Below are 57,671 nucleotides of genomic sequence, written 5' to 3'. Positions count from 1 at the left end.
GTTCACATGATTCACACTGTCTCAAATTGGAAGGTATTTCTAGATGAAGTTGTTCGCGTTTTGAAACCACAAGGTTTTTATCTGAATTCTCAATGGATTACCCCTCCTGCACGTATGAAATTTGAGGGTTATTTACGAGCTATTTTAGCTAAATATGAAGTGAAACAAGCACCGAAGCCTGTCAATAAAGTACTTGAAGAAATCAATATAGAAGAGTATTTGAATAGCAAAGGTTATCGGTCAAACTATGTGATTGTAAAAGAGTGGACAGTAAGCAACACAGTTAACGAACTTCTCAATTTTTACAAATCACGGGCATACGGTTTATGTTGGCTAGTATCCGAAGAGGTATTTCATCAAGTAATGGATGAGTTTGAAGAGTTTTGTGTTGCACATTATGGTTCTTTAGAAACAGAGTTATCATCCTCAGCCAAGTTTGAGATATGGGCGTATACCGCCAGCTAATATTGTTTCACTTGATTAACAAACAAGGCTGGTTAACTATGAATTTGACCATCTGGCATAATTGCGCCTGTTAAGTTAGCACCAATCAATTTTACCAACAGGCGATCGCCAGAACGCATCCTTGCCCCTGTTAAGTCAGCACCTCTTAAGTCAGCACCACTAAAATCTGCACCAATTAGGTTAGCATTACGTAAATTCGCTTCTCTGAGGTCGGCTAAAAGTAAGTTAGCCCTAAACAAATTTGCCTCAGATAAATTTGCCCCTCTCAAAATAACTTTGTGCATAAAAGTATCACTGAGGTCAGCACCACTCAAATTGGCATAACTTAAATTTCTCCCTGACAAATCTTTATTGCTCAAATTTGCTCGACTGAAGTCTTTACCACTCAAATCTTGACTTTGTTTTGGTGGCTGAGGATTTGGTTGAGGTGAAGATGGCCTTTTTGGTTGAGGTGACTGATAAGGCTGCGAATGAGGATGAGGCTGCGAATGAGGATGAGGCTGCGAATGGGGATGAGGCTGCGAATGGGGATGAGGCTGCGAATGGGGATGAGGCTGCGAATGGGGATGAAGCTTACCATTTAATGAGCGCAATTTCTCACGCGCTTCGTTAATTGCTTTGAGCTTTTCTTGCGCTTTTTGTTGTAAGCGGATATTATCTTTGGGAAGACGATCAGGATGCCACACAAAAACTAAATCTTTGTAAGCTTGGTTCACTTCTTCAAGTGTTGCACCAGGCTCTAATTCCAAAATTCGATAATACAGCTCCATCTCATTCATAGAATGTGTTTAAAAGTTAAAAGTCATAATTACAAAAGAACAGGTAAGAGGCAATAGGGAATAGGGAATAGGCAATAGGATATATAAAGACTCACTAAAAATTAAATTTAGGATAGTTGAAGCGTCTCCCTTGCCTCACTCATCCATCTTGTCACTCTTCTATACCTATCTTCCCATTTCTCCATTTCGCCATCGATTCATTGCTCTGAGATAAGCTGAAACAGGAATTTGATAAACCTCAACAATAATCCACAAAATAATAGATAAATGTGACAAAAAAGTTAGTATTGTCCAGATGTATGGTAGCCAAGTGAGGGGAGAATTGAGAGTTGGGGGAAAGTAAAAAGCTACTATACCAATTAAAGTGGTGGGAAACAAGACAAAAGCGATCGCAGCCAGCCCATAACCCCAGCCTAATTCCACACCTTCTAACTGGGCTTCTGTCCAACTAAAGCCATTCCACCGCCAAATTAAAGGCGGTTGACGCGAAGGCATTTTAATCTGCTGTTGTTCTAGATTGACGGTAAAAATTTCTTGGCAGAAGTCACAAGCCATAGTTTCCATCAATGGCATATGGTAAATCTTACCTACTCGACAAACTGGGCAAGGGTAAACTCCATGATAATCAAAAGATTTGTTGAAGATTTTGGAACTGGGCATAATAAAACTATATTGTGAGCAAAAGTTTATCGTATTCGTGCAAAGTTGGTTAACCAAGCTTGTAAAGGTTAGAGGGAGCGGCTTCTCCCCTTACTGATGCCCTTACGCTTATTTTTCAGTGACCAACCAGCAACAAATCTCTATTCCCACAGTTGTAACGAGTCTATCGCTTTTTTGAGTGTTATGGTGTTATGTAGGGCTTGACGCAAGCGATCGCTTTTGTTATTGTGAAGCTCAATAAGCCATACATTAGTTTTTTATCCCAACGCAGCATAAATGTTCAGCAACAATTACTACTTTTATTTTTGGTTTAAGGCGGTTCACCGGCGGTGAGTCAAGTTTCCTACTGGAAACCGCCCGGTGAACCGCAGAGTAAACAACTCTGCGGTTTTTTGTTTTTTAGGACTATCTGTACAGGCGGCATAAATTACAGAAAACTTTTTCCCTTTTAACTGTCACCTGTAATCTGTAACCTGTCACCTCTATTTCTTGCAAGTATTGAGCATGATTACTAATTTACACAACTGGTTTTACGGCTTTTACTTTTGGCCCAGATCAAGTTCCGGGTAAATAGCGTCATGCCAATTAGTCAGAACGCGCCCGGAACATCAAGTTTCCGGGCTTTTTTGTTAATGCTAAGGGTTAGAGGCTAGTAAAAAGTTATCTAGAATAAAGTCCCCAGTCCCTAATCCCTACAGTCCCAGTCCCTAATAAAGGAGAATCAAACCATGATTAACGCTAAACTTGCCGCCCAAACTCATCCTAACCACCAAACAATTGTTAAACTTTCTGAGACAGTCGCCTTCGGTGGCGAAGAACTAGTAATTATTGGTGGCCCCTGCACAGTCGAAAGCTGGGAACAAATGGAAACAGTTGCTCAAAAATTAGCACCTGCACCTGTGCAAGCTTTGCGTGGAGGTGTTTATAAACCCCGCACCTCGCCTTACGCCTTCCAAGGAATGGCAGAAGCCGGATTAGAAGTATTAGCAAGAGTGCGATCGCTCTACAATATTCCTGTAGTCACTGAAGTAATGTCCATCTCCCAAATTGAAACTGTTGCTGCCCATGCTGATATGCTGCAAGTTGGTAGCAGGAATATGCAAAACTTCGACTTGCTCAAAGCTTTAGGACAAGCTCATAAACCAATCTTGCTCAAACGTGGTTTAGCCGCCACCATTGAAGAATTCGTCATGGCTGCCGAATACATCCTTAGTCACGGTAATCCAAATGTGGTGCTGTGCGAAAGAGGTATCCGCAGCTTTGATGATTACACCCGCAACGTCTTAGACTTAGGCGCAGTTGCAGCCCTGAAGCAAATCACCCACTTACCCGTGATTGTAGATCCTTCCCATGCCGTCGGGAAACGAGAATTAGTAGCACCTGTTGCTAAAGCTGCTGTTGCTTGTGGTGCAGATGGATTAATTATTGAATGTCACCCAGAACCAGAAAAATCCGTTTCTGATGCGCGTCAAGCACTATCTTTAGAAGACATGGTGAATTTAGTAGATGCTTTAAAGCCTGTAGCAGCCGCAGTAGGACGCAAAATAGCAGAAACAAAAGGGGGGGTGGGTGTAAAACCTGCCCCAATTTTTTGCGCGGCTTAAATTTAAACGAACCACAGAGGAGCCAGTCGCGTGGGCGGGCTTCCCGACTTGAGCGAACTGGCGTAGAGCAGAGGACACGGAGAAATAAGATTTTTACTCATCCTCTTTGCGCCTCTGCGCCTCTGCGCGAGATAAATTATTTTGTTTTTTTACTATCATGCTTCTAAATATTTATCTACCAGTGCGATCGCCTAATCTTGTAGATTGCTTAATGATGGAGATTGTTTACTTAGTTGTTGTAATGCGATCGCATCGTCTTCAAGAGAATAAAACTATTTTGTCACAGAAAATTCTCTCTACGGCTGAACGCAAGTTCGTATACATTAATTGATGGGCAGCAACAATCGGAGAGCAAAATGGCAGAAGAGTCACAACAAAAACGTGTCGTCGTCGTTGGTGCAGGTTGGGCTGGTTTAGGCGCGACCTATCATTTAGCCAAACAAGGTTATGATGTGACACTTCTAGAAGCAGGCCCCTATCCTGGTGGACTAGTAGCAGGTTGGAAAACTCCTGGCGGCAAATCAGTAGAAGCTGGTATTCATGGCTTTTGGTATCCTTATAGAAATATTTTTTCTCTAATCAACGAGTTAAATATTAACCCCTTCACTACTTGGACTCGTTCTGCTCAATATTCACCCGCAGGCTTGGAAGTAGAGTCACCAATTTTTCAAGAAATGCCCCAATTGCCTGCACCTTTGGGTACATTTCTCTACACTTACTTTCAACGGTTGCCATTAATTGACCGTCTCAGTGCCTTACCTTTACTGTATGCCGTAATTGATTTTGATAATTCTGATGCGGCTTGGCGGCGTTATGATTCTGTAACTGCGCGGGAATTGTTCAAAGACTTTGGTGTATCTGCAAGGCTGTATCGTGATGCCTTTGAGCCGATGTTGTTAGTAGGCTTATTTGCCCCTGGTGAACAATGTTCTGCCGCCGCCACATTAGGGATGCTTTATTATTTTATTTTGGCGCATCAACCTAATTTTGATGTGGTTTGGTGTCGGGGAACTGTAGGTGAAAAAATCTTCCGTCCTTGGGTAGAAAAAATTGAAAAATTGGGCGGCAAAGTATTAGCCAAGCAGCGCGTAACTGATGTAATTGTTGATAATAACAACCGCGCTACAGGTGTAGTTTGTGGTGAACAAGTATTTGATGCTGATGCCGTAATTTTTGCAGTTGGTATCACTGGAATGAAGAAAATTGTTTCTTCTAGCCTCAGCTTACAAGGGCGGGAAGAATTTCGGAATTTGGGGAATTTAGGCGCAATTGATGTTTTAGCAACGCGGCTATGGTTTGACCGCAAAATTGATGTACCGCGTCCTTCTAATGCTTGCTTTGGCTTTGATACAACTACTGGATGGACATTTTTTGATTTGAACGCGCTGCATGATGAATATCTAAATGAACCCGGAACAGTAATTGAAGCTGATTTTTATCACGCCAATCAATTTTTGAATTTAAGCGATGAAGAAATTATTCCGATTGTTCAGAAATATTTAGCAACTTGTGTACCAGCCTTTAAACAAGCAAAAGTTATTGATAGTAGTGTAATTCGCTTGCCAAATGCAGTAACACACTTTGCGCCTGGTAGCTATCGTTATATGTTGCCAGCTAGAACAAGTTTTGCCAATGTATTTATGAGTGGTGATTGGATTATTACTCGTCACGGTTCATGGTCGCAAGAAAAAGCTTATGTTACAGGCTTAGAAGCAGCAAACTTGGTCACATCTTATTTAGGAGAAGGTTATCCTGCTGAGATTTTACCTGTAGAAGCGGATGAACTGCATATTCAAATCGGGCGATCGCTCAACGAAACAGTCCGTAACTTAAGTAAATCTATCTTGCCTAACTTTTGGCTACCATAGCAATTTTCCTACCCATCAATGGAAGCCATTATTTTTATCGGAATTCAAGGAGCAGGTAAATCCACTTTTTATCGCAACTATTTTTTTAATACCCACATCCGCATCAATTTAGATATGCTCAAAACCCGCCATCGTGAGCATATCTTTCTGCAAGCTTGTTTAGAAGCTCAACAGCGTTTTGTGGTGGACAATACTAATCCCACAGTCGAAAATAGAGAACGCTACATTATCCCAGCTAAAACCAACGGTTTTCGGGTTGTGGGTTATTACTTTCAATCTAAACTTGAAGACTGTAAACAACGCAATAACCAAAGACCACCCAAACAAATCGTACCCTTAGTAGGATTGTTAGCAACTTATAAAAAATTAGTTTTACCAAGTTGGCAAGAAGGATTTGATACCATTTATTCGGTTAAAACTGAATTAAATTACTCCTTCATTGTTGAGGAATGGCAACGTGAAATTTGACGAACTTGATAGCAGGATGCGGGTGTTTGAGACAGCCCACGACCATTGTGTATTACCTGGACTGTATATAGTTGCCAGATTAGATGGGCGTAGCTTTACCCGCCTAACAAAAGAAGTACATCAATTTGAAGCCCCATACGATCCTCGCTTTCGAGACATGATGTTGACGACAATCGAGCATCTGATGAATTGCGGTATTGATATCACTTATGGTTACACTCAAAGTGATGAAATCTCTCTTTTGTTTGCCTATCAAGAACAAACGTTTAGCCGCAAATTAAGAAAACTAAACTCAATCTTAGCAGGTGAAGCGAGTGCCAAATTCTCTTTATTATTAGGAAGTATTGGTTGTTTTGACTGTCGTATTTCTCAACTTCCCAATCAAGAAGAAGTCGTTAATTATTTTCGCTGGCGGCATGAAGATGCCCACAGAAATGCTTTAAACGCTCATTGTTACTGGTGTCTGCGTCGAGAAGGTAAAACTGCTACTCAAGCCACCAGCATGATGAACGGCTTATCTGTGGCAGATAAAAACGAAATGTTATTTCAGCATGGAATTAATTTTAATCAGCTTCCTAACTGGCAAAAACGAGGTGTAGGGCTTTATTGGGAAGAATATCAAAAACAGGGATATAACCCAATTACAGGTGAGACTGTCCCTGCACTGCGACGACGTATCCGGCGAGATTTAGATCTGCCAATGAAAGATGAGTATAGTAGATTTATTACAGAATTAATCAGTTCACCAATTTAATCAGGACTATACTACTCCCTTCCCACTATAAAATTACTTATTTTCTTCCTTTGTGTTTTTTGCGGTAACCTGCGGCAAGCCACCAGTGCGTCTACGTTTAAAAAATTAGGTAATCTAACGGTGAAATTTATTGTAGAGACGTAGCATTGCTACGTCTCTACAAATATATCAACCCTTATGATGATTTCGCATGGCTTTATGGATTTTCTTCCAGCGTTCTTTCTCCGCTAATTGCGCCCTATGGTCTTGCTTGCGAACAAGATAGTTGAGTTCTTTTTGCAATTTTTGATAGCTGAGAAATCTGGAATAATCAAGTTCTCCCTCAAGTAATGCTTGCTGCACTGCACAACCGGGTTCGTTATTATGCTGGCAATTACGAAAGCGGCATTCTGCAACTAAGGTTTCGATGTCTGCAAAGGTTCCTTGCAAACTTTCATCACCCGCCCAAATTTGAATTTCTCGCATTCCTGGGGTATCGATAATTAAACCGCCTGTTGGCAGTAATATCAATTCTCGATTTGTAGTCGTGTGTTTACCTCGGTCATCACCTTGACGTACTGGTTGCACAGCTTGCACTGTTGCACCTTTGAGTTGGTTAGTAATAGTCGATTTACCCACACCAGAAGAACCCAACAAAGCAACTGTTTGTCCTGGTTGGAGGTATGTTTTCAATGCATCTAACCCTTGATTATTAGCGGCACTCAAAACCAGAATTGGCACACCAATGGCAACGGCTTCCACTTCAGATATACACTCATCTAAAAAGTTGCACAGGTCGGCTTTATTTAAAACGATAACTGGATTTGCGCCACTTTCCCAAGCAAGAATTAGATAGCGTTCAATTCTTCTAGGGTTAAAGTCGCCATCAAGTCCACAAACCAAAAACACAGTGTCAATATTAGCCGCAGCAATTTGTTCTTCGGTTTTACTACCAACAGTTTTCCGTGAAAACTTGCTTTTTCTAGGCAATATTCCGTGAATGGTAGCGCGTCTTTCTGACTCTCGCGCCTGAATTATAACCCAGTCCCCAACGGCGGGAAAGTCTTGCGCTTGATTTGCTTGATGTCGCAGTTTACCTGTAACTTCTGCTGTGAGTTCGCCCTGTTCGCCATAGACGATGTAAGTATTTCTGTATTCAATTGCAACCCTAGCAACACTAAATCCTTGTTGGCGATAGGGTGCGAAACTGTGAGTAAAAAAGTTACTCCAGCCTAAAAAATCCAAATTCATTGATATTTCCTCGATGTGTGCTGCTTGCTATGCACAAGGCGCACAGAGGCTGACACTTTTTATAGCGGAAGGCAGAAGGCGCGAGGCAGAAGGCAGGAGGTAAAATTATTACTATTCCTAGCTTTCATATTTTTTAAATGTCCTAGCCTATGTGACGACAGCTATAGATTGATGTCTCTAGTGTCTATAAATTCGAGTATCATTCCTGTAAATGAAGGACTGAACGCAAATCTCTGCGCCTTGTGTTGGTGTTGTTGAAGAGAACCCGGACGGCTAGCAATACAGTCATCTTTCTTCCTCGCTAATGTAGTACAAAAATAATCTACATCACTACATTATCTCATTTCGGAAAAATTAACCTTAAAACCTTAGTATTTGGCGTTAGCTGATAATTACCCAAAATGTTGGGTTACGCTACGCTCCACCCAACCTACAAGAATCACCAGAACTCTGTAACCTGTTACCTGTTACCTATACCATCCTATAAATACAGTGATGGCTTGGTTAGTAAAGGGAATGCCCTCACTAACCAAGCCATCATTAAGTTATATCACCAAACTGTTAGCTGGCTTGCTGTCGGACATATTGCCCATTTAGGCCTGCTTGAATCCAACTTAAGCATTCAAATTCAGAATTGAATAATTTGGGTGCTGCAATATTATTCAATAATTCTGGTGGGTAATGGTCGTAGAAATATTTGCCCTTTTCTTGAAAGATAATAATCAAGTTGTTGCGGAAAATACAGCGAGATTTAAAGCAATCTTGTTGACTAACAAATTCTAAATGTTGATCAATGTGTTCTTTGGCAATATCAATAATATTATTGATATTGCCATAAATACCTGCTGGATTATCCGCTTTGTGAAATTTGCTTTTATTTCCAATTTCTGACAACAGTTTATAGGAATAAATTTCATAAGCATCTGCTGTGCCAAAAACAAATGGAATGATGAGATATCCTTTATATGAAACTGTGTTTTCATAAAGAAGACGACTCATCTGAACCTCCTTTAATTTAATTGCTTACACAAATATCGCCCCACAATCCACATGAAAAATCGATACATTTCTAGAAGCTATAGTAGGGGACAGGTAACAGGTGACAGATTTCAAGTTATTGCTATATTTCTTGATATTGAGGATTTCCTATTAGCCGACTTGCCAAAAGGTTAGCTAACTATTTTTCTGAACAGAGATAGCTGCAACTTGATTAGAAATGTATGGTAAAAACTATTATCCCTCTTTTTGAAAGAAGTATGAATTGAAAAATTCGCTAAATGCAAAAAAATATATATTTTCTATCCTAAGATAGGTTTTAAAGGTAAAAGGGCTGTAATTTTTATACCTTGTGATTTCTAAATGTGAATGCAATTTCAGGAAAATAATTGTACTGCTAATTATGGCCTATGTTCACCATAAACTTAGCTGATTTGGGGGTTGTTCTAAATTATTCCAAGGTAGAGGTGGAACTGCAACACCACTTTGTTCTAATAGCTTTTGAAAGTGACGAGCATTGTTAGGCGATCGCTCTTCTAGAGGACAATGAACAAAGAAATAAACTCGCGTACCCATCTGTAACCATTGTTGAATCTGCGTTACCCATTCTTCCATAAACGGCTGATTCTCTGACAATGTGGGATGCGAAATAAACCGAATCAAGCTAAAAGGTGCAGTGACGCTAAAATGTACAGGTAATTTGGGTTTGCGTCGTTCTGATTGTAACTGCGGGTCATCTTCTCCATTATAGATAGGGCGGGAATCTAAAAGTACTCGTCCCACGCCTAGCTTTTCTAGCAACGCTGTTAATTTACTAGCATCAGGTTCTTGAAACCAGTCTGGATGGCGCACTTCTACAGCTAATGGCGCAGTATCACGTGGCCAAGCTGTCAGAAAAGTAGTTAAATCATCAATTAATGCCGGGGAATAACTCGGCGGTAACTGAACAAACATCGGCCCCAGACGTTTTCCTAAAGGTTGCATTCCCTTCAAAAATTTTAAAGCGGCGGGGATATGAGGTTGAAGTAAGCCTTGATGGGTGATGTCTCGCGGTAATTTTAAGCAAAATTCAAAACCTGAAGGTGTTTCAGCCGCCCAACGGCTAACAGTTTCTTGGTTAGGTACAGCATAAAAGGTGGTGTTACCTTCCACCGTAGTCAAGCGGCGACTGTAAAGCCTGAGAAACTCTGTAGCGCGACTTCCTGGGGGATAAAGTTCACCCACCCAACCTTTATATGACCAAACTGCACAACCAATAAAAAAGTTCACAAGCTTTGAATGTATTCAACTCTTGAGTGTTCTTACTTAATTGTAAAGGTAGGTTGTCTAGTATGAGTAGTGAGACTTATATCGGCAATTGTCTAACTCGGAAATCGCGATCGCTTACAGATATAATTGCACCTGATATTAAATCTGAATCAAACTGATTCAACACTTCTGCCAAACGTTCATTAATGATTTCGTAGCTTTCATTCCCTAATCTAAATAAAACTACACTGGGTAATGTAGCTCTACTTACTGCCAACAAATAACCAAAATCTAAATCTACGGTTAATAAAATTCGGCCTTCAAACCGAGCTTTTAGGAGAATTTCATCATCAGGTAATCTTTCAAGACCTTCATCAACTAAATGTACTGCATCATAACCAGCAGATTTTAGCCAATTTACAGTACGTGGTGAGATACCCATATCTGCTAAAAATTTCATCCAGCTTGATTACCAACTATGGGATAAACCTGTTCGCGTGTTAACCAAGCCGCATACATTAATGACTGCTGAATATCTTCTGGTTCTAAATATGGATAATCTTCTCTGATTTCGTCTACAGTTTTGCCATTGGCGACTAAATTCAAAATTAATGACACCGGAACTCGCATTCCGCGAATACACGCTTGTCCACCCATAATGCGTGGGTCAAATGTAATGCGGTCAAAACCTAACATATATCTAATTCTCCCGTACTTATGGTTGTGATGAAGATTCTTCTTTATTTTTACCTGCGATACTGTTTTTTTAAAGGGGGTATCGTCAAGTTAGCGATCACAAAGCTGTTGTAGCACTTACCTAATAAAAAGCCACAACTGTTTTTACATACTAAGCTTCCAAAATTTTACTTTATTAAGTGTTACTTTGATAAGCATTAATAGTTTTTTATTCGCTTATTACATCTATTTTATACAAGTTTTGAAAAATGTCTGTTTTTCTGATTTTCCGAAATCAAGGCCATTCATCTAAATCTTTTTTAGTAATTTTTTCTGTTTTTAATAGCATAGGTAGTAAATTAAAGAATAGCTTCTCATCATCCAATAAAGCAGCCTTAGCAAGCGAGAATCTCTCATCTTTAGCAGAAAAGTCTATTTTCTCTACTTCTTTGCGTACTTCCTCAAATCTTTCCTGCCATTTAAGCGATTGCCAATAGTTAATTTGAGCGACTAGACGAGCCATTTCTGGAAGTTGCTTATCATTTAAAAGAAAAAAACTTAAGCTTTCAACAATTTTCCATCGCTCATTATAGAGATTTTTATAGGTGATATCGCTAACTATATCAGATCTTGTTTTATCATCTGGAGAAAGTTTTTTCCATAACTCTAGAGAAAGTAAAAAGAAAAATTTTTCAAATCTAGTTATTGCTTCATCCAAATATTCCTGTGAAACAGTTATCTTCTGTCCAATTTCTAAGTTTTGGCGTAAAGGCTGTGCCACTTTATTTAAATAAATTTTATTGATCACTCCACCATTATGGACAAAAAGATTCCTCCGTTGACAAATTTCAGTAAGATAATTTTCCTCATCTGTTAGATATCCCATTGATAGTTTTAACTTACTTTTTAGAAAAGTAATCCAATCACTAAAACTGCCTCTTAAAATTTCTTCTATTCGTAAATCAATTAAGTAATTTTTAGCATCATCAATAGTTCCCATAGACTGTAATTCGCTAAGTGTCAAACTACGCTCACGAATATCAGAAGCCTCTGGATATAACTTAAAGTATTCATGAAGAAGTTGAGATAAAAACCATTCAACAGCACTAACTAAAGAAATTAAGGCATTTTGGTATAGTAAGCCTTTTTGATTAAATCTTTTAGAAAGTTTTGACATAGTACTATGAAAAGCCTGTCCACCAGAATTGTTAAAACTCAATTTTGCTGATTTCTTGCCTCCTTCATCTTCCATATGAATATCTAATGTTCCATCAAATTTAGACTGTAGATTCTCGACCAAAGACGTATCAAGAGGAAACTGTTCTGGTGCAATTGCATTAAAGCCAAGTACTAAAGGTATTAATGTGTCATGATTAGCTAGTATTTCTTCTTCTCTTGCTTTATCTAAGATTGGATTTACAAGATCTACAAATTCCCGTAAAGTATCAAGGTTATCCGCAAAACTACGTAAAATATTAGTAAACATATAAATTTGATATGTTAGTGAATATTCTTAATAATTATGCCCACATAAAATACTAAATTAACAAAATCAGCGTATTTAAATAAGAAAATATTAATTAACAACAAATTGCCTTCCTTTTAAGCACGCAGAGGTGCAAGTCAAAATTGCTTGAAAGATCTTGTGGATCGAAGTCAGCTAAAACTTTGAAAATCCTTTGACAAGGGTATTATAAAGTGGACATCAAATTCTTTGAAATTTTGACTGACTGCCAAGGCAAATGTACTACCTTGCCCAAACTTGATTAAAATAAAGACGCGATCGCACTTTCTACAAGGAGTATGCAGCAGTGCAGCCGGACTTAGTAGGCTTAGAAATTAGCAAGGGAGAACTGAGACGCTTAACAGGGTTCGACCCGGAAGATGTATTTCGACCTTCAATAATGAAAGACCGCGAGAAGCTAATTGGATTTTTGCTCAATGAACTATTAACAGCGTTAGCACTCACGCCAATTATTGTTGGGTTTATTTATGCATTTATTATTTTGCCAATTATTGGTTCTTCAATTAAATTAGGCATCATTTTACTAATTGTAGTGCCACTGGCAGTGTTAATCGGGCGATCGCTATGGCGACGGTTTACTTGTCCCAAAGCAGTTAGCATACTTTTAGATGAAGTTGATCAATATCATCAAGTAGTCAAAGCTATAGATATTCACGACCAATTAGCCACAGATGGTAACTCAATTGAAGATAGAGAACTAGTCATTGCTGCTTTGCAACTAATTCGAGAAGATTTAGTGCGCGCTTTAAAAACTGAACGAATTTTGCGTGACAATAAAAAATTACTGATAAATAATCAAGAATTATTTGTGAATAATTTAACGAACATACAAGCCTTGCAAGTTAGCACTCAAGCTAGTGAATATGCCCAACTACTCAATCAATCATTGCAGATTGCTGTTGATGTGCAAGCGCAACTCAGAAAGTTGCAACAACCTTAACTAATTGACCAACACGCGAAATATTAACTTGACTTAGGTAAACATATTAATCTATGTGGAAAGCATCGCCAGGAAATGTAACCTATAATTACATAAATGCTCCAGAAATAATTTTTTGATAGACAATATAAATGGAAGATATAGGAGGCTAGATAAACAGTCACCTCCGCTTCTAAATATAATTCACGCCTCAAGTAACTTTGCAAGATTGGTCAATGGAGGTGTCCCATGTTTAGCGATTATCCACTTTCTGACCCTACAACTTACCTCGTTGTCAAACTCATCGTATTAATGTTAGCTCTACTTATTTGTATGATAATTGCTGCGGCTCCAGCAGTTTAGAAGTTAGTAGATGCCGATTTTCAATCTTTGATAAATGCCAGTCTCCCAGAGAGTTCTCGGTGAGATTATGCTAAATATAAGCAATCTCTTCCTTCTGGGTGGTATCTTGGCAACCTTCTTAGCAGGTTCGCTAGTTTCTGCTCAATATCTTTTTGCCCAAAACTTTCGGCTTGCAACTCAACCAGGAAAAATTGCAAGTTTAGTAAATGGTAACTACCAGCTTTGTAGTCAACCAGACCCTAAAGACTGGCGCGATGGTGCAGGAGTTTGTTTCAATTTCAGTAAAACTGGAAATCGCGTGAATGGCTATTATGGATATCCCCATTCCGAGCAGTTTATTTGTATTCGTGGGATAGTAGATGCAGATGCCTGCGGGGAACGCATCACTGGTGAAGGTTTAGGTATAGCGTGGGATAATTTTCCGCTAAAAAATACACCTGAGTCTGCTGAATTCAAATGGGATTCAGAAGGACATTTAACACTTAGTAAGGGAAATATCTTCAATACCGTCAATGCTGACGAGGATAATGCTAAGTGGATTTTGTACCGCAAGGCTTCACTAAATATTGAGGGATTTTACCAATACAATCACCCTCGGATGACACCAGTATCTCAATTGTGTCAGTGGAATTTCAAGTAGCAATTGATTAACTAGCGTGTTCCCAATCACTGAGTAACTCTTGTTCTTGCTTCATCTTTTTGGTTTTGCGGAATGGAACTTTGGGAGAACCAATATCCATACGCGGAATAGATGATTTTTTCGGCTTTATAGATGTTTTCTTTTCTGTAGTTAAAGTAGTCATTGATGATTATTTCCTCAAAACTCAGCACTACTGTAAATCAACAATTTTAAAATGGCAAATTCCTGAAGAAGTATTATTTAATTTGTGTACGCGATCGCACGGTATAAAAATTGTTTATTTCTACAACCATTTTGGTATACCTATGGATTAAACCATCTCAGTAAAGCACTAAGTAGGCTAATAAATGCAGCTAATATCCACCTGTTTATAGCCCTGCTTTAAACAGGTGATAAAAGACAATTATTTATATCCCTTTAAAAAAAGGAAGCTAGAGGAATCTTAAAAAGATTAAAAAAGCCTCCCTGGAACTTTAGAGAGGCTTTTGCATTCATCGTACTCACTTAGAATTAAATAGGAATTACGATTGTAAACTCAGTTCCTATACCGGGCTGGGAATTTACTTCCATTGTGCCATTGTGTTTTTTGACCACAATTTGATGGGCTATTGACAAGCCAAGTCCAGTACCTTTGCCAACAGGTTTTGTCGTGAACAATGGCTCAAACAGGCGTTGTTTGAGCCGCTCAGGAATGCCAATTCCATTGTCAGCAATCCGAATTACCACCATTTGTTGATCATTTGTTTCTGTGGCAATTTTAATTTGAGGAATTGGATTACTAATCTTGCCTTGGAGAATAGCTTCATCAAGAGCGTCAATTGCGTTGGCTAGGATGTTCATAAATACTTGATTCATTTCCCCGACATAGCAGTTTATAGGTGGTAATTTGCCATAACACCTAATGACTTCAATCGCAGGGCGATCGCCATTAGCTTTCAGGCGATGCTGTAAAATCATCAGCGTACTATCCAGCCCTAAATGCAAATCAGCAGGTAATTTTATATCACTATCCGAGCGCGAGAAACTGCGAAGTGAACTAGAAAGATGCTGAATTCTTTCAGATCCTACCTGGAGCGAACTCAAAATTTTTGCTAAATCTTCGAGAACAAAGTTTAGGTCTATATTTTTAATCAAAGTTGTGATTTTAGCTGTTGGGTTTGGATACTCTTGTTCATACAGTTGGAGAAGCTCGGTAATTGAGTCAATGTATTCCTTTAAAGGCGGGATATTGTTAGCAATAAAGCTGATGGGATTGTTCATTTCATGGGCAATACCAGCGATTAACTCTCCTAATGTTGAGAGTTTTTCTTGCTGCACCAGTTGCACTTGAGCTTGTTGCAAAGCATCGGTGCGATCGCGCACTTGTTGTTCTAAAGATTGAGTCAATTGCTTGAGTTGTAAATGCACACGCACTCTGGCAATCACTTCTTCTTGAGCAAATGGTTTGGGGATATAATCTACAGCACCCAAAGAAAATCCCTGAATTTTGCTTTCTGTATCTGCTAAGGCTGTAGTGAAAATAATGGGAATGTTTTGCGTAGCAAGATTAGCTTTCAGGCGACGACAAGTTTCAAATCCATCAATACCGGGCATTTGTACGTCTAGTAACATCAATTCTGGCTGATTGCGTTGGGCTTGAGCGATCGCACTTTCTCCATCGACTGCAACACGAAAACGCCAACCCTCACTAGCAAGTGCTTCCGACAAGACAGACAAATTGGTGGGATTATCATCCACAATCAGAATAAATCCGTTAGTTACAACCTTATTCATGATGAATTTAAAAATTAAACTTCAGCTAAATTAACTAATTGTTGTTGAATAAAACTTTCCAAACGTTTAAGTTGGAAATTCCTGCTCAACTGGATGATTTGCCCTGTAAAATTGCTTAATCGCTTATCGGATGCAGAGAGTTGTTCAGCTATTTCTAAAATTTGTTGAACGTCTCCATCTTTTGCTAGTTCCAAGAATTGCTGTAAAATCTCTTTGGCAGGAAGAACTAAATCAACTAAAGCATCTAAACTATCTGCATGAAGTTTGTTGATTGGGTTTTTCTGATTTTCATACAACCATTCTAGATGCATAAATTGCCGCAGTAGTTCCAAAAGCGTTTCTACTTCTATTGGCTTGGGGAGAAATGCATTGGCACCGAGATCAATACTCTTGTATTCGTCAATTGCAAACACGCTGGCTGAGGAAGCGATGACAGGGATTTCTTGACATTGATCAGACTGACGCAAACTTTTTATAAATTCAAATCCATCCATCACAGGCATTACCAAGTCTGTGATAATTAAGTCTGGTTTGTAGGCTTTGACCTGATCAATTCCTTCTTGACCATGACTAGCTTCTATGACAGTAAATCCCACTGGTTGGAGTAAATTGACAATTACCGAGCGGTTTTCCCATTTGTCATCCACAATCAAAATAGTGCGTTTTTGTCCTTGATAACCAATAACAATTCCCTGCTCAACTACTCTAGAAACCTTTGCCCAATCTTTAGATTCTGGTACTTCCACTTCAAACCAAAAAGTGCTTCCCTTGCCAAACTCACTTTCTACCTGAATTTGACTATTCATCAACGAAATAATTTTTTGGCTGATTGCTAATCCTAAACCTGTACCTTCGGTTTGTCGTTTTTGACTTCCTGCTTGTTCAAAAGGTAAAAAGATTTTCTCAACTTGCTCACGGCTAATACCTGTACCTGTATCTACGACTTCAAAGCGAATTTTATATATAATTTGTCCCTTGTTATTTGCTGCTTGGTTAATGACTTTAACTTTAAAGGTGACACTACCTTCTTGAGTAAATTTAATGGCATTACCTAGCAAGTTGATTAATACTTGCCGCAAGCGTTTTTCATCAGCACGAATTCCTGTTGGTAAATCGGGGTCAAGTTGGAGATTAAACCCGATCACTTTTTGTTCGGCGCGGATGCGACAAATTTCACTTACACTGTCTAGAAACGCAGGTAAGTAAAAATCAACCGAGTTTAATTCCAGCTTCCGGGCTTCTATTTTAGACAGATCTAAAATATCGTTAATCAGAGTTAATAAATGAGAACCACATTGATAAATAATGCCGATTCCTTTGCTACCTTTTTCAGTTAAAGGTTCTGTGCGCTGAAGTATTTGTGCATAGCCGAGAATGCCGTTAAGCGGTGTGCGTAATTCATGGCTCATATTAGCCAGAAATTCACTCTTGGCTTGGCTAGAATCCTTCGCTACTTCTTCAGCAAGGCGTAATTCTTGCTCGATACGTTTGCGCTCAACAATTTCATTTGTAAGCACTTTATTAATAGCTTTTAACTGGGCAGGGCTGGGTAGTGAGAGAGCTTGAGGCAGGAGAGTAATTAACGCGAATGCCGTATATATAGAGATAATTGCAGTAAAAGCTTTTAAACTTCCTGAAATCCAATAATCAGGATGCCAGAGCGTCCAAATATCCATCAAGTGTCCCGTACCGCAGGCAAGGATAAAAGCACTAAATAATAGAAAGACTCCGTTAAAAGGAACATCTTTGCGTTTGGAAATAAAGTAAATCAGTAACAGAGGGATAGAATAATAAGCAAGGGCAATCGTAGCATCAGAAATAATATGGAGCCAAACTAATCCGGTTTTCCAGAGATAACAATGTCCGTGAGGAATAAAACCGTTTGAATTTAAGGAATAGGCGAGAGATGCCAGCTTCATGCTACGTTCGGTTTGCGAGGTTTGGGGTGTACTATGTAACTTTAGTATTCCCAAATTATTACGAAATCTAAACTTGCATTTTGTGGCTATTGGTTTAGGAATTTGTTATTTTACGCTTAACTGCTACATTGAATTTACAAACATTCTTTGAAAGCTTATTTATAAAGTAAATATTAAGTAGTGACGCGACATTTTAAGGGTTACTTTATAAATCATCTCTGAGACTTTATAAATCATCTCTGAGACTTCACAAAAGAAAAACCTCGGCGTGTTGGTTTAATCTTGGCTAACTCAACTTTAAAAGTAACTTTATCGTTTGTCTCTCCACTTCGGGCTTCCAAAATCCAGTTACCAGGGCGCAAATGCCAAAATAAATTAGTTGATTGTGCCTCAATTTTTTCGCCATTTATCCACCATTCGACAGATGCAGATTTATTGCCAGCTAGCTTAAATTCTAATTTTTGCTGTTCTTCTGCACCAGGATATAGCAAGAACAAATCGCCATTGTGAGGAGAGATAATTCTGAAATTGCTAGAAACAAAATTTGATTGTTGCTTTGCTAACCACTCGTCATATTCTGACGGTAAATTAAAGTTGTTTTGAGTTTCGTAAGCGATTTTGTCTTCTGGATAAAAATACTCTTGCACCACAGAGTTGCAATCTGGTGTTGGGCGTAACCCAGAAATTGCACATATGGGTAGTTTAATTAATCCTTGGAGAACTGTAAAGTCTGCGGGTTCTTGATGTTCGTGCAGATGTAACATAATGCGATTCCACAAAGGTGCTGCACCCATAACTCCCGATACCTGACGCATTGGTTCGCCGTTGAAATTTCCCACCCAAGTAGCAACAGTGTAGTCTGTGGTGAAGCCAACAGTCCAAGTATCCCGAAAGTTGGATGAAGTACCGGTTTTCACAGCTGCGGGGAAGGGCAAGTTTAACACCGAGTCTACACCAAAAGCGGTGGCACGAGCGTGGTGATCGCTGAGTATATCAGTGATAAGTTGCCATGTTGTTTGGTTGGGGGAGTTGGGAGTTGGGAGTTGGGAATTGGAAATTATAGATATAAGTGGGATGGTTTGTCCTTGTCTTGCCATTGTGACGTAAGCTTGGGCAAGTTCCCATAAAGTGACTTCACCACTACCGAGAGTTAAACCCAAACCATAATACTCAGGGGTTTGATTGAGGTGGGTAAATCCTAATTCTCGCAGACGTGCTAAGAAATTCGGTACAGTGACTTTTTCCAATACTCGCACCGCAGGCACATTTAAAGAATTTGCTAACGCTATCCGTACACGTACCGGGCCGAGAAAGCGTTGAGTATAATCTGTAGGGCTATACAGTTTTGCACCAGGAATGGCATAGTGGGCGGGTACATCAGCCAAAATCGTATTTGGGCGAATCAGTTTTTTTTCTAACGCCAACTCATAGACAAACGGCTTGAGGGTAGAACCTGGTTGACGCAGTGCTTGTACTCCATCGTTGCGTCCGAGTTTGGCTTCGTTGAAATAATCAGGTGAACCAACGTAAGCCAAAACTTCGCCAGTGTGGTTATCAATTATTAAAGCTGCTGCATCATGAACGTTATTAGCAGCGAGGGTGGAGATTACTTGCTGTGCTTGTGCTTCGACAAATTGCTGTAATGGTCTGTCTATAGTGGTTTGAATGAGATGATCCCCCCTAACCCCACTTAAAAAGGGGGGAATATCGCCAGAGGTTGGGGGGATCTGTATTTGGCTGGCTAACCAAAACAAGAAATGAGGCGCGGCGATAATTCCGCGTTGACGAGATTGAAAAACTACCTTTTCAGTTTGGGTTTTGTCGGCTATTTGTTGAGTGATATAGCCATCCTGTAGCATACGATTGAGTACGTATTTCTGACGCTGTTTTAACCTATTCCAATGTTGTAGCGGGTCGAAGTAAGTAGGATTATTAGGAATAGCAGCTAAAAGACTGGCTTGGGCAAGATTTAAGTCACTGGCGGGAATAGAAAAATAAGTCCGCGATGCCGCTTCTACTCCATATATATTCCCGCCCATCGGTAGACGGTTGATATATGCAGCGAGAATCTCATCTTTATTCATTCCCGCAGCTAACCGCCAAGATAGCCAAATTTCCTGCAATTTACCTGACAAGTTGCGGGGAGATGGTTCTAACATCCGTGCCAGCTGCATTGTAATTGTAGAAGCACCGGAGACAATTCTTTTGGTATGAATAGCTTGGTTGATGGCGCGGATAATGGCTTTCATATCCAACGCGCCATGATGATAGAAACTGCTATCTTCGGCGGCTAAAATTGCATTGATAAATTGGGGAGAAACTTGATTTAAGGGAACAACGGCGGTATGTTCTTGGTCACGGGTGAGGATTGTACCTAATGGTAAACCATTGCGATCGCTAAATTCCAACGCTAACCTATTTTGAGCTATGTCTGCGGCATGAATAGGAGCAAAATACGGCAGTAACCGCACTACTAAACATATTAATGCGATCGCTAAGATAAATTTTGATTTTTGGATGAGCCGCCTACTTAGTCTCATCAGGGAATCCCCTGTATAGTAAAACTTACTTTAATTTTGACGCGATGACTATTTATATATCAGTATTTATTTCAAAGACTTAACAATCTCTATCAATATAAATTAAGAATTGTAGTTATTTTTGTAAATAGCTATAGGCGGTTGGTATTCATATAGAAAAAGAATCTCACACAAAGGCGCAAAGGCGCAAAGAAGAGATGGAAAGATAGCTCTATTTTTTATTTATTTAACATGATTATTAAAATTTTTTTCAAGTTATTTATTGTTTTGACATTTCTCTTAGGGATTACCGGGTGTAATTTATTAGGTATAACCTCAAACAAAGAACCATTACCTACTATCTCCCCACTCACGCCACCAAAGTTACCAGATTGGATTGAACAAATTAGTCCCATTGGCGATACTACACCTTTAAACCAAATTCGGATTCGCTTTAAAGAAGCTTTAATTCCTGTCGAAAGTCTTGACAGCCCAGAACAACAAAATTTATTACAAAAATTTGCTTTATTACCACCTTTGCCGGGTCAATTTCGCTTTTTAACACCGCGGATGGTAGGCTTTCAAGCAGATAAAGCACTGCCACAAGCAACAAGATTTCAAGTTACCCTGAAAGCAGGTTTAGCAGATTTAAAAAATCATCGTTTAAATCAAGATTTAGCTTGGACATTTAATACTGAGTCTATCAAGCTAACTAATTTACCGGGTGTTAACCCTGTTGAAAAAGCCGACACGCAACCTATAGACTTAAAGCAAAAGCTACAATTTACATCTAATGTAGAATTAAACTTATCTTCTTTACAAGAGCATATCAAACTTATACCCGAAGGTAAAAATAAAGATATCAGATTTAATGTAGACTTAGCGAAAGAAGAAAAACCAACAGAAGGTGAAGACCCTTTAGAAAAATTTGACCCTTCTGCGCGTAATTGGGTTTATAATCTTATACCGCAGCAAAGTTTAGAAAAAGCGACTAACTACCGTCTTGTATTTTCTCCAGGCATATTACCAAATTATGGTAATTTAGCTACAGATAAAGAGTCTGTTACCAAGTTAGCCACTTATTTACCGTTAGCGTTTCAGAAAATTAACTTTTACGGACAACCAGATGTTAATGGAACTTACGGACGATTTCTCAAAGGTAGTCCGCAGTTAGAATTTAATAATATCTTAGTAGCAGATTCAGTTAAAAATAATATCAAAATTGAGCCAGCACCAAAAGATATATCCCGAATGCTACAGGTAGATGATGAATCTAGTATTGTAACTATCAATCCCTACTCTTTATCACCAGCTACTAATTATAAAATTACTATTGGTGCAAATCTCAAAGATAAATTTGAACAGACATTAAATAAACCTGTTACTCTTAACTACAATACTGGAGATTTGGCGGGTGATATTTGGGTTCCCTCAGATTTGCATATTTTTCCATCAGGTCAGAACTTACAATTAAATATTAGTACAGTTAACTTACCAGAATCTCAATATAAAGCTGCTTATCGTGTAGTTCAACCTACCGATTTAGTTTATTTTAATGGTGCTTATCCCAAAGGTAATGAAAATGATTTATTACCACAGACAAGTGCATGGTCAAACTTTAAAGTAAATGCTAAAAAAAATCAACTTGTTGAGGACAATGTTCCTTTAAGAGAAAAGCTGGGTAGTTCTACAGGAATGTTAGCCTATGGAGTACAAGCACGCACGAATAAATATCAAGATAATGGCAAGGAACTTTGGCGAGAACCTGTAACTTATGGTTTAGTACAATTGACTAATTTGGGTGTATTTAATCAATGGTTTCCTGACTCTGGTTTAATTCGGGTACATCATTTGAGTGATGGTTCACCTGTGAAGGCGGCGGCTATTGAAATTTATCCATCAAAGTTAGAGGAAAAATTTTCAGGTAATGCTGTACCTTGTGCCACAGGTAAAACTGATGAGAATGGTAATTTAAGACTTCAGCAAGAAAATTTAAAACAGTGTTTTGCAGGTAGTCAAAGATTTACCAAATCGCCACAACTATTAGTAATTGCCCGTGAAAATCAAGATTGGGCGTTTGCGAGAACAGAAGAATACAGTGGAGTTTTTGGTTACGGTATTGATGCAGGTTGGCAAGAAGCTAAACCAGAATCACGCGGCGTAATTTTTTCTGATAGACAGTTATACCAGCCAGGAGAAAAAGCTTGGTTAACTGGTTTTGCTGACTATTTACAAAATGGCACTATCCAGCAAGATAAAAACGCTGATTACGAGTTAACTTTGGTAAATCCTGACGGACAAAAGACTAATTTAGGGAGTAAAACTACAAACGAGTATGGTACATTCTCTCTAGAGTTACCTATTCAGAAGAATCAAAAATTAGGCTACTATACTATTCAGGGTAAAGGTAAAAACGGACAAGAAATTTCCGGCGAGTTTCGGGTGGCTGAGTTTAAACCACCTAATTTTAAAGTTGAACTCAATTTAGATAAAGAGTTTGCACTAATTAACGACAAAGTTGAAGCAAAAGCGGTTAGTAATTATCTGTTTGGCGCGCCTGTAGAAGCCGGGGAAGCAAAATATTTTGTCACTCGTCAGCAGACTAATTTTATACCCAAAGGATGGGATGAGTTTAGTTTTGGTAGACAATGGTTTTGGCCGGAAGAAAGTCCATCTTTACCAAGTGATGTGTTGCAAACTAATTCTAAGTTAGATGCAAGTGGTAAAACTAGCCAAACAGTCACAGTGGCTAAAGATTTACCTTATCCCATGACTTATCAAATAGATGTACAAGTTGCAGATGTTTCTAATTTATCTGTGGCTGCTTCTCAAAAGTTTACAGCTTTACCAAGTAACCGTTTGATTGGGTTGAAAAGTAATTTTATTGCTGATGCTGGTAAGGCTTTACCTATTGAAGTTATTGTTACTGAACCTAGCGGAAAAGTAATAACAGGTCAACGGGTGCATTTAGAATTACAACAAATGAAATATAGTAATGTGACGCAGTTAGTCGAAGGTAGTCGCACTGCTAAAAATCAAGTTGAATATAAAACAGTGGAACAAGCAGATATTACATCTGCTGATAGTCACCAGATATTAACGCTAACACCAACCGAATCAGGTTCTTATCGTATTCGAGCTAATTTTGGTGATACAAAAGAGGAATTAACTGCGACAGATCTGCAAATTTGGGCAACAGGAGAAAACCCAGTTTATTGGAGTTCGGAAGATGGCGATCGCCTAGAGGTTAAACTAGATAAAAAAGAGTATAAACCTGGGGAAACTGCCACAGCTTTAATTCAATCTCCTTACCCAGAAGCAGAATTATATTTTGCTGTAATTAAAGATAAACCTCTGTATCAACAAGTAACAAAAGTTAAGGGAGGCGCACCCCAAATCCAGTTTCAAGTCACGCCAGAAATGTTACCTAATGCAGCAGTTGAAGCTGTATTAGTGAGACAAGGCGTACCTCTCAACCAAGTAGAACCAGGAATAGATAAACTTGTAAAAATTGGTTTTGTACCTTTTAAAGTCAACTTGCAAGATAAATATTTAAAAGTGCAAGTCACACCATTGCAAGCATCTTTAGAACCTGGTGTAGAACAAACAATACAACTAGAACTGAAAGACAACCAAAATAACCCCACTCCAGGACAATTCACTGTCATGGCGGTGAATGAAGCAGTGTTACAACTATCTGGCTATCGCCCGCCAAACTTGGTAGATACAGTCTATGCAGAACAGCAAATATCTACCCGTTTCAGCGATAATCGTCCTGATGTGGTGATACAACCGCAAGATATAGCGAAGCCCAAAGGTTGGGGTTTTGGCGGTGGTTTTTCTGTAGGCGCAGCAAATACACGCGTCCGCACAGATTTTCAGGCGTTAGCTTACTACAACGGTTCGGTTTTAGCTGATGCGAGTGGTAAGGCGCAGATAACCTTTAAGTTACCGGATGATTTAACTACATGGCGGGTGATGGCTGTTGCTACCGATGGAAACTTGCGCTTTGGTAACGCTGATGCGACGTTTATCACCACCAAGCCACTGCTAACCAATGCCATCTTGCCACAGTTTGCCCGTCCAGGCGATCGCATCTTGGCTGGTTTATCCGTCACCAACACCACCGGAAATAATGGAAACCTCTCAATTAACGGCGAACTTAGCGGTACAGTTAAGTTTGCCGAAAAGAACCCGACAACTAATTCATTGCAAACCAACGCAGAAGCAGCCACCAAAGCTTATCGCTTTCCCATGATTGCAGGTAGCGTTGGTGAAAGTAAAGTCAAGTTTACTACCCAGCTAAATAATACAGCCGCCGATGCTTTTGAACTGCCTTTAGAAGTGAAGCCGCTAGAAATTACAGAACAAGTTGTTGAAACTGGCGTAACTGAAAAACAAGTTAAAATTCCAGTGAATGTTGATAAAAACATCGCCCCGGAAGCTGGCGGTTTAGATATTCAACTAGCGAGTACATTAATACCAGAAATTAAAGCACCCGCTAAACAAGTTTTAGCAGATGATGATTTACCTTTTGCAGAACCAGCCGCTAGTCAATTAATTATTGCTGCTAACCTGCAAACTTTAGGACAGAAATATAGTCAATCATTTGCTGAATTTAATCCTAGCCAAAAAGCAAATCAAGCAATTACCCAATTGCAAAAATTACAAGTAGCCGATGGTGGTTTTGCAGCTTACCCAGGACAAGAAAAATCTGACCCTTGGGTTTCTGCTTACGCTGCTGAGTCACTAGTTAAAGCTAATCAAGCATTTCCTAATTCTGTCGATACTGCAATAATTTTGCGGCTGAAAACTTATCTGCAAAAAGTTTTAGCCAACCCAGGACAGTATGATTTTTGTAAACAGCAACTCTGTAAAAATCAACTACAATTAAATTCCTTAATTGCCTTAGCAGAATTGGGTGATAAACGCAATAGTTTTCTTGGAGATATTTATCAACAACGCAAAAACTTTGATATAGTCACACAAATAAAACTAGCGCGTTACTTATCTCAATTCCCAGAATGGCAAGATGAATCACAACAAATGTTGAATCAGTTGCAACAAAATATCTATGAAACTGGACGAACAGCAGTTATTAGTTTACCTAACAGTTGGGGATGGTTAAATTCATCCACTACAGCACAAGCACAGGCTTTAAGATTATTCATTGCTAAACAAAGTAAACCAGAAGTTCTTGATAAACTATGCCAAAGTCTTTTAGGTTTGCGACGAAATGGCACATGGCAAACTAACTATGATAATGCTCAAGCTTTAACAGCTTTAGTAGAATATAGTCAACTGCAACCAACACCACCTAAATTTGTCACTACAGTCAGATTAGCTGGTAAAAAGTTAGGAGAAAATCGCTTTGATGGTTATAAAAATCCTAATTTACAGCTAAATGTAGCAATGGATAAATTACCGCGTGGTCGTCACGATTTAACCTTACAAAAATCAGGTAATGGCAAATTGCATTATTTAGTTGCCTATAATTATCGCTTGCAGGGGAATCAACCAGGGAGATTTAACGGGTTACGAGTCACACGAGAAATTAGCAAAGTCGGTGAAGAAAAAGTTCTACAAAAAACAGGGATGTATGCTTTTGATAAACCATTGACTGTAGATAGTGGACAAGTATTTGATATTGGTTTAGAAATAATTGCAGATCATCCTGTAGATCATGTAGTAATTAAAGACCCATTACCAGCAGGATTTGAAGCCGTAGATCAGAGTTTTCAAACAGCGACAGCCGCATTGCAAGCTAAAGCTGATAGTTGGCAACTTGGTTATCGCAATATTTACCGCGATCGCATTATCGCCTACGCCGACCACCTCGAACCAGGAGTTTATAGCCTACATTACTTAGTTCGTTCTGTGACTCCCGGTACATACACATGGCCTGGTGCGGAAGCACATTTACAATACGCACCAGAAGAATTTGGGCGTTCGGCTGAGTCTACATTAATACTAAATGAACGTTAAGTCTGTAACTACCACAAAAAAATCACCCCAACTAATGTATATAGTTGGGGCATATGATGTCCTTCATTTTCTAAAAAGGACACAAGATATTAATTGTGGTTCCGTATAAGGCTTTCCGTATATATCCTTATATTACAATCAGCAAATCGTGATGTCTTGAGTAATTACCGACTTTTTAAATTCGCTTCACAACAACTTATTAAAAAGAGGATTCTTTTCATTCATTATTTCTTTTCCCTACACCCTACACCCTTACCAAACACTAAACACTTCTAAATTCCCCAATTAAAATTTAGAGTTAGGGATTCTCTTAACCTAGACTCATGACATTTTTCTATCGTCTGTTTTTGCTTTCTAGCCTCATCACCACAGTCGGACTAGCAGCCACACTGCCAAACACCGTACCTGCCCACGCACAGGCTGCTAGTTGCCCTGCGCCAGCCTTATCTCGGTTTCAGCGTCATAAAGTTATGCGTGGCGAAACTTTAGAGAGCATAGCACAGCAATACAATCTCGCTCCGGAGACATTAATTGTGATGAATCCGAATGTGAACAATGGCCGTGTTAAAGTCGGTAGCGAACTGCAAATTCCCCCCTACAACGGCATTGTTGTGGAAGTGCCAAGCGGCCAAAGTTGGCGACAAGTCGCAGCACAATATAAAGTTCGTCCTGATGCCATGTTTGAAATTAATGGTTGTCAAACAAAACCCAAAATTGTGTTTGTTCCTGGGTTGAATTGGTTGCCAAATCGTCCTCAAACTACATCTGTTATACCGAAAAATTCCAACACCCAAAGCCGTGTCAATATTAGTGGTTATCCTTTACAGGAAGCTGCAACTGTGGGGTTAGGCTATGGCTGGCAAATCAATCCTCAGGATGGCAAGGTTTTTTTCCACAGTGGTGTAGATTTGTTATCACCAGTGGGTAGTCCGGTACAGGCGATCGCACCTGGTAATGTAGTATTGGCTCAAGATCAGGGTAGTTATGGGAATTTAGTCATTATTAACCACGCTGGCGGTATGCAAAGCCGTTATGCTCATCTTGGCAGCATCAAAGTTAAAGTTGGTCAGCAAGTTAATGCCGGCGATGTGTTAGGAACTGTCGGGACTACTGGACAGCCTACGGCTAAAGAACCACACCTCCATTTTGAAGTGCGTTCTAGTTCCTCCCAAGGTTGGGTGGCGCAAGATCCTAAGGGTTATTTGAAAAGATGAGGGTGTTTAAAAAACGCAGAGGGGCGCAGGGGTTAACGCGGAGTATCGCGGAGAAGAGTTGCTTGAGTTGATTTAATAATGTGCATCCCAGCCTCAGCAAATCTCGCAAAGGAAGCATCTGCTTGTTCTGTATAGTCTACAACCCCAGGCACTACAACAGGAGAAGTGCAATCTTCTAATAGGTAAACTTTTCGAGTCAGGTTAGCATCTACCTGTTTAATTTCTGTGAGTAAATCTTCAATTGTCCAAGCAACACAATGGCTTTTTGCTTGACCTCCGATAATTACAACATCAAATTCTAAAAGTTGCTTGATTAATTTTGTATTTTTATGGGCTAGTGGACTTTTATCAAAGCCAAACAGAACTTCTGGACGCAAGATAGAATAATTTTCTGTTAACGCATTCTCGCCTTTAAGTTCAAATTGTGTCTGACTTTGACGCGCGATACAGTGAAAAAAGATTGCTTCTTCCACAGATGAAACTAAAGCATGACCAATACCACCCAGCATAGAATGATAAGGCCAAATAATCAGGGGATATTTCCCATCTTGACTTAGCTGTTTCAGGTAGTGATAAGCTTGTTTTTCTAATAATTCATAATCCCCATTGGTAACACTATTAGCAACGTCGGGGTTAACTTTCCAGATACCTTTTTCGATATCTGCTGGAGTGATATTTGTCGCGGCTGGTGTGGGGTGTTCTCCATTGGCATTCACCCAAAAAATCGGGTGAAAAATTTGCATGGCTGTGTGAGTATCTAATGTAGGAATAATTGTAGTAATTGTCCCTAAGTTGCGATAAATAAACTCACACAATCTACGATTATCATCTACTGCCGCAGTACCAGATTGACCACCAACAAATAATTCAAATCCAGGAATGCAAAAAGTATTTTGGACATCAATTAAAAGTAGGCAAACACGGGTTTTGTCAGCAGATGCAGGTGGAATATCTTGCTGTTTTGCCCAAGTTTCGGCGGCGGTGGCGGTGTCTTGATAAGGTACGCGCCAGACTTCGCTTACTTTATCGGCGTTAAAGTGCGGTGGAATTGGGAGTTTTGCTGTTTGAGTATTCATAAAACCATCGGCTTTACTGATGGTATTGATAACATAGTGATTAAGCGATCGCTCCCATAATTAAGAATATTTAAGTTACCCGGCTTCTTTTTATCTTGTCTACCGTTCAAACAAGCACGTCCTATGGCAATCTGAGAAGCAGGGATTGTTTAATCTGAAATTTTAGCTACAAAAAACTTACTGAATGAGTTATGCAAACGCTGCCTACGCCTAGCACTTCCACCACCACACCTAGTCAACCCACCTTTGACACCACTATCAAGCGGCGCAAAACCCGTCCTGTAAAGGTTGGCAATATTACCATTGGGGGTGGCTACCCCGTTGTGGTGCAGTCGATGATTAACGAAGACACTCTTGATATTGAGGGATCTGTGGCGGCTATTCGTCGTTTGCACGAAGTTGGCTGTGAAATCGTTCGTGTCACAGTGCCTAGCATAGCTCACGCTGTAGCTTTGGCGGAAATTAAACAAAAATTACAACAAACATACCAAGATGTGCCAATTGTGGCTGACGTGCATCACAATGGCATGAAAATCGCCTTAGAAGTCGCCAAGCACATCGAGAAAGTACGGATTAATCCAGGATTGTATGTGTTTGAAAAACCAAACAGCACCCGCACAGAATATACCCAAGCCGAATTTGACGAAATTGGCGAAAAAATCCGCGAAACTCTAGAACCACTGGTAGTTTCCCTGCGTGACCAAGGTAAAGCCATGCGAATTGGCGTAAATCATGGTTCACTGGCGGAAAGAATGCTGTTCACCTACGGCGACACTCCTGAAGGGATGGTGGAATCAGCCTTAGAATTTATCCGCATTTGTGAATCTTTGGATTTCCGCAACTTAGTTGTGTCTATGAAAGCCTCACGCGTACCCGTGATGGTAGCTGCCTATCGTCTACTCGCCAAGCGCATGGATGAATTAGGGATGGACTATCCTTTACATTTGGGCGTAACGGAAGCCGGAGATGGCGAATACGGCAGAATCAAATCTACAGCTGGTATTGCCACCTTACTAGCAGATGGCATTGGCGACACTATCCGCGTATCACTAACCGAACCACCAGAAAAAGAAATTCCTGTTTGCTACAGCATTTTGCAAGCTTTGGGTTTGCGGAAAACAATGGTGGAATATGTAGCTTGTCCTTCCTGCGGACGTACTTTATTTAATTTAGAAGAAGTGCTGCATAAAGTTCGGGAAGCTACTAAGCACTTAACTGGGTTAGATATCGCCGTGATGGGTTGTATTGTCAACGGCCCTGGCGAAATGGCCGATGCTGATTATGGTTATGTAGGCAAAACCCCTGGCTATATTTCTTTATACCGTGGTCGAGAAGAAATTAAAAAAGTCTTAGAAGACCAAGGTGTAGAAGAGTTAATCAACCTGATTAAAGCCGATGGACGTTGGGTAGATCCTTAATGAGTAAGGGGTATAGAGGTATGGGGGTGTTGGGTGTCGGGGTATAAAGGGAAATCTTCACCCTACACCCTTACACCCGCCTACCCATTCCAAATAACTAACTATTTCACACTTGATCCTATCCTTCTCCCAAAGGGAGACACTACGCGAACGGGAACTCCAAAGGCGAACATATTTCATACTTCAGACTCCCAAGTTCGCCGGATTGTCAAGTATTTTGATGAAGTTAGGAATACTTGCCCTGTCTTTGCGGAATAGCTGTGTTAGATTGGGCATACTGACTATTATTTTTTCCTCCTGACACAGATGTCATTATGGTGATTACAAAAAATAGGCTTGTTTTGGGTGCTACAGCAGTAACACTCTCCACAATTGCTGTTACTAGCCTGGGCATTCACTCGCGTGGTCAGGCTTTATTTAAAGCAAGTCCCAAAGAAACGGTAGACGAAGTTTGGCAGATTGTTAACCGCCAATACGTAGATGGTACTTTTAACCAGGTAGATTGGCAGGCTGTGCGTAAGCAGTACCTGAACAAGTCCTACAGTAATCAGCAAGAAGCGTATAAATCTATCCGAGAAATGCTGAAAAAGCTGGGCGATCCTTATACCCGGTTTATGGATCCAAAGGAATTCCAAAATATGCAGGTGGATACCTCTGGAGAACTCACAGGTATTGGGATCACCATCAGTCAGGATGAAAAAACCAAGCAACTGGTTGTAATTGCGCCAATTGAAGATACGCCAGCATTTAAGGCAGGGATTTTGGCTAAGGACATCATCCTGAAAATCGATGGTAAAAGTACTAAGGGGATGGATACTAACCAAGCTGTATCTTTAATTCGAGGTGAAGCTAACACCAAAGTAACGCTAACAATTCAACGTAGCGGTGCTGTCAAAGAATTTGACATTAAACGGGCGCGGATTGAAATTCATCCAGTTCGTTTTTCTCAAAAGCAAACACCAGCAGGTAATGTTGGCTACATTCGCCTGAACCAATTCAGTGCCAATGCTGGTAAGGAAATGCAAAATGCAATCAAAAATTTAGAAGGCAAGCAAGTTGCTGGATATATTCTAGATTTACGAGGAAATCCAGGTGGCTTGTTATTCTCTAGTGTAGAAATTGCCCGGATGTGGATAGATAAAGGCACAATTGTTTCCACTATTGACCGCCAAGGTGAACAAGAAAGAGAAGTTGCCAACGGTCGGGCGCTGACGAATAAACCATTGGTAATTTTGGTAGATAAAGGTTCAGCTAGTGCTAGCGAAATCTTATCTGGAGCTTTACAGGATAATAAGCGGGCTGTTTTAGTGGGTACTCAGACCTTTGGTAAAGGTTTGGTGCAATCAGTGCGTCCTTTGGAGGATGGCTCAGGGTTGGCAGTAACAATAGCTAAATATCATACCCCCAGTGGTAGAGATATTAATCATCAAGGAATTGCGCCTGATGTGAAGGTGGATTTGACTGATGCTCAAAGACAGGATTTGTGGTTACATGAGCGTGACAAACTGGCGACACTAGCAGATCCGCAATTTGCTAAAGCAGTGGAAGTGCTAGGCAAACAACTGGCTGCTAAAGGTGTCACTAGTGCAGAAAAAAATTAGCTATTATCTCATACGGGTTGGCACTTACCAGCCCTGATTAACCCAATCCGTCGTGCGATCGCTTCTTCTGGCGAAGCAAAAGGCCCCCATTTCTCTATAATTTCTGTGTCATCGTCTCCAACTTGCTCGCTGGGGACGATTTTGCAATTACCAGTATTTTGCTTGATAATATACCAAGTTTGTGTATTTTCCATAATTTGGTGCTGTCTGTGCTGAACAGGGAAGTGCGATCGCACTTCCCTGTTTTAATTAATATTTAATTATTGTTGCACTTCCCAAAAATCGCTGCACGAGCTAAATATTAATTTAAAGTTCCCAATTTTTACCTAACAAAATTCTTGCAACTTAGGTGTAACGAAGTGAAACCTAACGTAATTGTTGGATTACTATACGCTCAACCCAACCTACGTTAATTATCACTCTGTCACCTGTTACCTGTCACCTGTTACCTGTCACCTGTCTCCTCCTATATTCACCAATTTTTACCTAATAAAGATTCAAACTCCGCTTGCAAAGCAGTCACATCTGCCACTCTTGCTACTAATAAGTTATCCCTACCTGCATCTATTAAACGCGCCTTCCAATATAGAATACTTTCTGAATTATTCATCCAAAAATCAATCACCGTATCTACTACTTGATCCATATTCCATTTCCATTTTGCTGGCACTGGTTCTATAGATTCTAAAAACGCATCAAGAGTGCATTTATGCGTTCCTAAATATTCTATGCCTAGAGCCTGTGGCTTTTGCATAGTTTGCTGTTGGTGACTAAAAAACTGCAAAACTGGAGACACGCCGATAATCTCAAAAGTGTATTTCATTCCAGTACTCCTGAAACTTCACCGCAATTGAAAAGATTGAACTGCTATTTAAATTGTGTTTTAAAACTGTCTAAATCATATCTGAAAAAAGTTTAATTTTTGCCTATGTCATGAGAATTAATTATTTCTATAAATTAGCACTCAAAAGCCTAGAGTGCTAATTTAGCTTGATTTATCAGAGGTATTATTTAATAGTTTCAGGCAAAAAATAGAAGTGCTGCTTATTGTTAATAATTTTTTAAATAGGTATTTAATTCCCCCACCCGTAGGGATGAGGGGGTGAAGAAGTGAAATTAGGCGCTGAAGTATTTAGCTACTGGGTGGTAGGTAATAATTGCCGTTGTAGACTGTTCTGGATAAAGCTGTTCACTGTCATCCATATACAGGTTAATTCTGCCAGTCTCTAACAACTCCAGTTGCTTGTACTGATCCTGAATATTAGGACAAGCGGGATAGCCAAAACTATACCTTGAACCACGATATTGCTGGGCTAAAATATCCCGAATGTTATCAGGTTCCGACGCAGTAAAACCTAACTCACGACGAATTCTGGCGTGTGTCCACTCAGCCAACGCTTCTGCTACTTGCACCGCCAAACCGTGGAAATACAAATAATCAGTATATTGATTATTTGCAAACAGCTTTTGGGCAAATTCTGTAGCAATTTCCCCCACAGTTACAGCCTGCATCGGGAAGACATCAATTATCCCCGACTCCTTCGGTGCAAAGAAATCTGCAATGCACAACCTTCTTAAAGACTTCTGTCTGGGAAACTCAAAACTTGCTTTTATTTGTGCCTCTGGGTTGTTTGTTTCATATACATACAACGTATTCCCCTCAGCCTGACAAGGGAAATACCCATAGATTACTTGAGGATGTAACAAATTCTCCTCAATAATTCGCTGCTTCCAAGTTTCTAAAACTGGGTAAACTTTCTCATTCAAGAAAGCCTGATACTCTTCTTTTGATTGTTCCTTTGGTTTGCGGAATTGCCATTGTCCAGCAATTAAAGCTTGCAAGTCCATATACCAGAACAATTCTTCTAAAGGAATATCTTCTGGCTGTAATAACTTGCTTCCCCAGAATGGCGGTGTGGGACGTTCAATATCTACCGCTACGGCTTCAGAACGGCGTGTGTCTATGGGGTGTGGGGTGTGGGGTGTAGGGTGTAGGGTGTCTTCAGTATTGGCTTGGTTAGTAGTTTTTGCTTGTTCACTGATTTCATCTAAAAATCCTTGCAAATCATCCCAATTACCACCAGCTTTGGCTGGCATTAATTTATCCATGAAATGCAAGTCAGAGAAAGCATCTTTGCCATAAATCACTTTACCTTTGTAGGCTTTTTGGCAATCATCATGAACAAACTTAGGTGTTAACGCTGCACCGCCTAAAATTACCGGGACAGTAATTCCCTTTTCGTTAAATACCTCCAAGTTTTCTTTCATGAAGGCGGTTGACTTCACCAGCAAACCACTCATGGCAATACAATCAGCTTTGTGTTGATTGTAAGCCTCAATGATATTTTCTACTGGCTGCTTAATTCCCAGGTTAATTACCTTGTAGCCGTTGTTAGATAAGATGATGTCTACTAGGTTTTTACCAATGTCGTGAACATCACCCTTGACTGTGGCAATAATTACGGTTCCTTTAGCATTATTACCCGCTTCGGATTTCTCCATGAACGGTTCTAAGTAAGCCACCGCCGTTTTCATGGTTTCCGCAGACTGCAAGACAAAGGGTAGCTGCATTTGTCCTGAACCGAACAATTCACCGACTACTTTCATGCCATCCAGCAAGAAAGTGTTAATAATCTCCAGTGGTTTGTAAAATTCTAAAGCTTTTGTCAGGTGTTTTTCTAAACCAATGCGTTCACCGTCAATGATGTGGCGTTTGAGAATTTCCTCAATGGGAAGAGTTTCATCAACACCTTTTTCGCGTTTCGCGCTTACCCCAGCAAATAATGTCGTCAGTTCTCCTAAGGGGTCGTAAACGCAGACATCACCGTCAAATTTTCGCTCATCATAAATCAAATGGCGACAAACTTCTTGATGCTGGGCTTCTATCTTAGATAGCGGTAAAATTTTACTGGCACTAACAATTGCTGCATCCATTCCCGCCGCCATTGCTTCATGTAGAAACACCGAATTGAGGACGATACGCGCTGCGGGGGAGAGTCCAAAGGATATATTAGACACACCCAAAATTACATGACATCCCGGTAATTCTTGGCGAATACGGCGAATGACTTCAATGGTGGCTTTGCCGTTTTCTCGGTCTTCTTCAATCCCGGTAGAAATTGGTAGGGCTAAGGTATCAAAGAATATTTCTGTAGCTGGGATACCATATTCTACAGCTTGACGGTAGGCACGTTGAGCGATCGCAAATTTTCTTTCGGCTGTTCGCGCCATGCCTTCTTCATCGATAGTACCAATGACTATACCTGCACCGTACTTTTTCGCCAACTCCAGCACTTTTAAAAAGCGCGGTTCGCCGTCTTCGTAGTTAGTGGAGTTCAGCAAACATTTACCACCAGCAACTTTTAACCCCGCCTCCATCTTTTCCCATTCGGTGGAGTCGAGCATTAAGGGCAGGGTAACATTATTCACAATGCGTGAAACTAATTCGTGCATATCTCGCACACCGTCACGCCCTACATAATCGACGTTAACGTCTAAAATATGTGCGCCTTCTTTAACTTGCGCCCTCGCCATTGATACTAGTCCGTCCCAATCTTCGGCGTTGAGTAAATCGCGGCATTTTTTAGAACCACTAGCGTTAAGGCGTTCACCGACAATTAAAAACGAATTGTCTTGGGTGTAAGGCTGAGTAGTATATATTGATGCAGCTGCCGGTTCTAGGCTTGGCTGTCTGACTTTGGGTTTCAAGTCTTTGGCAATTTCTGCCAATTGTTGAATGTGTTCTGGACGTGTCCCACAGCAACCCCCAATCACTTGGACACCCAAATCTTCAACAAAGTGCATCAAAGACATCCGTAATTCTAGCGGTGTCAAGCGGTAGTGTGCTTGACCGCCAACATTCTCTGGTAAACCCGCGTTAGGAATACAAGAAACCACAAACGGCGAATGTTCTGCCAAATACTTGATGTGTGGTTTCATCAAGTCTGGGCCTGTGGCACAGTTCAAACCGAGAATATCTATTTGATATGGTTCCAAAATGGTCAGTACGGCACTAATTTCTGTACCTACCAGCATTGTCCCCATGCTTTCCATTGTCACCGATACCATCAACGGTAGGCGATCGCCTTTTTTGGCAAAGACTTCTTCAATACCGTTGAGTGCGGCTTTGATTTGCAGCACATCTTGGCAAGTCTCGACAATTAATAAATCCACACCACCATCAATGAGTGCTTCCGCTTGTTCAGCAAAAGCGGCCTTCATCGTATCAAAGTCAATATGTCCCAAGGTGGGTAGTTTGGTTGTCGGGCCGATGGAACCTGCAACAAACCGGGGTTTTTCGGGAGTTGAGAATTCTGCGGCGACACGCTTGGCTAGTTCTGCGGCTGTTTTGCTAAGGTAGTAAGCTTGGTCTGCCAAGTCATATTCTGCCAGTACAATTGAGGCACTACCAAAAGTATCTGTTTCAATCACATCTGCACCAGCCGCGAGAAAGTCACGGTGAACTTTAGCGACAGCTTCAGGTTTTGTGTGGACTAAGTATTCGTTACAGCCTTCATATTGTGCGCCGCCGAAATCTTCAGCAGTCAAGTTTTGAGTTTGCAAGTTAGTACCCATCGCCCCGTCAAAGACAATAACCGGGCTATCTGGACTACGCAAGCGTTCAAGGAAAGGATGAGTCATATTTTCCTAGAGAAAATGAGGAAATTAAGTGAGTCTTGTGATACTCGACTTAATCTATTATTTTCCACAAGGCGACTATAAGCATCAACTTTGGAGAGAGTGAATGAGCATTGCAACCATTGATCTAGAAAAATTCTTTAAGTTTTATAAAGAAATGTGTTACTTTAGTAACTGTGTTTTAATCATTTTTTTACTTGGTATTTAAAGCGATCGCCGTGCGGTTGCTTTTTACTTTTTGATATCATCTCCTAGTAATCAGTGCTGATAGCTATAGGAATCCAGTTTAATTACTGAACATACTTGTGCAAGAAGGCAAGAGGCAACAGCAAAGAAGACCACTAGCAATGTACGGATTTTTTTTTAAAATTAAATATGTATTTTATACAAAATCAATACCCGGTCAGGAAACGACAATATTTAGGCGAAATTTTTAGATTTTCTTAGGCTTAACGGCGATCGTAAATTTACTGATACTGCTAATATTCCCTATATATGCTGTTCTGATGTTGTTGGTTCTGTAACTTTGTAATTTCGGACAAATAAGATACATAAAACTAGCAGCTATGCACATTAGTATGCATATGGCTCAAGTAGCGTAGTTCCCCAGTATTTGATGAAGTAATCATAATATAGCTGTAGACACATAGATGTAGGACATCTTAAAAGGATGAATGCTAGGAATAGTAATACTTTTACCTCCTGCCCTCTGCCTCCTGCTATAACTTGAGTCAGTAAATACCATTTGTTCTAGTTGCGTTCTCATATTAGTACTGTTGCAGTTTATATCATGAGGTGCAAAATGCAACTAAAAATAATCAAAGCATTTCAAGGTTGTATTCAATCTATGCCTAATACAACCAAAAACTTATTTAGACTATTGTCTCTAACTTCTGTATTAGTTGTATCACAAACAAAATTTTTATCGTCAGCAAAGGGACAAAGTACATTTCCAAATTTGTATCAACTACACAATGATGGTGCCATTTGGCAGTATACAGGAATACCATGTGATGGTGACTATTGCCCTGGCTGGCAAAGGTTAGATAATAACCCAAAAGCTAAAGCCATTACTGCGGCTGACAACCAATTGTACCAGCTACATAACGATGGTGCAGTTTGGCAGTATACAGGAACACCATGCTATGGTGACTATTGCTCTGGCTGGCAAAGATTAGATAGGAATCCAAAAACAACAGCTATTGTTGCAGCTGGCAACCAATTGTACCAGCTACATAACGATGGCGGAATTTGGCAGTATACAGGAGCCTCATGCAATGGTAACTATTGCCCTGGTTGGCAAAGATTAGATAAAAACCCAAAAGCTATAGCTATTGCTGCGGATAAAAACCAATTGTACCAGCTACATAATGATGGTGGAATTTGGCAATATACAGGAACACCATGCTATGGTGACTATTGCCCTGGCTGGCAAAGATTAGATAGGAATCCAAAAACTAGAACTATTGTTGCGGCTGGCAACCAGTTGTATCAACTACATAACGATGGTGGAATTTGGCAGTATACAGGAACCCCATGTAATGGTAACTATTGCCCTGGCTGGCAAAGGTTAGATAAAAACCCTAAAGCTACAGCTATTGCTGCGGTTGGTAAGCAATTGTATCAGCTACATAACGATGGTGGAATTTGGCAATATACAGGAACACCATGCTATGGTGACTATTGCCCTGGCTGGCAAAGATTAGATCAGAACCCAAAAACTACAGCTATTGCTGCGGCTGAAACTCAATTGTATCAGCTACATAACGATGGTGCGGTTTGGCAATATACAGGAACACCATGCTATGGTGGATCTTGTCCTGGCTGGCAAAGGTTAGATAGGAACCCAAAAACTAGAGCTATTGTGGCTGGAGAACCTTAAATATGATCCCTATTAAAGTTTGATGATTTGTAACGTTCAAATACTTTGTCTGTTACCACCTCTAATCATCAACTAGCTGTTTATACTCTAGCTTTTGCAATCAAGATAATAGCTTGATTTTATTCCTGCTTCTGGCAGATATAGTTTAGTAAATACTTTACCTGAAGAGCGATCGCATCAGGGGCAGTAATCAGTAAATTTTCTGCCTCTGATGCTATTTTTAGCCATATTATGAACTTAATTTTAGCAAAAACGCAGACAAGCTTTGTTTTTGCTAATTGAGCTTTTCGATAGCTTCGCTCACATCTTTGGCTGTGTCATAATCTTTGTAAGGTATTTTCTTTAAAACCCGAAGCACTTTCTCATCAGCACCTTTTTCTTCGGCATTTTTAATCAAATCTTTCTTGCTAATTGGATAATCAACCTCATTCAAGCTTTTATTTAGCTGTATCAAGTTTATTCTACTCATCATGGTGATTCTCCTCAATAGTCAAAGTTGTTTACTAATTTCAGCCAGCAAAATCATCCGATTTGAATTTTGAGATTTTAAATAAATTGATTTTGCCGATGAATCTGCTTTTACCTCCGCTTCATGGTTAATTAGATAGTCAAAAAGAAGGGTGTGGGGTGTAGTGAAATCATTAGGGGCTTCCAATTGATTGCGGGGCAGGATGTAAAAAATAAAATTTTCTCTCTCTTCCCCACACCCGCGCTTATCCGCACCTTACACTCTAGTTTTGGTTAATTGGAAATATTTTAACCTCTTGTAATCATCCATACTTTTAAATTTTACACACCCGCTTGACATCATACTAATGATAGATTTTATGTTAATTATATATTTAAATAATTTACAAATAATCAAGCCAGATATGCTGATAGTTAAAACTACGTCTTTTAGTATAGTTAGATGTGAAGAAATTCATTACTTAAATATCAGCAATTAGATGCTAGAGTCTAAAGCTATCTCAATGTTTTAATTCAGTTAAATTTAGTTAGTGCAATTCAAAACAATGGAAAATACATTAGTTGATAAAACCTTTCGTGACAGTAATGGCAATGTTGTGATCGCACAAATGCCCAACCTCCCACTGATTGTTTGGTTTGTAACGACTATACTTTCGCTAATCTTGATGACTGGGACAATCAATACAGTGTTGAATGTAGTAGCAAATGGTTCCTTGTTTACCTGGGCTTGGCTGGAATTATTTCAAGGCGTTAATTATTTTCGCAGAGCGTTAGGTTTTGCTGTGTTGATTGGCATTATCGCCTTCAACATTCAGCATCAATAACGATTCATCTACACTCTGAAAATGTTAAAACTCTACGAAAAATCTATCTGTAGCTGGATTTTCGTGAATTGGTATCAGTAATTAAAAACCTAAACCCCCAGCCCTCTTCTCGACAAGGTATGAGGGGGGTAAACTGTTATTTTACAACCGCATCCTTACCAAGAGCGATCGCCTGCTGAGAATAAAAAAAGTGGGTAGTTGTTCTCCCCACTTGTCACACTTTAGTACTCTACAAGTTGTACCTTTGCCATCTACTCATGAAATCAGTTGGAATACTGAAATATATTTTTATCCACATTAGTTAAGTCGGTCTACCTAAGTATGTGGGTAAGTATAAGTCAGAGAATTATAGTTGACCGTGCTTTCTTAAATCTTCTTCGATATAATTTCTGATTCCTTTGATTAATTGTCCACGCTGAAAAAGCCAGAGTACATTTAAAAGATTCCGAAACACACCATTTAGAGGTAACTGCTTTATTAAACGAGGAAAAGCATCTTGAAAACGAGCTTTGATTTGATTTTCTAGGGAATCTAGTTGTTCTTGCGGATATTGGGGCCACTCCGCGAGGGGAACTTCTTTTGCTGCTGAACCAACTAAAGGAATAATTGGCAAAAAGTAGGGGTTATCTTGATCTTGTTTGCGAACTTGCCATTTTGGATGATTCTTTAGTGTTTCCGGCCAGCAATTAAATAGCGAGTTAGAGGGCGATAAAACAAAATAGTCTTTGAGAAACTTTTGGCAATTACGACGACCAAGTATATAGTCGTGGTGGCGGAAACTCTGGTGTAAGAAGCCACCAAAAGCCCTAACGCTACCGCAAGCTAAAGGACTTAAGCGATTACCATCTCTGACGGGGCTAATTAAAAAGCGGCTGTAGATATCTTCATCTTGGGCTAAAATTAATTCTTCTGGTTTGAACCTGGCATTAGCCATCAGCGAGTAAAATAACCGCATCACGATATTGAGTAAATCATATTTAGGATTTTCTACTGCTACATCATTAGGAAAAGGATCGATTAAAACAGTAGCCCGTTTTGCTTGTTGTGGTTCTCGCGGGTTCTGCTGTTCACCATCTCGCAAAAGTCCTCGAACAAGTTCTATTGGTTCGTTGTTAACAGTACCCCCATCAACTGCAACAAATTCGTAAGGGCCTGTACCGACTAATGATATATCTGGGGCAATAGAGCGATATGTATAACATTGACCTGTGGAAATCAAAGTGGGTACTTTCCATTGGTGCTTCTCATATTCCTTGATACTAGTTCTGACTAAATTACGAGGAGCTAAACCTACTGGATACGCACTACTAGCTAAAGCTGCGTCAACCATCAATTGCCATGCATTGACATTACTACCATTTGGATTCAGAAGAATCGCATTACTTTCAGATTCAGTATTTGTCCCCAAAGCAAATTGCATATAATCTGCATGGTGAATCATCCTGTGTCCTTTAATATTAGGGTCGGCTCCTTGCGTTGATACTAAATAAGGAACACCACGCAGATTAGTGACACACATATAAACTTGCAGTGGGTCAGCGAGATAAGGTCTTTGTTTTAATGGTTTTTTGTTATTAATAACATTATTAATCACATTTTTACCGATAGTATCAAGAATACTAGAGTCTAAAACTGATAATAATGGAGCTTGAGGATTAGCTAAATCTTGACTCTTCAACAATTGAGAAATATCAATTTTTTGTACCCATGACTCATAGAACTTATTATTTTTTACAGGCTGCTCTTTTGGATCTTGAGTTACAGGGATGATTTCATCATATAAAGCAGCAGTAGCGATCGCAGCTGTAACGGCACCGGCAGAAGTTCCAGAAATAGCCTTGATAATAACATCATGACAAGGAATTTCCCATTGAGAGTAATCGTCACCGTGTAGTTGCTGTTGAATTTGTTTTTGTTGATACCAGTTATCAAGGGCCTCAATTAAAAAATCAATCACACCAGAACTATATGCGCCAGCAGAAACAGCACCAGACAAAACTAACCCAATTTCAAAAGCAGTTTTCTCTTGCATAAATTTATTTTTCCTTTTGAGGGCTTATGATCAATTAAGCTAAATACACAAGCAGCAAGATAAATTACAACCAGAACATTAATATCGCGTCGCCAGCCTGAAGTTTTTACTTATATTGATGAATCACCCTAGCATTCTTCGCGCCTAGTACAACAAATCAGCTACACTCTTACACCAGTGTTTTTGAAAGAAGATGACAATCAGGCTGTGAAATACCTTGGGGATAAGTCCCTCTTGGCCATAAAATTCTACACGGGGAACCAAACAGAGTGCATCCCCAATTAACAGTTAGCCGAGGAGTTTTGTTGTGGACTTATCCCGTATTCCTGCCCAACCGAAACCGGGTCTGATCAACGTTCTAATTGAAATCCCAGGCGGGAGTAAGAATAAATACGAGTATGACAAAGAATTGGAAGCATTTGCCTTAGACCGAGTACTTTTTTCTTCGGTCAGGTATCCATACGACTACGGCTTTGTACCCAACACTTTGGCTGATGATGGCGACCCCTTAGATGGTATGGTCATTATCGATGAACCAACCTTTCCTGGCTGTATCATTGCTGCGCGACCAATAGGTATGTTAGAGATGATCGATGGTGGCGATCGCGATGAAAAAATTCTTTGTGTACCCGACAAAGATCCACGTTATACTCACGTAAAATCTCTCAACGACGTAGCACCACACCGCTTAGAAGAAATTGCTGAATTTTTCCGGACTTATAAAAATTTGGAAAAAAAGGTGACAGAAATTCTTGGTTGGCAAGATGTTGGTAAAGTCTCAGCCTTAGTAGAACAATGCATCAAAGCTGCTAAATAAATATAGCTGAGTGAGGAGTGCTGAATGTTGATTCTTCACTCCTCACTCCTCATTTTTAGCTACCCTGGAGTAAACTGTTCAAAAGTTTGTTAATTGCAGATTGCAAACCTGCCCACAAAATTCTAAAAACCACATGCAGCGCACTGTTCTTTTGGCAAAAATCCACAACTGCACCCTCACGGGGGCGAATATTAACTACGTAGGCAGTATTAGCATTGATGAAATATTGCTAGAAAAAGCTGGTATTTTGCCCTACGAGCAAGTGCAAGTAGTGAACATTGCCAATGGTGAACGCTTCATTACTTATGCAATTACGGCTCCAGCCAATTCAGGAATCATTGAGTTAAATGGGGCTGCCGCCCGTCTAGGCATTGTAGGCGATCGCTTGATTATAATGGCTTACGGGCAGTTCTCTTTGGAAGAGTTAAAAAATTACTCTCCTACAGTAGTCATTGTGGATGAAAAAAACCGACCCTTAGAAGTGCGGCACTACGATGATCTGCTCAGTAAGGTCTAATAATCAGGAAAATGTCAAATTTTGCGCCGTCGGATTCCCAAAGCTCGGTAACTCAAACCATAAATAACACTCAAAGTAGTTCAGTGACTAAATTTCTTGTACAATTTTGGGGTGTCAGAGGTTTAATCGCAACTCCAGGTAGCGCTGCTCATCGCTATGGCGGTAACACTGCTTGTGTCGAAGTCAAAGTGGCAGGCAAACGCTTGATTTTTGACGGGGGTACTGGTTTACGTACCCTTGGTAAAAACTTACGCCAACTGCAACAACCTTTAGAAGCACATTTATTTTTTACGAACTCTCAATCAAACCGCATCCAAGGGTTTCCTTTTTTTGCCCCAGCATTTGTTCCAGAAAACCGTTTCCATATTTACGGTTCGGCTGCTTCTAATAGTGCTTCTATTAAACAATGTCTGTGCGATCAAATGCTTCAGCCGCACTTTCCCTATCCTCTCCAGGTAATGCAGTCAGATTTGCAGTTCTATCATCTGATTCCAGGCAATGAGGTACAGCTAGATGAAATCACTATTACCACAGCATTAATCAATCAAACTCAGCGTTCTATTGGCTACCGTGTTTCTTGGCAAGAATATAGCATGGCTTATGTCACAGATTTAACCAAGAATGCCGAGCCAGCTGATAAAGAGCAGATTTTACAGCTTGTCAAAGGTGTTAACCTGCTGATAGCCAACGCCACATACATTCCGCCTACAGCCAACAACCACGAATCATCTGATTTACACTGGCAAGCAGCTGTAGAATTGGCCCAAAGTGGGGGAGTACAAACATTAGTTATTTCTCATCATCATCCAGATGATGATGATAATTTTCTCGATCAAGTACAAGCCGATGTGCAAGCTGTCTTTCCGCAAGCCTTACTAGCCTGTGAAGGTTTAGTTTTAGCGATTAACAAATGATTTATTTAACACATTTGAGCGTGCCATATATTCCGCGAGTTTCCACCTGCACATAGTCTGGATGAAAACCTGCGGCGATCGCCAGCTGCCGCAACTCATCTTGAGTGAAGAACCGAAACACAATGCTGGGCAACGGTTGCAGGAATGTAGTTGCAAATAGCTTACCACCACTACGTAAGACGCGGTAAATATTACGCATACCCTGTTCAGCATCAGGCCAGCAGTGCATAGCAGCACCACTATAAACGGCATTTAGAGAATTTGCTGCCAACGGTAACGCTCCCACATCGCCACGGATGATGGTTATCTGGGATGGCGGTATGCCATTTAGTTGCATTTGTTGTTGTAGTTGCCCTAGCATCGCCTCTGAGTAATCCAGTGCGATAATCTGCTCACATCGTTGCAATAATGCCAATTGTCGGGCAATAATGCCTGTTCCACAACTAATATCAGCTACAACACCTGAATTATTGCCAAAAAATTCGAGACACTGCTGAAATTCAATATCTATACCGCCAACATTACGTAACCCCATTGCCCAAATTGGCGGTAGGATACGCTCGTATAAAAAAGAAATTATTGGTAAGCGAAATAATTCAGTGCGTAGAGGTGGTGAATTTACAGCAGCCTCACCCTTGACTATTTCAGGAGTTAGGTCTATCAAACAAGAGGGGATTTTTGCTACTTCGTTGCGGAAGTAATTGTGACACTGATTGCACTCTTGTGGGGCAGTGGTGAGAGTTTTTTGACAAACAGGGCAAGCGATCGCTTCCTGTAAACTAGACATAGCTTTTTGGATATCTGGGCTAGGTTGTTATTTTACGGTGGAAATAGCCTGAGTTATACGCTAGTTAGCGATCGCATTTACTATTTCAAATGTGCTGCAAGGCATTTTCAAAAGCTGAATTAACTACCTCAGTCAGTTCTTGGAGTTTGGCTGCGACTGCACCATTAGTTAATAGTTCTTCTGCCTTAGCCATACCCGATCGCATATCTGAACAAATACCACTGCGCCAGAGATAAAATCCACCATTCCATAGGGCTGTTTGCATTAATTCCCCAGGTTTCCCAGCTAGGATATCTTGAATTTGAGTAATTAGTTCTTCGGTAGTTCCCAACGGTACATTCTTGCTAGTAATCCCATAATCATGCGGAGATAGCAGCAGTCTTTCTAAATCTGGGGATGCTGATAAGGCAATGATAGCAGTGCGATCGCGTGGTAAATCGTTACTGCCTTCTAAACCCTTGACTAATGTATATTTTTTCGCTCCCCTTAATTCCAAAGCTCCGTGGAACATCGCTTCTGTCGGTGGATGCACAAATCCGGCAATTATATGGGCATCCCCAGCATAAGGACACCATATTAATTCCATTGTGGCAAAGGGCGGACGTTTACCAAGTTGGTCGCGGTATTCCCAAATACTGGTGCTTAAAGGAAAATGCTTCGGTGTATAAATAAAACCAATTCCGGTTTGTTCAAATACTTGCTGGGTTTTAGGCAAAGATAAAGCAGTCCAATCAACGCCCAAACCCTGCCAAATTTCTATTAAAGGTAAACCGTATTTTGTCGGCAAGCGATCGCCACCATGCATCACCACAGGTTGTCCAGCCGTGGCCAGGAGTAAAGCTGTGACTGGGCTAATGGGTGCAGTGCGCGTTCTGCCATCATAAGGTATGCCAAATACTATTGGTAGAGGTGCGCTGGTAATTGGTTGGAGTTTTGGCCCTAGTTCATCATAGGCATCTAACATCCCTGCTAACTCTTCACCAGTCGGGCGTTTGATGCGGTGGGCAATTAAAAATGCGCCAATTTGGGCTGGTGTTGCTTCCCCCAACAACATCATTTTGGTAGCAGTTGCAGCTTCAGCACGGGTCAAATTTTCTCCTGTGTGGTTGCCACTGCCTACTTTTTTTAGTAGTTCCCTGAAGATATTACTCATAGTTAGTCATTGGTCATTGGTCATTGGTCATTTGTCATTGGTCATTTGTCATTACTTTTTAAAGTTAAGACTATAGACTTTGGACTATTGACCATTGACATTTGACTAATCATAACTTTACGAAGCCGATCGCTGTTCTTCCGATTGGGGAGGAATATTTTTTAACACCAATTCCCAAAAATGCTTGATTGGTGGAATCTGGAGGCGGTCTTGAGTTGTGACCATAACTACTCGACGCGTAAAGTTAGCATTGTCTGACATACCAATGCTATTAGCTAGGGGGCGTATTGTTAAGGTGGGGTCTTGACGTGCTTCTACTAATGCGGAGGTGGGCAACAAAGCGATTAATTCACCTTGACGCACAACGCCACGAAAGGCATCTAGGGTGTTGACTTCTAATGCTGCTTGCAGAGTGGCTTCTAATCGCTCAAATTTATCTTGTACTAACCTTTGCATCCCATAACCATCTTTAAAAACTACTTGAGGATAACGCACTAATTCTGACCAAGGGATGCGGTCATATTGGGCTAGAGGATGATTAACTGCGGTGAGGACTTCTATTGGTTCCTCATATAAAACTTCGACTACCATTTCTCTAGCGGTAGTTAAAAAGCGATTATTCATAACGATCGCTAAATCAACTAATCCATCTTTGAGAACCTTCAAGGCGCGATCGCTTCCTAATGATGTGACTCGCAGTTGTACTTGGGGGTAATCATGACAAAACTTTTGTAATACTGGTGGCAGGTAAGAACCACACATCGAATGAATCGCCGCAATACACAGTTCTGGCTGTTTGCCTGCCATTAAATCTGCTATCTCTTGGGTTGCAACCTGCCACTCTTGGCAAATCTTGCGGACACGCGGCAGTAACCGTTCACCGCCTAAGGTCAATTTGGCATGGCTAGTTCTGTGAAATAGTTCTAAGCCTAAGTCCGCTTCCAAAGCTTGAATCTGCCGGCTGATAGTTGATTGAGTGACACCACATTGTCTGGCTGCTTGTTGGAAGCTGCCAGTGTCTGCGATCGCCAAAAAAGCTTGCAACTGCTCTAGTCGCATGATAATGTAGCCTGAATTACATTTGTGGCTCTCATTAAGTTAACGGTTTTTCCTAAAAAATTTGGTAGAGTTTGTTACAACTTCAGTAAACAGTCATCAGTCATCAGTCATCAGTAAAGGGGCTTGAAAGTTTTATCTAATCTGGGTTTTATAAGGAGTTAATGTTTGAACAACTGCTATATCCGTTATCAATGCGTATGGTGAGGAAATCTTAAGTACCACTTACCGTTGACCTTTAGATAAATATATTGTGTTTACTGATAACTGTTTACTGTTGATGCACAACCTCTGGACTTAATTTTTTGAGGGCTGCGATCGCGTGCAATCGTACCTGTTCATGGGGGTCTTGCGTCAGAATAGTTAATGGAGTGATAGCTTGTTGATTACCTAACTGTCCCAAAGATAAAGCGATCGCACTTTTGATAGTCACAATTTCTGTAGCTGGATGTTGTGTTTGCAGCAATTCCAACAAAATTTCTGTAGCTTTTGTAACTAATTCTAGTTTTTCTACTCGTCCCAATACTGTGACAATTTCCTGACACAATATTTCTGATTTATTTTGGGCAAAAGCCTGCTGCAAATATTCCAAACCCGATAGTGTCCCCACCCAAACCAAAGCGCGAATAATTTCTAATTGTAAGGTGATGGGTGTGTGGGGTGACATTAGCACCGTAAATAAATGATGGGTAGTATTATCACCACCCAAACGGGAAAGGGCAACTGCCGCAGCACTACAAACTTCAATATTGAAGTCATACAGCATAGGTTGCAGCCGTGCTAATAAATTTAACTCTGCACATAAATCAGGGCGGGAACTTAAACCTAAGACCGCAACGCGCCTAACTGTAGGCACCACATCATTTAAAGCTTTTAATAGCACAGGTGGCACACGTTGATCGTGAAAACTACTGAGGGCTTCTATGGCTGTAGCGCGGACTGCAACTTCGGCATCTTGTACCACACTCAATAATGGCGTGATAGTTTCTGGAGTGCGAATATAAGCAAGCGATCGCACCGCCAAAAGTCTTGTATCATCTTGTTTTAAAAGTTGGGAGAGTTCAGTAATTGCCAGACTACCCATTTGTCCTAAAGCTGTAGCGGCGATCGCTTTTAATTCTTCATCTTCACTCTTTCTAAGTAACTCTACCAAAGGTGCGATCGCATCTGGATGCTGCAACTCGCCTAAAGTCCGTGCCGCATACCAATGTAATTCTTCCTCTGCATCTTCGTCTGCTAAAATTTCAATCAATGGCGTAATGGCAATATTTCCTAAGCGAACTAATACTTTCGTAATCTCCCAACGTTGCTGAAAATCTCCCATTTCTAAAACTGAGAGTGCTAATTCTAGTATATTTTTTGAATATTGATTATCCTCTACCAAAATCAACTGTTGCAGATATTGAATCAACGATGACCAGTCAGCTGCATCATGCGCTGTCTGTGCCTGCACCAAAAGCGGGTTGATATTGCCTTGCATAAAAAACTAGAGAGTAAGGAATCAGGAGTAGGGAGTAGGGGAGAAAAGTTTGACTTTGAAATGTCATCCTTTAGTCTTTTGCCTCTTGTCTTTTAACAAATGACCATTGACTATTAACTCTTGACTACAACAGAATCGCCCTCAATTTTAGCGGTGTAAGTCTTAAGTGGTTTTTTAGCGGGGCCTTTTTGTGCCTGACCGTCAACTCCAAATTCTGATTTGTGACAGGGGCAGGCAAATTGTTTTGTGTTTGCTTTCCAAGCGACAGTGCAGCCTTTATGAGTACAAGTAGGATCAACTGCAATTAAATTTGCGGTTTGAGATGTACCCACTACCAAAACAGTTCCGACAGGGGAGTTTTTGACTAAAAGTTGACCAGTCTGATCTAATTCTTTGGCAGAACCTACTTTTTGCCAATCCCCAGAGGAGGCAGGACTGATTTCACTTGTTTGGGAAGAACAAGCAGCAATAGCAACTGGTAGGCTACTAACTATAAAACCTAAACCAACCCAATTGATAAAATCACGACGTTTCATAGTTGTGGAAATTATTTATTCTAGATTAACAGCGATTAGCTTACTCTACGGTTAGTAGCTTGCAGAGGCTTCACTATCAATAGAAAATCTATAATTTTTTGTTCATACCTATTTATGAATCTATGGTTTTGCATCACTCATTTACTCAGTGTGATGCAGAAAACGCATTATTGTCATCCGTAATTCGCAATTTTACTAGGAATTTGTAGCTATTTATACGATTTTAGCAGAGATCTGAGACTAACCTTGAAAGTATCGAAATTGTTACATAAACAATAGCGGTGTTTACTTGGTGAGTTTTCATAATGTAAAACATCACAAACTACTTCCCAGACTTTACGAAGTTGCGTTCGGTTAAAGACAGACTCCTGCCTGTCAATTAACAAGTAGACATACCATCTGAGAATGCACTTAAAACTTAGAAATCAGCCATAGATAAATATTCAATTTAAAGTCTCCAAAACTCGTAGAACTAAAATCCAGACTACGGGTTGATTGATATTGGGTAACTACCGCCTGAAGTTCTCACTGGATTAGCAATAATGAGAGTTAGCTCATGACAGATACAGGAACCACTACCAAAACCAGCGTCAATAAGTTTGAAAAATTCAAAGCTGAAAAAGACGGACTCGCCGTTAAAGCAGAGATTGAGAAATTTGCCGCCCTTGGTTGGGAAGCAATGGACGAAACCGACCGGGATCATCGACTCAAGTGGTTGGGAGTATTTTTCCGTCCAGTTACCCCTGGCAAGTTCATGATGCGGTTGCGGATGCCCAACGGTATTCTCACCAGCGACCAAATGCGTGTATTAGCAGAAGTATTGCAGCGTTATGGCGATGATGGCAGTGCTGACATTACTACCAGACAGAATATTCAATTGCGGGGCATCAGAATTGAAGATTTACCCGATATCTTCAATAAATTCCAAAACGTTGGGTTAACTAGTGTGCAGTCAGGGATGGATAACGTCCGCAACATCACAGGCGATCCCGTAGCTGGACTGGATGCAGATGAACTGTTCAACACGCGAGATTTGGTGCAGCAAATTCAAGATATGCTCACCAACAAAGGCGAAGGCAACCCAGAGTTTAGCAACCTACCTCGCAAGTTTAATATCGCCATCACAGGTGGACGGGATAATTCAGTTCACGCAGAAATCAACGATTTGGCATTCGTTCCAGCATTCAAAGAGGCAACATTCGGCTTTAACATCCTGGTTGGTGGCTTCTTCTCTGCTAAACGTTGTGATGCTGCAATTCCCTTAAATGCTTGGGTAGCCCCAGAAGATATAGTAGCTGTATGTAGAGCCGTTTTAGAAGTATTTCGAGACAATGGCTCACGCGCCAACCGCCTGAAATCCCGTTTGATGTGGCTAATTGATGAATGGGGTATAGATAAGTTGCGCGCCGAAGTTGAACAGCGTTTAGGTAAGTCATTGTTACCTGCTGCGCCCAAAGATGAAATTGATTGGGAAAAACGCGACCATATCGGTGTATATAAGCAAAAACAACCAGGATTTAACTATGTAGGCTTTAACATTCCGGTTGGGCGGTTGTATGCCGAAGATATGTTTGAAATTGCGCGATTAGCAGAAGTTTACGGCAGTGGTGAAATCAGACTGACAGTTGAACAAAATATCATCATTCCCAATATTTCTGATTCCAGCCTCGGAACATTGTTGGCAGAACCTCTCCTAGAAAGATTTTCCATCAATCCAGGGGTGTTAGAGCGATCGCTAGTTTCCTGCACAGGCGCACAATTTTGCAACTTCGCCCTCATCGAAACTAAAAACCGCGCTCTAGCCACTATTAAAGCCTTAGAAGCAGACTTAGCCTTCACTCAGCCAGTCCGCATTCATTGGACTGGATGCCCCAACTCGTGCGGACAGCCACAAGTTGCAGACATCGGCTTAATGGGTACTAAAGCTCGTAAAAATGGCAAAGCCGTAGAAGGCGTAGACATCTATATGGGTGGCAAAGTCGGCAAGGACGCTCATTTAGGAACCTGTGCAATTAAAGGCATACCCTGCGAAGACTTGCAGCCAGTATTGCAAGAGTTACTCATCAAGCACTTCGGCGCAAAGCCCAAACAAGAAGCTTTGGTTGAAGTCTGAAATTTTATACTTCTAGCCTCTAACCCCTAGCCTCTAGCCCCTCACCAGTGCATAACAACAAATAACAAAGGACAAATTAATGACCAATCTTTCCCGTAGAAAATTCATTTTCACCACTGGTGCAGCAGCAGCAGCTTCTATTGTTGCTCATGGTTGTTCCAGCAATACAACTTCCAATGGCGGGAATGCACCATCCGCAGCACCAGTAGCCAATGTCACCTCTGCTAATGCTCCCAAAGTAGAGACAACCAAAGCCAAGCTAGGATTTATTGCACTCACCGATTCTGCTCCTTTAATTATTGCTAAAGAAAAAGGTTTCTTTGCCAAATACGGCATGACCGATGTCGAAGTTATCAAGCAAAAATCTTGGCCTGTCACCCGCGATAACTTGAAAATTGGTTCTGCTGGCGGTGGTATTGATGGCGCACACATCCTCAGCCCTATGCCTTATCTGATGACCATCAAAGATAAAGTGCCGATGTATCTCTTGGCGCGATTAAATACCAATGGTCAGGCTATCTCTGTTGCGAATAAGTTCAAAGAACTCAAAGTCAATTTGCAAAGCAAAGCACTTAAAGATGCTGCAAATCAAGCCAAAGCTGATAAAAAATCCTTGAAAGCCGGGATCACCTTTCCAGGCGGTACTCACGATTTATGGATGCGCTATTGGTTAGCGGCTGGCGGTATCAACCCAGATCAAGATATGGTTTTGGAACCTGTACCACCACCACAAATGGTTGCCAACATGAAAGTGAATACAATCGATGCTTTCTGTGTGGGTGAACCTTGGAATGCTCAATTGGTCAGCCAAAAAATCGGTTATTCAGCCCTAGTTACAGGTGAGTTATGGAAAGACCATCCTGAAAAAGCCTTTGCGATGCGACAAGATTGGGTTGATAAAAATCCCAACGCTGCACAAGCAATATTGATGGCAATTCTAGAAGCGCAACAATGGTGCGACAAGGCAGAAAACAAAGAAGAAATGTGCAAAATCTGTGCTGACCGCAAATATTTTAACGTTGCCGCCGCAGATATTATTGAGAGGGCGAAAGGCAATATTGACTATGGCGATGGCCGTACTGAAAAAGAATACCCATATAGGATGAAATTCTGGGCTGATAATGCTTCTTATCCCTACAAGAGCCATGACATTTGGTTCTTAACTGAAGATATTCGCTGGGGCTATCTGCCAAAAGATACCAAAGTTAAAGAAATTGTTGACCAAGTGAATAAAGAAGACCTATGGAAGAAAGCTGCTAAGGCTATTGGTGTACCTGATGCTCAAATACCTACCAGCAGTTCTCGTGGCGTGGAAACTTTCTTTGATGGTGTCAAATTCGATCCAGAAAAGCCAGAAGAATATTTGCAATCTTTGAAAATTAAGAAAGTCTAATTTTGTCCGCCTTTCCCAACTATCATAACCAAATTTAGTACCACTTTATTACCACGGAATAATAAAACAATGGCAGCTGTTCTAGGAAATCGTACATTCAGAAAAAAGCCACAAAAGGCTATTAATAAATTTATTACTCAAAAAGTTGTGCCACCTTTGGTTGCACTAGCTATTTTTCTAATTATTTGGCAATTACTTTGTTTGAACCCTGGTTTTAAGTTACCTGGGCCAATAGAAACATTTTCTGAAACATTTGACCCTTTTATTATTCACCCATTTTTTGATAATGGCGAAAGTGATAAGGGTTTGGGTTGGCAAATACTCAGCAGTTTAGGAAGGGTTGGTTTAGGTTTTTCATTAGCAACAATTGTCGGCATTACATTAGGGATTTTAATTGGTGCAAATCAATTTATTTACAACGCGGTAGATCCGATATTTCAAGTATTGCGAACTGTACCGCCCCTAGCATGGCTACCAATTTCTTTAGCAGCATTTCAACAAGCTAATCCTTCAGCGATTTTCGTGATTTTTATCACGTCAATTTGGCCGATTATTATTAATACAACCGTGGGTGTGCAGCAAATTCCGCAAGACTATGTGAATGTGGCTAGAGTTTTAAAACTGAAAGGGCCAAAGTATTTCTTTAAGATAGTTTTTCCGGCGACTGTACCTTATATTTTTACAGGGTTACGTATTGGAATTGGGTTGTCTTGGTTGGCAATTGTGGCGGCGGAGATGTTAGTTGGTGGTGTGGGTATTGGTTCGTTTATTTGGGATGCTTACAACACGACTACGGAAACTAATTTGAGTGAGATTATTTTGGCACTCATTTATGTTGGGTTGGTTGGATTACTGTTGGATAGGTTGGTCGGTTTTATTGCTAGTCAGGTGGTAGCAGAACAGAAGTAGTCAAGAGTTAGTATGCTCTATTAAACGAACCGCATAGACGCGTCAACGGCTTCCCGCAGGGTAGGGCGCGAAGAGCGCGAAGAGAGAGAAGTTTATAGAGAACGAGTATTAGAAACAAATGACAAAGGACAAATGACCAATGACTACTTTCGTTGAAGTTGACCACGTTGATAGAATATTTGACTTACCTAATGGTGGTAAATATATTGCTCTAAAGAATATTGAGTTAAAAATCCGCCAAGGTGAATTTGTTTCGTTAATTGGACATTCTGGCTGCGGTAAATCTACTTTACTTAACATCATTGCGGGTTTAGATAGAGCCAGTATTGGCGGTGTGACTCTGGAAGGTAAGGAAATTAGAGAACCTAGTCCAGACCGGATGGTGGTGTTTCAAAATTACTCGTTGCTTCCCTGGTTAACTGTGCGGGAAAATATCGCTTTGGCTGTGGATGAAGTTTATCAAAATAAGTCGAAAAGCGATCGCCTGTCTATCATCGAAGAGCATATCGATATGGTAGGCTTGCGTCTAGCAGCGAAGAAACGTCCCAGTGAGTTATCTGGGGGGATGAAACAACGAGTGGCGATCGCTCGTGCTTTGGCTATTCGTCCGAAGTTGTTATTGTTAGATGAACCTTTTGGAGCTTTAGACGCGCTCACACGGGGTAGTTTACAAGAACAATTGATGAAAATCTGCAATGAGCATAACGTTACCTGTGTGATGGTAACTCATGATGTAGATGAAGCATTATTGTTGAGCGATCGCATCGTCATGCTCACCAATGGACCAGAAGCGCACATTGGTCAAATTCTCGAAGTACCAATTCCTCGCCCCCGTCAACGTTTGGAAGTCGTTAATCATCCCAGTTACTACAATCTGCGGAATGAGATGATCTACTTCCTCAACCAGCAAAAGCAAGCCAAGAAACGCAAAGCGCAGCAAACAGTCGCACCTGTGGCTGTATCTCCAAGAGGTTTAGAAAAAGTCAACCTCGAAATGGGCTTTCTACCTTTAACTGATTCTGCACCTTTAATCGTGGCTCAAGAAAAAGGCTTCTTTGCTGAATATGGTTTAGAAGTCACTCTTAGCCGTGCAGCCAATTGGAATGAAATCGCCAAAGGCGTAGCTACAGGTAGATTAGACGCAGCCCAGATGGTTGCAGGGATGCCTTTAGCACTAACTTTAGGTGCTGGTGGTAAAACACCAATTCCAGTTGTTAACGCGCTGAATCTTTCCCGGAATGCTAATGCTATCACCTTAAGCAAAAGACTGTATAGCGAAGGTGTCAGAAACCTAAGCGACCTGAAAGCCTCGATTAACGCCGCTCCCGACCAGATTTTGACATTGGGAGTTGTTCATCCTACATCCATGCAGAACTTAATTCTGCGTTATTGGTTAGCAGCTGGCGGTATCGACCCTGATAGAGATGTAAGTTTAACTGCGATCGCACCCACAGAAATGGTCGCTCAACTCAAAGCCGGAACCATTGACGGTTACTGTGCAGGCGAACCTTGGAGCCACATGGCCGTTCATGATGACGTAGGATTCATCGCAGCCACCGCCCTAGAAATTTGGTCAGGACAGCCCAAAAAAGTCTTAGGCGTGCGCGAAGACTGGGCGCAACAGTATCCAGAAACCTATCTAGCTCTCGTCAAAGCCCTGTTAGAAGCTTGCAAATACTGTGATGACCTCCGCAACCGCGAAGAAATCCTCGACTTAATTTGCCGCCCTGAATACCTCAATATCAATCCTGCATACGTCCGCCCCGGTTTCACCGATCCCTATGATCGCGGCGATGGTACAGAACCCCAATCACTCACAGCCTACAACCAGTTTTACCTCAACAAAACCAACTATCCCAACCGCACCGAAATCTTATGGATGGTAACTCAACTATCACGTTGGGGCTTAACACCCTTCCCGAAAAACTGGGTAGAAGTTATCGAAAGAGTTTGTCGTGCAGACATATTTGGTGCAGCCGCCCGTGACCTCGGCTTACTCGATACTGGCTATGACGACCCAATTCACCTATTCGACGGTAAAGTTTTTAACCCCTCAGAACCCCTAGAATACCTCAAAAGCTTAGAAATCAAGAGATATATCCGTATAGAAGAAGTATTTATTTAGTCATTAGTCATTTGTCATTCGTCCTTTGTAACTCTCCGCACCTCTGCGCCTCTGCGTGAAAAAATAATAAATTCGGAAACATATCATGCAATTAGTAAATAAAACTCTCCAACAACCACAAACCAAAGCAGATAACTTCCTCGTCATCGAAGGCGTAAGCAAAATTTACCCCACCCCCGAAGGCCCTTACACCGTCCTCGATGGCATCGACCTCAAAGTTCGTGAAGGCGAATTTGTCTGCTTAATTGGTCACTCTGGCTGCGGTAAATCAACTCTCCTCAACATGATTTCCGGGTTCAACACACCCACCGATGGCGTTGTCATGCTGCAAGACCAACCCATCACCGAACCAGGCCCAGACCGGATGATGGTATTTCAAAACTACTGCTTACTCCCTTGGCTAAGTGTTTTTGAGAACGTTTATTTAGCTGTCGATTCCGTATTTCCCAAAAAGCCTCAAGCAGAAAAACGCGCCATTGTTAGAGAACACTTAGCAATGGTGGGACTGACAGAAGCCGCAGATAAAAAACCAAGTCAAATTTCTGGGGGGATGAAACAGCGAGTTGCGATCGCACGCGCCCTTTCCATTCGTCCCAAAGTCTTGATTCTGGATGAACCCTTCGGTGCGTTAGACGCAATCACCAAAGAAGAATTACAAGAAGAACTACTGCAAATCTGGAGTGACCATCAAGTTACCGTCCTGATGATTACCCACGACATTGATGAGGCACTTTTCCTAGCCGACAGAGTGGTGATGATGACCAATGGCCCAGCCGCTCAAATCGGTGAAGTTTTAGAGATTCCCTTCGCGCGTCCCCGCAACCGTCGCCGCATTATGGAAGACCCCGAATATTACAACCTGCGGAACTACGCTTTAGATTTCCTCTATCGTCGGTTTGCTCATGATGAAGAGTAGTCAATAGTCAAGAGTCTATGACTTACGTATAAATCCTCTCAAACTCCGATTTCTTTGTGTCCTACCCTGCGGGAAGCCGCTGACGCGTCTATGCGGTTCGTTTTTCTTTTTGTCATTTGTAACTCTCACCCCTACACCCTTACACCCTCAAACCCCTATACCCCTGCAACTAGAATGCTCAAAAATTTATTTTCATTTAGGGATCGTTATCGCATCTTACATCAGACTTGGTTTGCCTTTTTTCTCACCTTTGTCTGTTGGTTTAATTTTGCTCCGTTTGCTACTACGATTGGTAAACAGCTACATTTAGCACCTGAGCAAATTAAAACTTTAGGAATCTGCAACTTAGCTTTAACGATTCCAGCACGCCTAATTATTGGGATGCTATTAGACCGTTTCGGCCCCAGGATTACCTATTCGATATTGTTGATGTTTGCGGCTGTTCCTTGTCTAGCTACCGCCCTATCACAGGACTTTAACCAACTAGTCATCAGCCGCTTGTTAATGGGAATTGTCGGTTCTGGGTTTGTCGTCGGTATCCGTATGGTAGCTGAATGGTTCCCGCCGAAGGAAATGGGAAGCGCACAGGGTATTTACGGCGGTTGGGGTAACTTTGGGGCTTTTGGTGCAGAATTTGCCTTACCGATGCTTGCTGTGGCTACTAGCTTTATGGCTGGTGGTGCTTCTAACTGGCGGTTGGCGATCGCTCTTACTGGTATCATTGCCGCTATCTATGGCGTAATTTATTTCAACACGGTTCAAGATACGCCTGCGGGCAAAGTCTACAAGCGTCCTAAGAAAAATGGTGCGTTAGAAGTTACCAGCGTCAAAAGTTTTTGGGCGATGATTGTTTCCAATTTTGGTTTGATATTTGCCCTCGGTTTATTAGCTTGGCGGTTAGAACAAAAGAATATTCACTTTTTGAATCTGACGCAAATGTATTTAGTTTGGTCAGTATTAGCAGGGTTGTTTGCTTACCAAACTTACAGAGCTTACGAAGTTAACAAAGAACTATTAATTGGCAAGAAAACTTACACTCCAGCCCAGCGATATAACTTCAGCCAAGTTGCAATACTTGAATTGACTTACGTAACTAACTTCGGTTCAGAATTAGCAGCTGTTTCTATGCTGCCAGCCTTCTTTGAAAAAACCTTTGGTTTAGAACACGTAGTTGCAGGTATGATTGCGGCAACCTATCCATTTCTAAACTTGTTTTCTCGTCCTAGCGGTGGCGTAATTTCTGATAAATTTGGTTCTCGCAAATGGACAATGACCATTATTTCTGCTGGCATTGGTGTTGGCTATTTAATGGCACATTTTATTAATAGTAGCTGGCCGATTGGGCTGGCGATCGCAGTAACTATGTTTTGTGCCTACTTTGCCCAAGCTGGCTGCGGTGCAACTTACGGTAT

General features: G+C 40.7%; 46 protein-coding genes (2 of these 46 cut by a window edge). 23 read left to right on the top strand and 23 right to left on the bottom strand.

What is annotated here, in order from left to right; all coding sequences use genetic code 11:
- Positions 1–465: the 3' portion of a class I SAM-dependent methyltransferase gene (locus H6G76_RS05680; protein ID WP_190696735.1), read on the top strand. Its footprint begins 333 nt before the window's first position; only the last 465 of its 798 coding nucleotides appear in the window; its start codon lies beyond the left edge, outside the window; the stop codon is at positions 463–465.
- 32 nt (positions 466–497) lie between these two features.
- On the opposite strand, the gene H6G76_RS05675 is transcribed toward H6G76_RS05680, so the two are convergent.
- The gene (locus tag H6G76_RS05675; protein WP_190696732.1) at positions 498–1,244 is read right to left on the bottom strand and encodes a pentapeptide repeat-containing protein; all 747 of its coding nucleotides are present in this window, start codon (positions 1,242–1,244) and stop codon (positions 498–500) included.
- Between the two features lie 165 nt (positions 1,245–1,409).
- Entirely contained in the window at positions 1,410–1,904 is a 495-nt protein-coding gene (locus tag H6G76_RS05670; protein ID WP_190696730.1) for a hypothetical protein, read from the bottom strand.
- 728 nt (positions 1,905–2,632) lie between these two features.
- Here H6G76_RS05670 and aroF point away from each other — a divergent pair.
- The 5 genes from aroF (at position 2,633) to H6G76_RS05645 (ending at position 6,598) form a co-directional block, all read left to right on the top strand.
- Complete coding sequence (gene aroF, locus H6G76_RS05665; protein WP_190696728.1) at positions 2,633–3,508, top strand: 3-deoxy-7-phosphoheptulonate synthase; 876 nt, start codon at positions 2,633–2,635, stop codon at positions 3,506–3,508.
- 157 nt (positions 3,509–3,665) lie between these two features.
- A complete protein-coding gene (locus H6G76_RS05660; protein ID WP_190696724.1) occupies positions 3,666–3,839 on the top strand; it encodes a hypothetical protein in 174 nt (57 codons plus the stop codon).
- Positions 3,840–3,864: 25 nt separating this feature from the next.
- Positions 3,865–5,376 (top strand): FAD-dependent oxidoreductase, encoded by a 1,512-nt coding sequence (locus H6G76_RS05655; RefSeq protein ID WP_190696721.1) that lies wholly within the window; start codon positions 3,865–3,867, stop codon positions 5,374–5,376.
- Positions 5,377–5,394: 18 nt separating this feature from the next.
- Entirely contained in the window at positions 5,395–5,844 is a 450-nt protein-coding gene (locus tag H6G76_RS05650; RefSeq protein WP_190696718.1) for an AAA family ATPase, read from the top strand.
- Complete coding sequence (locus tag H6G76_RS05645; protein WP_190696715.1) at positions 5,834–6,598, top strand: tRNA(His) guanylyltransferase Thg1 family protein; 765 nt, start codon at positions 5,834–5,836, stop codon at positions 6,596–6,598. Before H6G76_RS05650 ends, H6G76_RS05645 begins: the two co-directional genes overlap by 11 nt.
- 168 nt (positions 6,599–6,766) lie before the next feature.
- Here H6G76_RS05645 and rsgA read toward each other — a convergent pair whose 3' ends face one another.
- From rsgA to H6G76_RS05615, 6 genes are all read right to left on the bottom strand, one after another.
- The gene (rsgA, locus tag H6G76_RS05640) at positions 6,767–7,828 is read right to left on the bottom strand and encodes a ribosome small subunit-dependent GTPase A (RefSeq protein ID WP_190696712.1); all 1,062 of its coding nucleotides are present in this window, start codon (positions 7,826–7,828) and stop codon (positions 6,767–6,769) included.
- Positions 7,829–8,389: 561 nt separating this feature from the next.
- Positions 8,390–8,827, bottom strand: coding sequence for a hypothetical protein (locus H6G76_RS05635; protein WP_190696700.1), 438 nt, complete (start codon positions 8,825–8,827; stop codon positions 8,390–8,392).
- 411 nt (positions 8,828–9,238) lie between these two features.
- Positions 9,239–10,093, bottom strand: a complete 855-nt coding sequence (locus H6G76_RS05630; protein ID WP_190696697.1) for a DUF72 domain-containing protein — start codon at positions 10,091–10,093, stop codon at positions 9,239–9,241.
- Between the two features lie 76 nt (positions 10,094–10,169).
- A complete protein-coding gene (locus tag H6G76_RS05625; RefSeq protein WP_190696693.1) occupies positions 10,170–10,532 on the bottom strand; it encodes a DUF5615 family PIN-like protein in 363 nt (120 codons plus the stop codon).
- A complete protein-coding gene (locus tag H6G76_RS05620) occupies positions 10,529–10,768 on the bottom strand; it encodes a DUF433 domain-containing protein (protein ID WP_190696690.1) in 240 nt (79 codons plus the stop codon). Before H6G76_RS05620 ends, H6G76_RS05625 begins: the two co-directional genes overlap by 4 nt.
- A gap of 274 nt (positions 10,769–11,042) precedes the next feature.
- Positions 11,043–12,233: a hypothetical protein gene (locus H6G76_RS05615; RefSeq protein ID WP_190696687.1), complete on the bottom strand. Its 1,191-nt coding sequence runs from the start codon at positions 12,231–12,233 to the stop codon at positions 11,043–11,045.
- Positions 12,234–12,558: 325 nt separating this feature from the next.
- On the opposite strand from H6G76_RS05615, the gene H6G76_RS05610 reads away from it, so the two are divergent.
- Positions 12,559–13,212 carry a hypothetical protein gene (locus tag H6G76_RS05610; protein WP_190696684.1) on the top strand — a complete coding sequence of 218 codons (654 nt, stop codon included), beginning with the start codon at positions 12,559–12,561 and terminating at the stop codon, positions 13,210–13,212.
- A gap of 409 nt (positions 13,213–13,621) precedes the next feature.
- A complete protein-coding gene (locus H6G76_RS05605) occupies positions 13,622–14,194 on the top strand; it encodes a hypothetical protein (protein ID WP_190696680.1) in 573 nt (190 codons plus the stop codon).
- A 7-nt stretch (positions 14,195–14,201) separates the two neighbouring features.
- Here the strand turns inward: H6G76_RS05605 and H6G76_RS05600 are convergent, their stop codons facing one another.
- The 4 genes from H6G76_RS05600 to pbpC form a co-directional block, all read right to left on the bottom strand.
- Positions 14,202–14,357, bottom strand: coding sequence for a hypothetical protein (locus H6G76_RS05600; RefSeq protein WP_190696678.1), 156 nt, complete (start codon positions 14,355–14,357; stop codon positions 14,202–14,204).
- A gap of 347 nt (positions 14,358–14,704) precedes the next feature.
- On the bottom strand, positions 14,705–15,967 hold the full coding sequence (locus H6G76_RS05595) for a sensor histidine kinase (RefSeq protein ID WP_190696675.1): 1,263 nt from the start codon (positions 15,965–15,967) through the stop codon (positions 14,705–14,707).
- A 14-nt stretch (positions 15,968–15,981) separates the two neighbouring features.
- Positions 15,982–17,886: an ATP-binding protein gene (locus tag H6G76_RS05590; RefSeq protein ID WP_190696673.1), complete on the bottom strand. Its 1,905-nt coding sequence runs from the start codon at positions 17,884–17,886 to the stop codon at positions 15,982–15,984.
- 233 nt (positions 17,887–18,119) lie between these two features.
- On the bottom strand, positions 18,120–20,426 hold the full coding sequence (gene pbpC / locus H6G76_RS05585; protein ID WP_190696671.1) for a penicillin-binding protein 1C: 2,307 nt from the start codon (positions 20,424–20,426) through the stop codon (positions 18,120–18,122).
- A gap of 231 nt (positions 20,427–20,657) precedes the next feature.
- Here pbpC and H6G76_RS05580 point away from each other — a divergent pair, with 231 nt between their 5' ends.
- Both H6G76_RS05580 and H6G76_RS05575 read left to right on the top strand, forming a co-directional pair.
- Entirely contained in the window at positions 20,658–26,390 is a 5,733-nt protein-coding gene (locus tag H6G76_RS05580) for an alpha-2-macroglobulin (protein WP_190696670.1), read from the top strand.
- Positions 26,391–26,713: 323 nt separating this feature from the next.
- On the top strand, positions 26,714–27,604 hold the full coding sequence (locus H6G76_RS05575; RefSeq protein WP_190696668.1) for a M23 family metallopeptidase: 891 nt from the start codon (positions 26,714–26,716) through the stop codon (positions 27,602–27,604).
- 32 nt (positions 27,605–27,636) lie between these two features.
- Here the strand turns inward: H6G76_RS05575 and H6G76_RS05570 are convergent, their stop codons facing one another.
- Complete coding sequence (locus tag H6G76_RS05570) at positions 27,637–28,680, bottom strand: isochorismatase (RefSeq protein ID WP_190696666.1); 1,044 nt, start codon at positions 28,678–28,680, stop codon at positions 27,637–27,639.
- A gap of 191 nt (positions 28,681–28,871) precedes the next feature.
- Between H6G76_RS05570 and ispG the strand changes: the two genes are divergently transcribed.
- Positions 28,872–30,098 carry a (E)-4-hydroxy-3-methylbut-2-enyl-diphosphate synthase gene (ispG, locus tag H6G76_RS05565; protein WP_190696664.1) on the top strand — a complete coding sequence of 409 codons (1,227 nt, stop codon included), beginning with the start codon at positions 28,872–28,874 and terminating at the stop codon, positions 30,096–30,098.
- Between the two features lie 314 nt (positions 30,099–30,412).
- Positions 30,413–31,699: a carboxyl-terminal processing protease CtpC gene (ctpC, locus tag H6G76_RS05560; RefSeq protein WP_190696662.1), complete on the top strand. Its 1,287-nt coding sequence runs from the start codon at positions 30,413–30,415 to the stop codon at positions 31,697–31,699.
- An 8-nt stretch (positions 31,700–31,707) separates the two neighbouring features.
- Here the strand turns inward: ctpC and H6G76_RS05555 are convergent, their stop codons facing one another.
- The 3 genes from H6G76_RS05555 to metH form a co-directional block, all read right to left on the bottom strand.
- Positions 31,708–31,893, bottom strand: coding sequence for a transposase (locus H6G76_RS05555; protein ID WP_190696660.1), 186 nt, complete (start codon positions 31,891–31,893; stop codon positions 31,708–31,710).
- Between the two features lie 278 nt (positions 31,894–32,171).
- Entirely contained in the window at positions 32,172–32,522 is a 351-nt protein-coding gene (locus H6G76_RS05550; RefSeq protein WP_190696658.1) for a hypothetical protein, read from the bottom strand.
- 293 nt (positions 32,523–32,815) lie between these two features.
- On the bottom strand, positions 32,816–36,340 hold the full coding sequence (gene metH / locus H6G76_RS05545; RefSeq protein WP_190696656.1) for a methionine synthase: 3,525 nt from the start codon (positions 36,338–36,340) through the stop codon (positions 32,816–32,818).
- 799 nt (positions 36,341–37,139) lie between these two features.
- Between metH and H6G76_RS05540 the strand changes: the two genes are divergently transcribed.
- Positions 37,140–38,219 (top strand): hypothetical protein, encoded by a 1,080-nt coding sequence (locus H6G76_RS05540; protein WP_190696652.1) that lies wholly within the window; start codon positions 37,140–37,142, stop codon positions 38,217–38,219.
- Between the two features lie 274 nt (positions 38,220–38,493).
- Here H6G76_RS05540 and H6G76_RS05535 read toward each other — a convergent pair whose 3' ends face one another.
- Positions 38,494–38,691 carry a DUF2795 domain-containing protein gene (locus tag H6G76_RS05535; protein ID WP_242056322.1) on the bottom strand — a complete coding sequence of 66 codons (198 nt, stop codon included), beginning with the start codon at positions 38,689–38,691 and terminating at the stop codon, positions 38,494–38,496.
- Between the two features lie 541 nt (positions 38,692–39,232).
- Between H6G76_RS05535 and H6G76_RS05530 the strand changes: the two genes are divergently transcribed.
- Positions 39,233–39,511 carry a hypothetical protein gene (locus H6G76_RS05530; protein WP_190696647.1) on the top strand — a complete coding sequence of 93 codons (279 nt, stop codon included), beginning with the start codon at positions 39,233–39,235 and terminating at the stop codon, positions 39,509–39,511.
- Between the two features lie 346 nt (positions 39,512–39,857).
- Here the strand turns inward: H6G76_RS05530 and H6G76_RS05525 are convergent, their stop codons facing one another.
- Positions 39,858–41,543 (bottom strand): patatin-like phospholipase family protein, encoded by a 1,686-nt coding sequence (locus H6G76_RS05525; RefSeq protein ID WP_190696644.1) that lies wholly within the window; start codon positions 41,541–41,543, stop codon positions 39,858–39,860.
- 307 nt (positions 41,544–41,850) lie between these two features.
- Between H6G76_RS05525 and H6G76_RS05520 the strand changes: the two genes are divergently transcribed.
- The 3 genes from H6G76_RS05520 to H6G76_RS05510 all read left to right on the top strand — a co-directional run bounded on the left by H6G76_RS05520 (position 41,851) and on the right by H6G76_RS05510 (position 43,791).
- On the top strand, positions 41,851–42,360 hold the full coding sequence (locus H6G76_RS05520) for an inorganic diphosphatase (protein ID WP_190696641.1): 510 nt from the start codon (positions 41,851–41,853) through the stop codon (positions 42,358–42,360).
- Between the two features lie 133 nt (positions 42,361–42,493).
- On the top strand, positions 42,494–42,877 hold the full coding sequence (panD, locus tag H6G76_RS05515) for an aspartate 1-decarboxylase (RefSeq protein ID WP_190696638.1): 384 nt from the start codon (positions 42,494–42,496) through the stop codon (positions 42,875–42,877).
- 11 nt (positions 42,878–42,888) lie between these two features.
- Positions 42,889–43,791 carry an MBL fold metallo-hydrolase gene (locus H6G76_RS05510; RefSeq protein ID WP_190696625.1) on the top strand — a complete coding sequence of 301 codons (903 nt, stop codon included), beginning with the start codon at positions 42,889–42,891 and terminating at the stop codon, positions 43,789–43,791.
- Between the two features lies 1 nt (position 43,792).
- On the opposite strand, the gene H6G76_RS05505 is transcribed toward H6G76_RS05510, so the two are convergent.
- The 5 genes from H6G76_RS05505 to H6G76_RS05485 form a co-directional block, all read right to left on the bottom strand.
- The gene (locus tag H6G76_RS05505) at positions 43,793–44,578 is read right to left on the bottom strand and encodes a class I SAM-dependent methyltransferase (RefSeq protein WP_190696622.1); all 786 of its coding nucleotides are present in this window, start codon (positions 44,576–44,578) and stop codon (positions 43,793–43,795) included.
- An 85-nt stretch (positions 44,579–44,663) separates the two neighbouring features.
- The gene (locus H6G76_RS05500) at positions 44,664–45,731 is read right to left on the bottom strand and encodes an anthranilate phosphoribosyltransferase family protein (protein WP_190696619.1); all 1,068 of its coding nucleotides are present in this window, start codon (positions 45,729–45,731) and stop codon (positions 44,664–44,666) included.
- Positions 45,732–45,848: 117 nt separating this feature from the next.
- Positions 45,849–46,790, bottom strand: coding sequence for a LysR family transcriptional regulator (locus H6G76_RS05495; protein ID WP_190696616.1), 942 nt, complete (start codon positions 46,788–46,790; stop codon positions 45,849–45,851).
- A 268-nt stretch (positions 46,791–47,058) separates the two neighbouring features.
- On the bottom strand, positions 47,059–48,267 hold the full coding sequence (locus H6G76_RS05490; RefSeq protein WP_190696613.1) for a HEAT repeat domain-containing protein: 1,209 nt from the start codon (positions 48,265–48,267) through the stop codon (positions 47,059–47,061).
- Positions 48,268–48,380: 113 nt separating this feature from the next.
- The gene (locus tag H6G76_RS05485) at positions 48,381–48,803 is read right to left on the bottom strand and encodes a ubiquinol-cytochrome c reductase iron-sulfur subunit (RefSeq protein ID WP_190696610.1); all 423 of its coding nucleotides are present in this window, start codon (positions 48,801–48,803) and stop codon (positions 48,381–48,383) included.
- A gap of 556 nt (positions 48,804–49,359) precedes the next feature.
- On the opposite strand from H6G76_RS05485, the gene H6G76_RS05480 reads away from it, so the two are divergent.
- The 6 genes from H6G76_RS05480 to H6G76_RS05455 all read left to right on the top strand — a co-directional run.
- A complete protein-coding gene (locus H6G76_RS05480) occupies positions 49,360–50,916 on the top strand; it encodes a ferredoxin--nitrite reductase (protein ID WP_190696607.1) in 1,557 nt (518 codons plus the stop codon).
- A 79-nt stretch (positions 50,917–50,995) separates the two neighbouring features.
- On the top strand, positions 50,996–52,309 hold the full coding sequence (locus H6G76_RS05475) for a CmpA/NrtA family ABC transporter substrate-binding protein (protein WP_190696603.1): 1,314 nt from the start codon (positions 50,996–50,998) through the stop codon (positions 52,307–52,309).
- A 69-nt stretch (positions 52,310–52,378) separates the two neighbouring features.
- Complete coding sequence (ntrB, locus tag H6G76_RS05470; protein ID WP_190696601.1) at positions 52,379–53,218, top strand: nitrate ABC transporter permease; 840 nt, start codon at positions 52,379–52,381, stop codon at positions 53,216–53,218.
- Positions 53,219–53,357: 139 nt separating this feature from the next.
- Entirely contained in the window at positions 53,358–55,343 is a 1,986-nt protein-coding gene (locus H6G76_RS05465; protein ID WP_190696598.1) for a nitrate ABC transporter ATP-binding protein, read from the top strand.
- Between the two features lie 85 nt (positions 55,344–55,428).
- Complete coding sequence (locus H6G76_RS05460; RefSeq protein ID WP_190696595.1) at positions 55,429–56,259, top strand: nitrate ABC transporter ATP-binding protein; 831 nt, start codon at positions 55,429–55,431, stop codon at positions 56,257–56,259.
- Between the two features lie 174 nt (positions 56,260–56,433).
- Positions 56,434–57,671: the 5' portion of a NarK family nitrate/nitrite MFS transporter gene (locus H6G76_RS05455; protein ID WP_190696592.1), read on the top strand. 262 nt of this gene lie beyond the right edge of the window; the window shows 1,238 of its 1,500 coding nt (coding positions 1–1,238); its start codon is at positions 56,434–56,436; its stop codon lies off the right edge, out of view.

It is taken from the genome of Nostoc sp. FACHB-152 (assembly GCF_014697475.1).
Classification (GTDB): Bacteria; Cyanobacteriota; Cyanobacteriia; order Cyanobacteriales; family Nostocaceae; genus Nostoc_B.
This window is presented reverse-complemented; position numbering and strand designations above follow the sequence as displayed.

Excerpts from the sequence above, each read along its gene's own strand:
- aroF (WP_190696728.1), top strand. The coding sequence starts at position 2,633 with ATGATTAACGCTAAACTTGCCGCCCAAACTCATCCTAACCACCAAACA.
- H6G76_RS05550 (WP_190696658.1), bottom strand. The coding sequence starts at position 32,522 with ATGAAATACACTTTTGAGATTATCGGCGTGTCTCCAGTTTTGCAGTTT.
- H6G76_RS05540 (WP_190696652.1), top strand. The coding sequence starts at position 37,140 with ATGCAACTAAAAATAATCAAAGCATTTCAAGGTTGTATTCAATCTATG.
- rsgA (WP_190696712.1), bottom strand. The coding sequence starts at position 7,828 with ATGAATTTGGATTTTTTAGGCTGGAGTAACTTTTTTACTCACAGTTTC.
- H6G76_RS05590 (WP_190696673.1), bottom strand. The coding sequence starts at position 17,886 with ATGAAGCTGGCATCTCTCGCCTATTCCTTAAATTCAAACGGTTTTATT.
- H6G76_RS05635 (WP_190696700.1), bottom strand. The coding sequence starts at position 8,827 with ATGAGTCGTCTTCTTTATGAAAACACAGTTTCATATAAAGGATATCTC.
- H6G76_RS05495 (WP_190696616.1), bottom strand. The coding sequence starts at position 46,790 with ATGCGACTAGAGCAGTTGCAAGCTTTTTTGGCGATCGCAGACACTGGC.
- metH (WP_190696656.1), bottom strand. The coding sequence starts at position 36,340 with ATGACTCATCCTTTCCTTGAACGCTTGCGTAGTCCAGATAGCCCGGTT.
- ntrB (WP_190696601.1), top strand. The coding sequence starts at position 52,379 with ATGGCAGCTGTTCTAGGAAATCGTACATTCAGAAAAAAGCCACAAAAG.
- H6G76_RS05650 (WP_190696718.1), top strand. The coding sequence starts at position 5,395 with ATGGAAGCCATTATTTTTATCGGAATTCAAGGAGCAGGTAAATCCACT.
- H6G76_RS05625 (WP_190696693.1), bottom strand. The coding sequence starts at position 10,532 with ATGAAATTTTTAGCAGATATGGGTATCTCACCACGTACTGTAAATTGG.
- H6G76_RS05525 (WP_190696644.1), bottom strand. The coding sequence starts at position 41,543 with ATGCAAGAGAAAACTGCTTTTGAAATTGGGTTAGTTTTGTCTGGTGCT.
- H6G76_RS05500 (WP_190696619.1), bottom strand. The coding sequence starts at position 45,731 with ATGAGTAATATCTTCAGGGAACTACTAAAAAAAGTAGGCAGTGGCAAC.
- H6G76_RS05465 (WP_190696598.1), top strand. The coding sequence starts at position 53,358 with ATGACTACTTTCGTTGAAGTTGACCACGTTGATAGAATATTTGACTTA.
- H6G76_RS05575 (WP_190696668.1), top strand. The coding sequence starts at position 26,714 with ATGACATTTTTCTATCGTCTGTTTTTGCTTTCTAGCCTCATCACCACA.
- ctpC (WP_190696662.1), top strand. The coding sequence starts at position 30,413 with ATGGTGATTACAAAAAATAGGCTTGTTTTGGGTGCTACAGCAGTAACA.
- H6G76_RS05615 (WP_190696687.1), bottom strand. The coding sequence starts at position 12,233 with ATGTTTACTAATATTTTACGTAGTTTTGCGGATAACCTTGATACTTTA.
- H6G76_RS05570 (WP_190696666.1), bottom strand. The coding sequence starts at position 28,680 with ATGAATACTCAAACAGCAAAACTCCCAATTCCACCGCACTTTAACGCC.
- H6G76_RS05580 (WP_190696670.1), top strand. The coding sequence starts at position 20,658 with ATGATTATTAAAATTTTTTTCAAGTTATTTATTGTTTTGACATTTCTC.
- H6G76_RS05505 (WP_190696622.1), bottom strand. The coding sequence starts at position 44,578 with ATGTCTAGTTTACAGGAAGCGATCGCTTGCCCTGTTTGTCAAAAAACT.
- H6G76_RS05605 (WP_190696680.1), top strand. The coding sequence starts at position 13,622 with ATGCTAAATATAAGCAATCTCTTCCTTCTGGGTGGTATCTTGGCAACC.
- H6G76_RS05510 (WP_190696625.1), top strand. The coding sequence starts at position 42,889 with ATGTCAAATTTTGCGCCGTCGGATTCCCAAAGCTCGGTAACTCAAACC.
- H6G76_RS05670 (WP_190696730.1), bottom strand. The coding sequence starts at position 1,904 with ATGCCCAGTTCCAAAATCTTCAACAAATCTTTTGATTATCATGGAGTT.
- H6G76_RS05485 (WP_190696610.1), bottom strand. The coding sequence starts at position 48,803 with ATGAAACGTCGTGATTTTATCAATTGGGTTGGTTTAGGTTTTATAGTT.
- H6G76_RS05655 (WP_190696721.1), top strand. The coding sequence starts at position 3,865 with ATGGCAGAAGAGTCACAACAAAAACGTGTCGTCGTCGTTGGTGCAGGT.
- H6G76_RS05490 (WP_190696613.1), bottom strand. The coding sequence starts at position 48,267 with ATGCAAGGCAATATCAACCCGCTTTTGGTGCAGGCACAGACAGCGCAT.
- H6G76_RS05460 (WP_190696595.1), top strand. The coding sequence starts at position 55,429 with ATGCAATTAGTAAATAAAACTCTCCAACAACCACAAACCAAAGCAGAT.
- pbpC (WP_190696671.1), bottom strand. The coding sequence starts at position 20,426 with ATGAGACTAAGTAGGCGGCTCATCCAAAAATCAAAATTTATCTTAGCG.
- H6G76_RS05475 (WP_190696603.1), top strand. The coding sequence starts at position 50,996 with ATGACCAATCTTTCCCGTAGAAAATTCATTTTCACCACTGGTGCAGCA.
- H6G76_RS05555 (WP_190696660.1), bottom strand. The coding sequence starts at position 31,893 with ATGGAAAATACACAAACTTGGTATATTATCAAGCAAAATACTGGTAAT.
- panD (WP_190696638.1), top strand. The coding sequence starts at position 42,494 with ATGCAGCGCACTGTTCTTTTGGCAAAAATCCACAACTGCACCCTCACG.
- H6G76_RS05660 (WP_190696724.1), top strand. The coding sequence starts at position 3,666 with ATGCTTCTAAATATTTATCTACCAGTGCGATCGCCTAATCTTGTAGAT.
- H6G76_RS05595 (WP_190696675.1), bottom strand. The coding sequence starts at position 15,967 with ATGAATAAGGTTGTAACTAACGGATTTATTCTGATTGTGGATGATAAT.
- H6G76_RS05600 (WP_190696678.1), bottom strand. The coding sequence starts at position 14,357 with ATGACTACTTTAACTACAGAAAAGAAAACATCTATAAAGCCGAAAAAA.
- H6G76_RS05620 (WP_190696690.1), bottom strand. The coding sequence starts at position 10,768 with ATGTTAGGTTTTGACCGCATTACATTTGACCCACGCATTATGGGTGGA.
- H6G76_RS05480 (WP_190696607.1), top strand. The coding sequence starts at position 49,360 with ATGACAGATACAGGAACCACTACCAAAACCAGCGTCAATAAGTTTGAA.
- H6G76_RS05535 (WP_242056322.1), bottom strand. The coding sequence starts at position 38,691 with ATGATGAGTAGAATAAACTTGATACAGCTAAATAAAAGCTTGAATGAG.
- H6G76_RS05530 (WP_190696647.1), top strand. The coding sequence starts at position 39,233 with ATGGAAAATACATTAGTTGATAAAACCTTTCGTGACAGTAATGGCAAT.
- ispG (WP_190696664.1), top strand. The coding sequence starts at position 28,872 with ATGCAAACGCTGCCTACGCCTAGCACTTCCACCACCACACCTAGTCAA.
- H6G76_RS05675 (WP_190696732.1), bottom strand. The coding sequence starts at position 1,244 with ATGAATGAGATGGAGCTGTATTATCGAATTTTGGAATTAGAGCCTGGT.